47 protein-coding genes and 2 pseudogenes (2 of these 49 cut by a window edge) are annotated in these 57,671 nt (G+C 64.2%); 21 read left to right on the top strand and 28 right to left on the bottom strand.

Features of this window, described 5'->3' with window-relative positions; all coding sequences use genetic code 11:
* From AC1DSJ_RS03920 to AC1DSJ_RS03885, 8 genes are all read right to left on the bottom strand, one after another.
* Positions 1 to 626, bottom strand: partial view of a peptidylprolyl isomerase gene (locus tag AC1DSJ_RS03920; protein ID WP_441371780.1) — the 5' portion only. Its footprint begins 478 nt before the window's first position; only the first 626 of its 1,104 coding nucleotides appear in the window; its start codon is at positions 624 to 626; its stop codon lies off the left edge, out of view.
* 18 nt (positions 627 to 644) lie between these two features.
* A complete protein-coding gene (locus AC1DSJ_RS03915) occupies positions 645 to 1,166 on the bottom strand; it encodes a YbjN domain-containing protein (RefSeq protein WP_441371828.1) in 522 nt (173 codons plus the stop codon).
* 85 nt (positions 1,167 to 1,251) lie between these two features.
* A complete protein-coding gene (locus AC1DSJ_RS03910) occupies positions 1,252 to 1,944 on the bottom strand; it encodes a DNA repair protein (RefSeq protein ID WP_441371779.1) in 693 nt (230 codons plus the stop codon).
* A 4-nt stretch (positions 1,945 to 1,948) separates the two neighbouring features.
* Entirely contained in the window at positions 1,949 to 3,643 is a 1,695-nt protein-coding gene (locus tag AC1DSJ_RS03905; protein ID WP_441371778.1) for a putative porin, read from the bottom strand.
* 36 nt (positions 3,644 to 3,679) lie between these two features.
* A complete protein-coding gene (locus AC1DSJ_RS03900; protein WP_054427855.1) occupies positions 3,680 to 4,393 on the bottom strand; it encodes a TonB C-terminal domain-containing protein in 714 nt (237 codons plus the stop codon).
* A 17-nt stretch (positions 4,394 to 4,410) separates the two neighbouring features.
* Positions 4,411 to 4,830 carry an ExbD/TolR family protein gene (locus tag AC1DSJ_RS03895; protein WP_006222018.1) on the bottom strand — a complete coding sequence of 140 codons (420 nt, stop codon included), beginning with the start codon at positions 4,828 to 4,830 and terminating at the stop codon, positions 4,411 to 4,413.
* Between the two features lie 9 nt (positions 4,831 to 4,839).
* The gene (locus AC1DSJ_RS03890) at positions 4,840 to 6,771 is read right to left on the bottom strand and encodes a DUF2341 domain-containing protein (RefSeq protein ID WP_441371777.1); all 1,932 of its coding nucleotides are present in this window, start codon (positions 6,769 to 6,771) and stop codon (positions 4,840 to 4,842) included.
* 39 nt (positions 6,772 to 6,810) lie between these two features.
* Positions 6,811 to 8,427 (bottom strand): ShlB/FhaC/HecB family hemolysin secretion/activation protein, encoded by a 1,617-nt coding sequence (locus AC1DSJ_RS03885; protein WP_441371776.1) that lies wholly within the window; start codon positions 8,425 to 8,427, stop codon positions 6,811 to 6,813.
* 169 nt (positions 8,428 to 8,596) lie between these two features.
* Between AC1DSJ_RS03885 and AC1DSJ_RS03880 the strand changes: the two genes are divergently transcribed.
* Entirely contained in the window at positions 8,597 to 8,734 is a 138-nt protein-coding gene (locus AC1DSJ_RS03880; RefSeq protein ID WP_441371775.1) for a hypothetical protein, read from the top strand.
* Positions 8,735 to 8,874: 140 nt separating this feature from the next.
* Here AC1DSJ_RS03880 and AC1DSJ_RS03875 read toward each other — a convergent pair whose 3' ends face one another.
* The 4 genes from AC1DSJ_RS03875 to AC1DSJ_RS03860 all read right to left on the bottom strand — a co-directional run bounded on the left by AC1DSJ_RS03875 (position 8,875) and on the right by AC1DSJ_RS03860 (position 23,893).
* Complete coding sequence (locus tag AC1DSJ_RS03875; RefSeq protein WP_441371774.1) at positions 8,875 to 21,609, bottom strand: filamentous haemagglutinin family protein; 12,735 nt, start codon at positions 21,607 to 21,609, stop codon at positions 8,875 to 8,877.
* Positions 21,610 to 21,751: 142 nt separating this feature from the next.
* A complete protein-coding gene (locus tag AC1DSJ_RS03870) occupies positions 21,752 to 22,690 on the bottom strand; it encodes a FecR family protein (protein ID WP_254600700.1) in 939 nt (312 codons plus the stop codon).
* 8 nt (positions 22,691 to 22,698) lie between these two features.
* The gene (locus AC1DSJ_RS03865; RefSeq protein WP_054427859.1) at positions 22,699 to 23,223 is read right to left on the bottom strand and encodes an RNA polymerase sigma factor; all 525 of its coding nucleotides are present in this window, start codon (positions 23,221 to 23,223) and stop codon (positions 22,699 to 22,701) included.
* Positions 23,213 to 23,893: an STN domain-containing protein gene (locus AC1DSJ_RS03860; protein WP_441371773.1), complete on the bottom strand. Its 681-nt coding sequence runs from the start codon at positions 23,891 to 23,893 to the stop codon at positions 23,213 to 23,215. The genes AC1DSJ_RS03865 and AC1DSJ_RS03860 overlap by 11 nt, the downstream gene beginning before the upstream one ends.
* Before the next feature lie 228 nt (positions 23,894 to 24,121).
* Here AC1DSJ_RS03860 and AC1DSJ_RS03855 point away from each other — a divergent pair, with 228 nt between their 5' ends.
* Positions 24,122 to 24,478, top strand: a complete 357-nt coding sequence (locus tag AC1DSJ_RS03855) for a hypothetical protein (RefSeq protein ID WP_441371772.1) — start codon at positions 24,122 to 24,124, stop codon at positions 24,476 to 24,478.
* Positions 24,479 to 24,500: 22 nt separating this feature from the next.
* Here AC1DSJ_RS03855 and AC1DSJ_RS03850 read toward each other — a convergent pair whose 3' ends face one another.
* The 8 genes from AC1DSJ_RS03850 to AC1DSJ_RS03815 all read right to left on the bottom strand — a co-directional run bounded on the left by AC1DSJ_RS03850 (position 24,501) and on the right by AC1DSJ_RS03815 (position 35,057).
* A complete protein-coding gene (locus tag AC1DSJ_RS03850; protein WP_054427862.1) occupies positions 24,501 to 24,866 on the bottom strand; it encodes a cupin domain-containing protein in 366 nt (121 codons plus the stop codon).
* Positions 24,867 to 24,917: 51 nt separating this feature from the next.
* A complete protein-coding gene (locus tag AC1DSJ_RS03845; RefSeq protein ID WP_054427863.1) occupies positions 24,918 to 25,472 on the bottom strand; it encodes a helix-turn-helix domain-containing protein in 555 nt (184 codons plus the stop codon).
* Positions 25,473 to 25,619: 147 nt separating this feature from the next.
* Positions 25,620 to 26,402 (bottom strand): aldolase, encoded by a 783-nt coding sequence (locus AC1DSJ_RS03840; protein WP_054427877.1) that lies wholly within the window; start codon positions 26,400 to 26,402, stop codon positions 25,620 to 25,622.
* 10 nt (positions 26,403 to 26,412) lie between these two features.
* Positions 26,413 to 27,054 (bottom strand): glutathione S-transferase family protein, encoded by a 642-nt coding sequence (locus AC1DSJ_RS03835; RefSeq protein WP_441371771.1) that lies wholly within the window; start codon positions 27,052 to 27,054, stop codon positions 26,413 to 26,415.
* A 4-nt stretch (positions 27,055 to 27,058) separates the two neighbouring features.
* A complete protein-coding gene (locus tag AC1DSJ_RS03830; protein ID WP_441371770.1) occupies positions 27,059 to 28,030 on the bottom strand; it encodes a Bug family tripartite tricarboxylate transporter substrate binding protein in 972 nt (323 codons plus the stop codon).
* Between the two features lie 165 nt (positions 28,031 to 28,195).
* Complete coding sequence (locus AC1DSJ_RS03825; protein WP_441371769.1) at positions 28,196 to 29,203, bottom strand: Bug family tripartite tricarboxylate transporter substrate binding protein; 1,008 nt, start codon at positions 29,201 to 29,203, stop codon at positions 28,196 to 28,198.
* A gap of 55 nt (positions 29,204 to 29,258) precedes the next feature.
* Positions 29,259 to 31,724, bottom strand: a complete 2,466-nt coding sequence (locus tag AC1DSJ_RS03820; protein WP_441371768.1) for a CaiB/BaiF CoA-transferase family protein — start codon at positions 31,722 to 31,724, stop codon at positions 29,259 to 29,261.
* Between the two features lie 15 nt (positions 31,725 to 31,739).
* The gene (locus AC1DSJ_RS03815) at positions 31,740 to 35,057 is read right to left on the bottom strand and encodes an acetyl-CoA carboxylase family protein (protein WP_441371767.1); all 3,318 of its coding nucleotides are present in this window, start codon (positions 35,055 to 35,057) and stop codon (positions 31,740 to 31,742) included.
* Between the two features lie 272 nt (positions 35,058 to 35,329).
* Here AC1DSJ_RS03815 and AC1DSJ_RS03810 point away from each other — a divergent pair, with 272 nt between their 5' ends.
* From AC1DSJ_RS03810 to AC1DSJ_RS03765, 10 genes and pseudogenes are all read left to right on the top strand, one after another.
* Positions 35,330 to 36,259, top strand: coding sequence for a LysR family transcriptional regulator (locus tag AC1DSJ_RS03810; protein WP_441371766.1), 930 nt, complete (start codon positions 35,330 to 35,332; stop codon positions 36,257 to 36,259).
* A 220-nt stretch (positions 36,260 to 36,479) separates the two neighbouring features.
* Positions 36,480 to 36,887, top strand: a complete 408-nt coding sequence (locus AC1DSJ_RS03805; protein WP_441371765.1) for a Zn-ribbon domain-containing OB-fold protein — start codon at positions 36,480 to 36,482, stop codon at positions 36,885 to 36,887.
* Positions 36,888 to 36,918: 31 nt separating this feature from the next.
* Complete coding sequence (locus tag AC1DSJ_RS03800) at positions 36,919 to 38,070, top strand: acetyl-CoA acetyltransferase (protein ID WP_441371764.1); 1,152 nt, start codon at positions 36,919 to 36,921, stop codon at positions 38,068 to 38,070.
* A 23-nt stretch (positions 38,071 to 38,093) separates the two neighbouring features.
* The gene (locus tag AC1DSJ_RS03795) at positions 38,094 to 39,407 is read left to right on the top strand and encodes a 3-hydroxyacyl-CoA dehydrogenase (RefSeq protein ID WP_441371763.1); all 1,314 of its coding nucleotides are present in this window, start codon (positions 38,094 to 38,096) and stop codon (positions 39,405 to 39,407) included.
* 137 nt (positions 39,408 to 39,544) lie between these two features.
* Positions 39,545 to 40,549, top strand: a complete 1,005-nt coding sequence (locus AC1DSJ_RS03790) for a Bug family tripartite tricarboxylate transporter substrate binding protein (protein ID WP_441371762.1) — start codon at positions 39,545 to 39,547, stop codon at positions 40,547 to 40,549.
* 256 nt (positions 40,550 to 40,805) lie between these two features.
* Positions 40,806 to 40,982: a hypothetical protein gene (locus AC1DSJ_RS03785; protein ID WP_181953224.1), complete on the top strand. Its 177-nt coding sequence runs from the start codon at positions 40,806 to 40,808 to the stop codon at positions 40,980 to 40,982.
* Between the two features lie 299 nt (positions 40,983 to 41,281).
* Positions 41,282 to 41,536 (top strand): annotated as a pseudogene (locus AC1DSJ_RS03780) (YSC84-related protein); the annotation flags it as partial.
* A gap of 185 nt (positions 41,537 to 41,721) precedes the next feature.
* On the top strand, positions 41,722 to 42,276 hold the full coding sequence (pagP, locus tag AC1DSJ_RS03775) for a lipid IV(A) palmitoyltransferase PagP (RefSeq protein ID WP_441371827.1): 555 nt from the start codon (positions 41,722 to 41,724) through the stop codon (positions 42,274 to 42,276).
* Between the two features lie 257 nt (positions 42,277 to 42,533).
* Positions 42,534 to 43,568 carry a glycosyltransferase family 2 protein gene (locus AC1DSJ_RS03770; RefSeq protein ID WP_441371761.1) on the top strand — a complete coding sequence of 345 codons (1,035 nt, stop codon included), beginning with the start codon at positions 42,534 to 42,536 and terminating at the stop codon, positions 43,566 to 43,568.
* Positions 43,552 to 44,997, top strand: a complete 1,446-nt coding sequence (locus AC1DSJ_RS03765) for an ArnT family glycosyltransferase (protein ID WP_441371760.1) — start codon at positions 43,552 to 43,554, stop codon at positions 44,995 to 44,997. Before AC1DSJ_RS03770 ends, AC1DSJ_RS03765 begins: the two co-directional genes overlap by 17 nt.
* On the opposite strand, the pseudogene AC1DSJ_RS03760 reads toward AC1DSJ_RS03765, so the two are convergent.
* Positions 44,987 to 45,409, bottom strand: a pseudogene (locus AC1DSJ_RS03760) (FAD-dependent monooxygenase); the annotation flags it as partial. The gene AC1DSJ_RS03765 and the pseudogene AC1DSJ_RS03760 sit on opposite strands and share 11 nt — an antisense overlap.
* Before the next feature lie 56 nt (positions 45,410 to 45,465).
* Here AC1DSJ_RS03760 and AC1DSJ_RS03755 point away from each other — a divergent pair.
* Positions 45,466 to 45,597 carry a hypothetical protein gene (locus AC1DSJ_RS03755; RefSeq protein WP_441371759.1) on the top strand — a complete coding sequence of 44 codons (132 nt, stop codon included), beginning with the start codon at positions 45,466 to 45,468 and terminating at the stop codon, positions 45,595 to 45,597.
* On the opposite strand, the gene AC1DSJ_RS03750 is transcribed toward AC1DSJ_RS03755, so the two are convergent.
* The 5 genes from AC1DSJ_RS03750 to AC1DSJ_RS03730 all read right to left on the bottom strand — a co-directional run bounded on the left by AC1DSJ_RS03750 (position 45,580) and on the right by AC1DSJ_RS03730 (position 49,920).
* Positions 45,580 to 46,086: a CinA family protein gene (locus AC1DSJ_RS03750; protein WP_441371758.1), complete on the bottom strand. Its 507-nt coding sequence runs from the start codon at positions 46,084 to 46,086 to the stop codon at positions 45,580 to 45,582. The genes AC1DSJ_RS03755 and AC1DSJ_RS03750 overlap by 18 nt on opposite strands.
* A 68-nt stretch (positions 46,087 to 46,154) precedes the next feature.
* Positions 46,155 to 46,988, bottom strand: coding sequence for a UTP--glucose-1-phosphate uridylyltransferase GalU (galU, locus tag AC1DSJ_RS03745; protein ID WP_054427194.1), 834 nt, complete (start codon positions 46,986 to 46,988; stop codon positions 46,155 to 46,157).
* A gap of 119 nt (positions 46,989 to 47,107) precedes the next feature.
* Positions 47,108 to 47,548, bottom strand: coding sequence for a GNAT family N-acetyltransferase (locus AC1DSJ_RS03740; protein ID WP_441371757.1), 441 nt, complete (start codon positions 47,546 to 47,548; stop codon positions 47,108 to 47,110).
* A gap of 42 nt (positions 47,549 to 47,590) precedes the next feature.
* Positions 47,591 to 48,811, bottom strand: coding sequence for an MFS transporter (locus AC1DSJ_RS03735; RefSeq protein WP_441371756.1), 1,221 nt, complete (start codon positions 48,809 to 48,811; stop codon positions 47,591 to 47,593).
* The gene (locus AC1DSJ_RS03730; RefSeq protein ID WP_441371755.1) at positions 48,808 to 49,920 is read right to left on the bottom strand and encodes an alpha/beta hydrolase; all 1,113 of its coding nucleotides are present in this window, start codon (positions 49,918 to 49,920) and stop codon (positions 48,808 to 48,810) included. Before AC1DSJ_RS03730 ends, AC1DSJ_RS03735 begins: the two co-directional genes overlap by 4 nt.
* Before the next feature lie 142 nt (positions 49,921 to 50,062).
* On the opposite strand from AC1DSJ_RS03730, the gene AC1DSJ_RS03725 reads away from it, so the two are divergent.
* Positions 50,063 to 50,965, top strand: a complete 903-nt coding sequence (locus tag AC1DSJ_RS03725) for a LysR family transcriptional regulator (protein WP_441371754.1) — start codon at positions 50,063 to 50,065, stop codon at positions 50,963 to 50,965.
* A gap of 24 nt (positions 50,966 to 50,989) precedes the next feature.
* On the opposite strand, the gene AC1DSJ_RS03720 is transcribed toward AC1DSJ_RS03725, so the two are convergent.
* Together AC1DSJ_RS03720 and AC1DSJ_RS03715 are read right to left on the bottom strand one after the other, a co-directional pair.
* Positions 50,990 to 51,145, bottom strand: a complete 156-nt coding sequence (locus tag AC1DSJ_RS03720; RefSeq protein WP_175171129.1) for a hypothetical protein — start codon at positions 51,143 to 51,145, stop codon at positions 50,990 to 50,992.
* A gap of 45 nt (positions 51,146 to 51,190) precedes the next feature.
* Positions 51,191 to 51,640, bottom strand: a complete 450-nt coding sequence (locus tag AC1DSJ_RS03715; RefSeq protein ID WP_175171128.1) for a universal stress protein — start codon at positions 51,638 to 51,640, stop codon at positions 51,191 to 51,193.
* Between the two features lie 244 nt (positions 51,641 to 51,884).
* Here AC1DSJ_RS03715 and AC1DSJ_RS03710 point away from each other — a divergent pair, with 244 nt between their 5' ends.
* The 7 genes from AC1DSJ_RS03710 to AC1DSJ_RS03680 all read left to right on the top strand — a co-directional run.
* Positions 51,885 to 52,310 carry a universal stress protein gene (locus AC1DSJ_RS03710; RefSeq protein WP_441371753.1) on the top strand — a complete coding sequence of 142 codons (426 nt, stop codon included), beginning with the start codon at positions 51,885 to 51,887 and terminating at the stop codon, positions 52,308 to 52,310.
* Between the two features lie 67 nt (positions 52,311 to 52,377).
* Positions 52,378 to 53,157 carry a L,D-transpeptidase gene (locus AC1DSJ_RS03705; protein WP_254600695.1) on the top strand — a complete coding sequence of 260 codons (780 nt, stop codon included), beginning with the start codon at positions 52,378 to 52,380 and terminating at the stop codon, positions 53,155 to 53,157.
* On the top strand, positions 53,154 to 55,538 hold the full coding sequence (locus tag AC1DSJ_RS03700) for a phosphoketolase family protein (RefSeq protein WP_441371752.1): 2,385 nt from the start codon (positions 53,154 to 53,156) through the stop codon (positions 55,536 to 55,538). Before AC1DSJ_RS03705 ends, AC1DSJ_RS03700 begins: the two co-directional genes overlap by 4 nt.
* 67 nt (positions 55,539 to 55,605) lie before the next feature.
* Positions 55,606 to 56,064 (top strand): universal stress protein, encoded by a 459-nt coding sequence (locus AC1DSJ_RS03695; RefSeq protein WP_346553265.1) that lies wholly within the window; start codon positions 55,606 to 55,608, stop codon positions 56,062 to 56,064.
* Positions 56,065 to 56,209: 145 nt separating this feature from the next.
* Positions 56,210 to 56,665 carry a CBS domain-containing protein gene (locus AC1DSJ_RS03690; protein ID WP_346553264.1) on the top strand — a complete coding sequence of 152 codons (456 nt, stop codon included), beginning with the start codon at positions 56,210 to 56,212 and terminating at the stop codon, positions 56,663 to 56,665.
* A 28-nt stretch (positions 56,666 to 56,693) separates the two neighbouring features.
* Positions 56,694 to 57,215 (top strand): flavodoxin family protein, encoded by a 522-nt coding sequence (locus AC1DSJ_RS03685; protein ID WP_342066639.1) that lies wholly within the window; start codon positions 56,694 to 56,696, stop codon positions 57,213 to 57,215.
* A 223-nt stretch (positions 57,216 to 57,438) separates the two neighbouring features.
* Positions 57,439 to 57,671, top strand: partial view of a PAS domain-containing sensor histidine kinase gene (locus AC1DSJ_RS03680; RefSeq protein WP_346553262.1) — the beginning only. It continues 856 nt past the right edge of the window; the window shows 233 of its 1,089 coding nt (coding positions 1–233); its start codon is at positions 57,439 to 57,441; its stop codon lies beyond the right edge, outside the window.

The raw sequence follows: 57,671 nt of genomic DNA, 5'->3' as shown, positions 1-57,671 counted from the left end.
TCCGCATCGCTTAACGCCGCGGGCAAAAATATCTGGCTGACGCGGTACTGCGCCGGCACCGTCAGCTGCGGCTTGGCGCGTTCATAGGCGGCTTGCAGATCGGCGTCCGACGGATAGGCGTCGGGTGCGCGGCTGACGGAATCCAGATAGCTCTGCACCACGATGCGCTCTTGCGCCGCTTGCACGGCGCGCTTGATCTCGGGCTTGTCCTGCCAGCCCTGCGCACGCGCCTGCTCGCTCAGCGCACGCTCGGCCAGACGCGCGCGCAGCCACTGTTCCAGACCCGCCCGGTTGTCCTGCAATTGCTGGCGCGCCTGCGGCGGCATGGTCTGCAACTGGCGCAGCAGTTCGTCGCGCTCGACGCGAACCGCGCCCAAGGTGGCGATGGGTGGCGCTTGAGGCGCGGGCGCGGCGGCGGACGACGCGACCGATGGGGCGGCGGAGGCGACGGCTTTGGCCGGAGCCGAAGCCAGCGTCGGGGCTGGGCCAGAATTTTTGGCCGGGGTCGCCTCGCTGCTTTGCGCATCGTTGCCGCGCATCAACGCCACCGCGCCCGCCAGCACGGCAATCAACAACACGGCCGCCGTCAGGCGCAGGCGGTTCGAGGAAGTCAGGGTCTTGGTCATGAAGAGTGCCTCAAGGCATCAATGCGCGGTGGCGGCTTCGGTCTCGGCGTTGGCCTCAAGCGCGGGCGCGGCTTCGGTCTCGGCGTTAGCATCAGGCGCAGGCGCGGCCTCGCCATCCTGCCCCGTTGCATTCGCGCGCAGGAACAGCAGAAACTCTTGCAGCAAGCGGTCCCAGAGTTCCGTCGTGGCGCGCAAGTACGATTCCGACACGCCGCCCGCCACAATCACGTCCAGCTCCAGCACCAGAAACACACCTTGCACCGACAGGCGGGCAAAGCGCTTTTCCACGTTCCAGCGCTCGGCAAGCCCCGCCGGCACGTCGCCTTGCACGCGCAGCGCGCAGCTCAGCGTGTAGTCCAGATAGTGGCCGTCGTGCTGGGCGGGGTTACCCATGCGGGCGGCAAAGCCCACGCCTTGGCTGGCGCTCAGCAACTGCACCGAGCCGTTCTGTTCGGACAGCGTCACGCGGTAGCCCACCGATTGCAGCAGCGCTTGCAGGCGCTCGGCGTTCACGTCAAGAATCAGGCCGGCCTCGGCCATGGCAACGTCAGCCGTTGCCACTTCGGTCGTTTCAATTTCAGTCATTTCAAATTTCCTGGATACGCAAAAATTAATCTGGAACAGACTACGGGTTGGACGTTGCAGCCGCTTGACTGCGCGGCGCCTGCGCGTCGTACAGCTTGTCGCCATAGGCTTGCGCCTGTTCCTCGAACTGCACGCGCGCCTTGCCGGCAAACGGTTGCTTCAGCGCCAGGATGTCCCCCGTGCTGATGCGTTCATAGGCGTTAAGAATTTCCTTGCCGGCCGCGTACATCTCGCGGTTCTTCGCCACGCATACCTTGACCTCTTCATCGCGCTGGGCGAGCGTGCGCGCCAACGCCACGCGCTCGGTTTCCTTCGCGCGCGACAGCGTCAGCAACTCGTCATACGCGCCCTTGAACTTGCCCAGCTGTGCATGGCTGGCCGCGGCTTGCGCCTGGGCGCTTTCCAGCATGGCCTCTTGCTGACCGGCCAGCTTTTCGGCTTGCCCACGGCTCTTGGCCAACTGCGCACGCAGCGACTCCAGCTCTTTCTGCGCGGCATCGCGTTGCGTTTCCGCCGCCGTCTTGGCGGCGTTGATCTGCGCCTGCTCGCTTTGCAATTGCTGCAGCTGCTGCGTGGTGCTGCGCAGTTGCGCACGCAGGCGCTCTTCCATGCTTTCAGCCTGCGCGGCACTCCCTATGCTCAAGCCCGCCGCGCACAAGGCCATGGCGGCGGCCAGGCGCCGGCCGCGCCCGGACGAATGGCGGGATGCATCCCCTACGATGTGCATGTTCATGGCCTTAGAACCTGGCGTTGATTTCAAACTGCATCGTGTCGATGGCCAAGGGCGCACCATAGATCTCCTTGGTGCTCATCCAGCGGAACACGCCGTACACGTTCTTCTCGAACGCGTAGCCCGCGCCGATGTAGTAGCCGCGCGCATTCGTGCCGCCCTGGTGGAACGATGAATCGTTGAACGCATCGGGCAGCGCATCCGGCTGGATGTACTTGTAGCCAACAAAGGCCAGCCAATCGCCCTTTTCCTTCAGGTCGTACGAACGGCCCAGCGTGGCTTGCAGCATCCAGGCGTTCGGGCCGCTTTCGATGTCGCCGTTATCGCCGAAGTTATTGACGATGTAGCCTTGCGAGCGGCTCGCCATCTTGCTCTTGCTGTAAGCCAGGTTGCGGATGTAGTTACCGTTCAGGCGCAGGCCCAGGCCGTCAAACACGCGCGTGTCCCAACGCAGGTTCAAGTCCAGCAAGTCGAACTTGGACGCCAGGCCCACGTATTGCGGCTGCGGCGTTTCGGCCGGGTTGAGCGGGTTGGGCGCGATGTTGCGCAACAGGAACAGCGTGTTTCCCTTCTGCATGAAGGCGGGGCGCGACCAATCGGTATCGCAGCTTTCATCACCCGCCCACGGCGAACACGCGCTGGAGCGCTTGCCCGCGATGTTGTCGAAGTGGTAGTAGGCCAGCGCGCCGCGCAGGCTGTTCTGGTTGTTGATCTTCCAGTCGGCGCCCACTTGCCCGCCCAGCAGCCACTTGTTCTCGGTGGCGCCTTCGCTCATCGACGACGAGTTCCAGCCGTTGTTCGCGTACTCCGTCGCAAACGCGCCCAGCGTGCCGAACAGCGTCACGTCACGGCCTTGCAGCGGCTGCTTGAAAATCGCGGCGATGCCGTCAAAGTTCAGGTCGTTGGAGAACAGCGTGTCGGTGGATTCGAAGGGGTTGGCGATGCGCCCGCCCGTCACCGTGGCCCACTTGGCGGGGCGATAGGTCAGGTAAGCCTGATCCAGCCAGATGTCCTTCTTGCCCATGCCGCCGCCCAGCGTTTGCGACGTGGAGACCGGGCTGTCGTCGCTGCCGGTCGCCAGCCGGATGCCGGCCGTCCAGTCGTCGGAAATCTCGGCGCGCACGCCCAGGCGGGCGCGAATGCGCAACTGATTGCGGCGGTCTTCGCGCGTGTTCAGCATGGGCGGATAGCCGCCGTTGGTGTTGGGGTTGACGTCGTACGGGCCATTGGCGTTCAGCTTGGCGAAGTCGGTGATTTCGTTGCTGTTGCCGCCGTTATAGAAACGCGATTCGTCGCGCACGCGCACGTCGCCTTCCACCGTGATGCGCGACACCCAATCGGGGAACGTGTTGGGCTGCGCCCAGTTCTCTTCCTTGGCCTGCACCATGACTTCGGCCTTGACCTCGTCACGGATCTGATCGCGTACGGTCTGCGGAATGTAGGGCACGCGCACATCGCCCGCTTGCGCGACGGCCGCGCCGCGATCTGGCGTGGCCTGGCGCGTCGTCTTGGCTTCAGCTTCGGCCTGCGCGACCAGCGCGTCGGCCTGTTCGGGCTTGAGCACGCCTTGCTGCACCAGCAGGCGGATCAGGTTGATGGTGGCGTTCTCGGACGGCGCGGGCGCGGAATGCGCCGGCAGCGCGGCGGCGCCTGCGGCGGCCAGCGCCAGCGCTGCCGCCAGCCGGTTCAGTTGGAACTTCATGCTTAGGTCACTCCAGGATCGGTTCTATTCAGGACATCAAGAGGGGCGGCGGCCGGTGAGCGAGGCGCGGATCGGCATGTTGGCCGAGGCCGGCGGGCGTTCATCCAGGCCTGGCACGGCGCGCAACGCCGCGACTACGCGGGCGTCGACATCGGCGTCACCACTGCCCCGGGTCAGTTCCACGCGCGTGATCTGGCCGGACGCCGTGAGCCAGATGTTGGCTTGCAGGCGGAAGGTCAGATTGCGGGTGCGTTCGTCTTCGCGCAGGATCTTTTGCAGCGCGTAGGCCAGGTACTGGCTGTAGGTGGCGTTGCCCGCCCGGCCGCCGCCCCCGCCCGACATGCCCTTGCCCTGCCCCGCGCCGATGTTGAACGCGTCGCTGCCGGCTTGCGCGTCGCCATCGATCTGCATGGGGTTGGCCAGGTCATCGGCGGGGCGCGGCGGCGCTTCGTCCTGCGGTTTGGGCGGTTCAGGCGTGGGCGTCGGCTCGGGCTCGGGCGTGGCCACCGGTTCTTCCTTGGGCGGCTCGGGCTCCGGCGGCTTCTCGGGTTCGGGCGGCGGCGGCGGGGGCGGCGGCAGCGGGATGATGGCCGTGACCTTGGGCGCATCGCGCCGGACACCGGACATATCGTTGGCCCAGCGCCAAAGCGCGTAGGCCGCCACGATCGCCGCCACCGCCACGGCCGCCAGCTTCAGCCAGCGGCGCGCCGGATGCGGAACGCGCGAGGAATCGGATGCGTGTTGCGGCATGACGTAGGTCCCGGCCCCTATTGCGGCTTGCCGGTAACGAGACCGACCTGCGCAAGTTCCAGGCGGCGCAACAGGTCCAGCACTTCCACGACCTTCTGGTATTGCACGGCGGCGTCGCCGCGCACAATGACCGGGAAGTCGGGGTTCAGCGCTTTCTCCGTGCGCAGCCGGTCTTCCAGCTCGGGCAAGGTGACCGGGTAGGCGTCCAGGAACACCTGGCCGGCATCGTTGACGGAAATCGCCTTGGTCTTCGGCTGCGACAAGGCCATGGTGGAACTGGCCTTAGGCAGGTTGACCTTGATGCCGGCGATTTGCGCGGTGGCGGTCAGAATGAACATGACCAGCACCACCATCAGCACGTCGACCAGCGGCGTGATGTTGATACCGTCGACGGGTGCGTCGTCATCATCGTCCTGGGAGGCGGATACGGAAGCCATGGTTGCTCCTTACGCTTCGGCGGCTGCGGGTTGGACGTCGCGGCCCACCTCGCGCGCGGCGGGGCGGCCCGCGGCCGGCGCACGCGTGGCGGGGTGATGGGCAGCTTCCTGCGCTTGCGACTCGCCGTGCACTTCGGCCAGACGCGTGACGAACTCGTCGACGAACACGCGCATGTCGGCGCTGACTTCCTTGTTGCGCGACACCAGGCGGTTGTAGCCAAACAGCGCCGGGATGGCCACGAAGAGACCCATCGCGGTGGCCAGCAAGGCCGCGGCCATGCCGGGTGCGATAGCGTTGATGTTCACGTCGCCCGCCATGGCCGTACCCAGAAACACCACCATGATGCCCAGCACCGTGCCCAGCAGGCCGATGTACGGGCCGCCGGCAATGGCGTTGGACAGCGAGCCAAGCTTGGCGCCCAGCACCTGATTTTCCTTGGTGCGCACGGCGTCCATCGATGCGCGGATGGCTTCGATGGTGGCTGCCGAGATCGACGTGGTGTCTGCACCTTGCGCACGGCGCGTGCGGATTTCATTGATGGCCACGCGGTACAGGCGCCACAGGGACGCGTGTTCCAGGCGCGTGGCCAGGCCCTTGTCATCGGCCAGCAATTCCAGGCGCTGGCCCACCGTGGCGAACGACTCGCGGAAGGCGTCATTGGCGCGCGCCAGACGCGCCACGTGGCGGCTCTTCTTGATCATGATGATCCAGGACTGCACCATCATCACCACCAGCACGCCGATGATGATCCACGCGTCCACCGGCACAGCCTTCAGCAGAAAGCCCAGCCCGCCAAAGCCGAAGCCCGACTGCTCTTCGTCAGCGCCATACGCCACCAGTCGCGACTCCGCGCCTTGCGACGTGGCGTCGGCGTAGATCAGCGCGGCGGGGCGCGCCACCTTCGACAAACGCACTTCATCGATGGCGCCCACGAACGGCGCGTACACCGGACGCGGCGCGGGTGCGGCTTCAGCGGGCGTCGTGCCGTCAGCAGCAGGCGTGGCCGCGGCCGGGGCGACAGGTACGACCGGCATCGGCACATCGCCACCCAACGCGGCGGTGGTCGCCAGCGGCGGCAGGCTCGCGGCCAGCGACGCGGTGGCGCGGCCGTTCACATACAGATGGACCTGGCTGCCATCGGCCGTCACGGCCAGATGCTGCCAGGCGGCGGGGGTCAGCGGCTGGCCGGGCTGGCTGCGCTGGCCGTTCACTTCCACAAACGGCACGCCCTGGTTGAGTCCGATCAGCAAGGCGTTACCGGCGTCGCGGCGGGCATAGACGAGCTGTTCGCCGGCCGGCTGGTCAGCGCGCACCCAGGCGCTGAACGTGAACGCGCCCGCGGCGGGAATGGCCAGCGAGGGGCTGGCGGGCAACATCAAGGGGGCTGTGCCCGTGAACTGCGCGGCGCGTCCAATCACGCCATCAACGGCAGCGCCCGTGGGCGTCTGGCCGTGGTTGCTGTAGGCCGTGGTGTCGCGCGGCGGCGCACCGGCCGCGCCATCAAAGTGATAAACCAGCGTGTAGTTGGGGTCAAACGTCAGTTGGCCATTGGCGAACGCCGGCGCCTTCTGGTTGCCGTAGTACATCCAGATGTCCTGGCGCTGGCCGTCGGCCACCTCCGGCACGTCCACCCACACCAGCGCCATGCCCAGCAAGGGGTCGAACGATTCCAGCTGGTGGTTCAGCACGGTCTGGTCGTCTGCCGCCACGAAGCGGATGTCGGCGCCCTTCTCATGGATGCCATCGAACGTGAAGTTGCCGGTATGCAGGCGAACCAGCAGCGGCGTGCGGCCGGCGGCGCCGCCCAGCGGCATGCCTTGCGCGGTGCTGTCGACGGTGATCTGTTTGCGGTACTGCCAGTCTGGCTGCCACCAGGCGTGGGCGGCGGACGGCAATACGCCGGCCAGCACGGTCAGTAGGAGCATCAATAGGCGTTGCATGGATAAGACTCCGGGGGTGAATGAGGAAACGGCGCGCGCTCAGAAGCTGGCGCGAACGCTGAAGTTCAGGCGGGGATCATGTTTGCGGGTGTTGGGGCCGTCTTTCAGCGGATAGCCCCAGTCCAACGAGCCGGACAGCCAATCCAGCACCTGCATGCGGGTGCCCAGGCCAACGCTGGCCAGCGAGTAGCTGGAATCCTGTTCGGGCAAGGGGTCGCGCAGGCGCAGGGTGGCGGCGTCGGCAAAGGCGTAGAAGCGCCATTCGTTGACGTTCGCGCCCAGCCAGCGCGCAAGCGACGGCGTGCGCCATTCGACCGAGCCCAACACACCGTCGTCGCCCGTGCGTTCGGCGGCCAGGTAACCGCGCACGCTGGTCGCGCCGCCGGCCGAGAATTGCTCGTTGGACACGAGCGCGCCAGAGGCCAGCTGGAAAGCACCGCGCAGGCCCAGCTGCCAGTCGCCAAACAGGTTTTGCGTGTGCGTGCCGTCGCCGCGCAGCAAGGCGAAGCTGGGGCTGGCTTGATAGCGTTTGTCGTCGAATTCCTTCCAGTCGCTGCCCTGGTTGAAGAACGAACCGCTGGCGCCCACGATGGACAGGCCCACGCTGCTTTGCGACGACTCGGAATAGCGGTAACCGTTGTACGCAAGCGTGAACGGCAGGTACTTGATGGGAATCTGGTCTTCGTTGGCGCCAAAGCGGGTGGACTCGTCGAACTTCTTGTAGTCCAGGCCAACAGACAGCGAATTGCTCCAGTCGCCCTGCGGGTCCATCGTGTAGATGGCCGACAGCCCGAACGAATAGCCCTTGCCCAGCACGTTGGTGCCGCCGATGGTTGCCACGTTGCTGTCGCTCTTGTAGCCCGAGAATTGCAGGCTCCAGCGCGGCGCAAGCGGCATCGAGTACGAACCCGACCACACCTTGGCGTTGTCGGTTTCCTGGGGCGCGGTGAAGAACGTCAGGCTGACGGAATGCCCCAGCTGCCACAGGTTGTCGTAGCCCAGCGACGCGGTGCTGCGCAAACGCGTGGTGTCGGCGCTGTAGTCGTTGTTCAGGCCCACGCTGGCGTGCCAGGGGCTTTTGTCTTCGACCTTCAGGTCCACGTCCATCGTGCCGGGCATGCGCCCTTCCTTCACCACCGGCACCACCTGGCGGCTGGCGCCCTTGTTCAGGTTGGTCAGCTCGGCTTGCGCGCGGTTGAAGTTGGGCACTTCGCCTTCCTTCAAGGCGGGCACTTCGTCGCGAATCGTCAGCGGCGAATAGTGCTGCGCGCCCACCACCCGCACGCGGCCGACCTTGGTCTCGGAGACTTGCAGGAACACGATGCCATCGGCCACCTGCTGCTCGGGCAGGTCCACATACACCGACTGAAAGCCGCGTTCCTGATAGATCGTCTGCAAGGCTTCGCGCGCCGATTCAATATCGGCCAGCGTGCGGTCAGGGCCCAGGTAGGGGTAGACGGCGCGCTCGATGTCGCGCGCCTCAAGCACGGTGTTGCCCCGCACGATGTACTCGTTGATGTTGACCAAACGTGCGGCGGCCTCGCCCGGCGCGCCCTGCGCCCCGGCTGCGTTGATCGCCAGGGCCAGAACAAGCGCTTGCGGCGCGCGGCGCAATATGGCGCGCAAGGCGCTGCCCCTACTGTCGAAATCATGCATAGCGATGCACTCAGTTCCTTGTGTGAAAACCGGTCAAATACCGGCTGCTACCGTGCAGCGCTTCGCGACAATCCCGTTACGGTTTTCGCCCGCAACCCTGCGTCTACAGCTTCTGCTTGTTACTAGACGTACTGGCACGCCCAAGACCACGCGTTGTAAGAAAAACTTCATGAAAAAAATCACGGCGGGAGTTCAAGGGGGCTGTCATGGCGTGGATGTCGGCTGGGATGTCGGCGTGAATGTCGGCGTGGATTTCCGCGTGGATCTCGGCGTGGATTCCCGCGTGGATTCTGGCCGCGCAAGATGACGGCGCTAGCGCTTCCTTGCGCAAATTTCCCGGCACGAATTCCTTGCCGAAAAAAAGGGCGGCCAGTGATCACTGGCCGCCTCATGACAATGCGATGACGGCCAGCAACGCGCTGGCCGCCCCTGGCATCGCCTGCCCCGTCACATCGTCAGCTTGCGCCGCTCCTCCGCGCTCAAGGCTCCGGTTTCGCTGGCGTCCAACGCCCCCGCGCCCAGCACCTGCACGGCGCTGGCGGCGTCGTACTTCGGCGCGGCGGATGCCGATCCGCCCGACGGCGTGGTGGTGATTGCACCCGCCACCGGTTCGTCGCCATACCCCAGGATCTGCACATTGATCACCGACGGCTGGTTCTGGCGCGCTTCGTTCTGCGCACGCTGCGCGGAATCCTGCGCGGCGTTCACGGCGGACGTGGCGGCGGCGCTGGCAGACGACAACGCACCCGTATTGACGGACGCCGTCACCGGCACGCCCACGCTGTCGCCCTGCGCCTGAATGTTGGCGGCGTTCACCACCTGCAAGGCCGCGATGTTCACGTTGCCCGACACGCGGATACCGGCTTCCCCCGCGTCAATCGTGCCAAGCGGCGCGTACAGGTCCACGTCGCCGGCCGGCACTTCCGGCARCGGCGCCAGCGTGGCGATGCCCGCGCCGGTGCTGGGCGCGTTGGGCGACAAGGTCACGTTGCCAACGTCGTCGTAGACACGCTTGGGCGGCGTGTACAACACCGTCGTCTTCGACCCCCGGCCCGCGTTGATATCGCCTTGGGCCGACCACGCAGTGATGCCGCCGCCAAAGGTCGTCATCACCCGGCTTTGGCCCAGCAGGATGCTGCCCTGCGCATACAGCTGGATGTTGCCCTCGCCCTGCGTGATGATGCCGGCGGTAGCGGGCGGCGCCACGCCTTCCACGCCAAACACCTGCTGCCCGCCCGGCGTCATCAGTTGGATGTCGCCGCCGAAAGTGCTGCGAATTCCGGCCGCGCCATACAGCGTCAGATCACCTTGATAGGCGCCCGGCGTGGTCTCGGGGAACAGCGCGGCAATGGCCTGGCGGCCGCGCAAATAGCTGCCGTTGCGCGGGTTGGCCTTGTCGTTGTATTCACGGCCACCGGCACGCAGCTCGGCAAAGTAAACCTGCCGCGCGAAGATGCGTTGCTGCTCGGCGGGCAGCGCCGCGAAATAGGCGCGCGCGTCGTCCGTGTTGCCGGCAAAACCGTAGCGCTGCGTCAGCCACAGCAGCAGTTCCGCTTCGTAGGTCTTGAACGCCAGGCCCTGGTCCACCAGCGGGCGGCTGGGGTCCGCCGCCATGGCCGGGTCCAGATAGCGCGCGATGAAGCCCGCGTAGTCCGGCCCCTTGGCGCCCACGCCCGCTTGCACGGCGATGGCCGCGCCCGGGCGGCGGTCACCCGGCAATACCGCGCCCAGGCTGGTGATGGACGCGCGGTCCGCCATCAGCACATGACGGCCGGCAGACACTTCCAGCACGCCCGGCCCCGCCACCTGGAACGAGCTGTACAGGATGTCGCGGCCCGCCGACACGCGCGACACATCCAACGCGTCGCGGTGCAGGAACAGGTTACCGGTGGACGTCGCCGACGCGCCGCTTGCGCCAAAGAACAGGCCGTTGGTGGATGGCACGTCGGTCGACACGCCCGGCGCGGTGCCAGATGCCACGATGTCGCGCCCCGCCATCATCCACACCGGCCCCGATGCCTCGTACCACGTCTGACCCACATTAGGCCCCTGCACAATCGCCAGCGCTTCGCCCGTGCGCAGCCCCACGATGTCGCCATCGCGGGCATAGAAGCGCGTGACGGTATTGGAACCCGCCGTGCTGGCCGTCAACGCATCGAAATAGAACAGGGGGAAGTGGGCGTCACGGCTGCCCGCGATGCCGTTCTCGCCCTGGTTGCCCAAGACGACATTCGAGTTGGCCTCCGACGCGTAGCCCGAGAAGGCCGGCCGGAGCACACTGGCCACGCTGGCCGGGTCGGCGCCCGAGCGGTTAATGGCGTAACCGCCCGCGTAGATGGAATTGCCCGCCAGCATTTCCAGCTGGCCGCGCGTGCCGGGCGCCAAGGTCAGCGAGTACGGCAGGCCCGAATCTTCGTTGTTCAGATAGGCCGCCGACAACCCCGCATAGATGCTGCCGTCAAACGCCGTGGCGCGCAGGATGGACGGGTACAGATAGCGCCCGTCCGACGGCGACGTGTTGCGCCCTGTGCGCACCGCCAGGCCTTGCGCGCTATTCGACGTCTGGCGGCTGGGCGTGAGGTTGCCGCCCGCGCTCGACAGTTCGATGGCCGTGTTCTCCGTCCACATCGAGAACCAGCTGTAGCCGCCGCCATCGCGCAAGGTGCCGTCCGTCATGCGGTACGGGGTGCTGTTCGGCAAGGCGACACGGCCGGGGTCGCTCGCGCCGCCCACCACCAGATCGCCACGCGTATCCAGACGCATGACCGAGTCGCCAGGGATCAGCACCAGCCCGCCCGTGGCGCTGGCCAGCGTGGACACATAGGGGTCGTAGCCGCGGCTGTCTTTGGCGTCTTGCTGGTTGGCTTCGTTGCCGTACCGCAAGTCCAGGCCGCCCACCGCGCCGCCGGACAACTGCGCATGGCCGCGCAAGTTGATCAGCGCGCCTTGCAGATCCAGCGCGGGTTCGCCGTAATACGGCGTGGGGCCCGAGGTGGACGACACCACCCCGCGCGCGCTCTGCGTGGGGTTCAAGCCGCCGCCCACACGGATGTCGATGTCGCCGCCACCCGTGAGCGTCATGCCGCCGTCTGCCGCCACGCGGCCGGTGCTGCCCACGGCCACGATCAGGCCCTGGCTGCGCGGGTTGCTGATGGAGCCGCGCGATTCGATGTTGCCCGCATCGCCATCCACACGCACGCTGACGTTACCGCCGCCCAGCGCGCCAAAGCCCGTGAAGCCGACCAGCAGCGGCGTGTTGTCCTTGAATGCGGACGGTGCGCGGGTATAGCTGCCGAAGTTGATCCACCATGCGGTCGGCGTGTCGCCGCCGTTGGCGCTGCCGGTTCCTTGGCGCCACAGCCAGTTGCCGATGCCGACGCTGGGATCGATCACGCGCGCATCGTAGGGGCCGCCCGTGGACTTGCCCCACACGTCGCCGCGCAAGGCGCCACCCGTGTACAGGCTAAGGTTGCCGCCCGCTTCCGGATACCACGCCTGATAGCCGGCGCCCGCCGTCACAAAGGGCTCGTACGTGGTCGAATGATCGTCGCCCAGCACGGTGGCTTCATAGCGGCCGCGCGGCAACTGGTAAGCCGGCGCCACGTTGGCCGATTGCGTACCCGCCGTGTAAACGCCATAGGCCGACATCAGGCTGATATCGCCGCCCGCCGCTAGGTTCAGGTCGCCCGTGCCGGTGCGCAAGACGCTGAAGTTCTGCGTGTGCGCGGTGACCGTGGTCGACGATTTGTTCTCGTAGCACTGGTCGGCGGATAGCTCGCAGTTTTTGAGATCTTCGTCCGCCACGGGCGAGCCTGCGGGATGCCCGAACCAGTTATCCGGCCCCCACGCGATGGCGGGTGGCGGCACGCATAGGCCTTCAATCACGTCACACAGCCACAGCAGGTCCTCCGGCACGGGTGAGTACGGGTCAAAGCCCGACAGCTCCGCCTCGGGTGCCCAGACCAGACGCGCGCCTTGTATCAGGCTGGCGTTGTAGTGCGTGTCGGCCAGCGTGAGCTTGCCGGCGTTCGGGCCGGGCAGCACACGCAACGGATCGGCGGCGTCCAAGTCCGCGCCCGCCACCAGTTGCACCGACCACGACTGGCTGCCTGCCGGCAGCATCTGCGCCACCGCCCAGTTGCGCCGCTGATCCGCCGCCGTGCCGGGGCGCAGCTCCACATAGTCCACGCCGTCGGGAAACACCAGCTTCGTTTGCGACGGAATGAAGGCGCCCTGCTTGAGCGTGATGCTGCCGGCCATCAGCAGCACATTCGGCTCATAGCCTTGCGTGGTGTGCAAATTGGGCAAGGCCACGTTCGCCGGCCACGTGAACGCCTGCATGGCAGTGCCTGCCGTCAGCACGGTGCCTGCGCCCAAACGCGTGCCAGCGGGCAAGTCCACCGCTTGCTTGAGGATGCTGCCCGCCGCGTACAGCAACTGCCCCGAAGCGTCGCGCACATCGCCCGACAACACCGTGCCTGCGGCGATCGACAGCGCTTGATTCAGCGCGGCTTCGACCGGCAGGCGTGTGCCGGCGGCCAGCGTCGTCGCCTGCAACGGCAAGGCGTAGTTCAGGGTTTTACCGCCCGGGAATTCCGTGCCATCCGCCAGCACGACGCCGCCGCGCGGCAACACCACGTCGCCGCCAAAGGCTTGCGCACCCGGCGTCAGAATCCAGCCATGCTCGTCATCGGGCGTGGCCTGCGGCGGCGCGAAGCCGTCGTTGATGCTGCCATACACATCCAGGTTGCCCTTGGCGCGCAGCGTCAGCGCACCCGCTTCGCCCGAGCCATAGGCGGACGTCATCGCCGAACGCGGGTTCAGGCTGGCGTAGCGATAGCGCGACAAATCCAGGTCGCCTTGCACGACCAGATCACCGTCGCTGGTCTTGCTGACAATCTCCACGCCCGGACGCAGATGGAACACATCGCGGTAGGTGGCGTTGTTCAGGCCGGCCAGCTTGCCGTTCAGCAGATTGCCGTTAGCCAACGCGTTGCCGATGAACGTAGCGCTGTCGCCATGCAGGGTGTCCAGGTAGGCCTGATCAATGATCTGATAGCTGCGGCCATTCGCGCGATCCGCCGCGTCGCCGGGGCGGGCATCGTCATAGCGCTGCGTGGCGACCACCGAGATGGACTTGGCGCCGTCGATGGTGACGGGGCCGCGCGCTTCGATGGCGATATCGCCGTAAGTCGCAGCCGCGCCGCCGTTGATACCCGCGGTGCCGGCCGCATCAATACGCGGCGCCAGCAAGTCCAGCGTGCCGCGCGATGCGCCGTCGTGCTGGCCCGCGCCCGTGCCGGGCGCGGCGGACGTGCCATGGCGCAAGTCGATGCGCGCGCCGCTGGCCAAGGTCAACACGCCGCGGCCGGCGTTCAGTTCCACCACCGCCCGGTTGGGCGCGTCGATGATCTTGCCGTAGCTGTCCACGCGCAGCACGGTGCCGTGCGCATCCAACACCGCGTTCGAGGCCAAGGTCAGCCCATCGCGCGCAGCCATGCGGATGCGGCCCACGCGTTCTCCGCTGGCGTCGACCAGACCCGCCACCGTCAGGCTGCCGCTGTCGATCGACAGGTTGATGTCGTTGGCGCGCAGCGTATTGCCCACCGTCAAGCTGCCTTGCTTGAACTGGAAGCTGCGCGCGCCGGTGACACCACCGTCATTCAAGCGCTGGTTCAAGGCGTCGAAATCCGTGCTGAGCGAACCCGCCGCCCCCAGATGCTGCGCGCGGATATCGATGCTGCCCGCGCGGTACGGCACGGCGGTGCCGCCCGCATCGTAGTACCCCGAACTTGCGCCCAGAATGCGGCCTTGCAGGTCCACCACCCCGGCTGACGCCGCGAGCGCGTCGGCCCGCAGGCTGCCGGCGTTGTTCTGCTGCGCCGACACATCGATCAACGCCCCGCCTTCCTGCCGGATGCTGCCCTGACTGCTTTCCAGGATGACGTCACCGCCCCAGCTGTAGCGCATCACATCGTTGAACGCGATGGCGCGCCCGGACAGGTCAATCTGCGATGCGCCCGTCAGCAAGACGCCATCGCGTCCTTGCACCGTCAGCTTGCCGCTGGGCAGCACGATCCGGCCGTCGATCTGCACATTCGCGCCAGACAGGCTGATCTCGCCCCCCAAGTCCTGCACCGCCGCCGCTTGCCCGCCCGGCATCGCCGCCAGACGCACATCGCCGCCCGCGGTGAGCCGGTTGACGGAGCTCGCCCCGCCGGTCAGCAGCGGCGTATTCAGATTCAAGTTGCCGCCGCTATAGGCGTAGCGTCCCGTCGTGCTGTCGAACGCGCCTTGCGATGCATAGACCGACAGGCTGCCGCGATGGTTGGCCGTGATGCGGTCGCTGGCGTTCAAGTTGACGTTGGCAAAGCCCAACGCCAAGCGCGCGTTGTCATCCTGGCCATCCGGCTGGGCGCCTTGCGCGTAGCCGAATTCGATGCGTTCGGCGTCGAGTCGCAGCGTGCCTTTACCCGTGCCGGCGCCGCCCGCCACCACTGCGCCGGGCGCTTGCGTGGCGCCGTTCCAGATCAGGTTTTGCGTGCGGATGCTGGCCTCGTCGCCCGCGTCGCCATAGCCATAGATGGCGGGCGTGCCAAGGGCCAGCGTGGCCAGGCTGTATTTGCCGGTGACAGGGTCGCGCGTGTCCAGCGTCACGGTGCCGTAGAAGTTCATGGCTTCGCGCGCGGTCAGCGTCAGGACTTCCAGCGCGGGCGCACCCGTGCTGGTGTCGCCGCGCAGCAGACGGCCCAGAATGTCCTGGTTCAGCGTCAGCCCGCTGGGCAAGATGCCGCGCGCCGCCGCGTCCGCCAGCGCCTCGGCCGTACCGGCGTTCACCGCGCCCACGGCCAACGCCAGGTTGCGGGTGCCGTAGCGCACCTGCTCGCCCAGATCAAAGGTGCCGTTGGTGGCCGCTGCGATCGTGCCTTCGGAATACAGACGCGTCACGCCGTCGCAAGCCGACGCCGCGCAGGTGCCGACGCGGATGGCGCCCGAGGCCAGCGCGTCGGGCGCCAGCACGTCCAGACGGCCATTCGAAACCGCCAGCAAACTGGCCTTGCCGGGCTGGAAGGCGTAGCCGCTGGACGAATCCACCGACGGCGCACCTCGGCCCAGCGTTGAAATGCCTGCACCCGCCTCAAGTTCGATCGTGCGCGACGAGATCAGCACTTCCGGCCCCGTCAGTTGCGCACCGGCCCGCAGCACGACGTTGTTGGCGGACGCCTGGAAGGTGTAGAAACGCCCGCCCTGCCCGTACTGCACCATCGGCAACGCGCCGATGATCAGCCGGCTGGCGCCCAGCGCGGTCAGCGCATCGGCTTGCACCGACGTGCCATCGAACCCCGCCGTGGGCGACTGCCCCGCCGCCAGAATTTCTACCGTCGTGCTTCCGCCATTCAGCGCCACCGCACCACCAAAACCACCCTGCGCCGCCTTGAAGTTCGACAGACCTTCGAAGCTCAGCGCCTGCCCGTCGGCGGACCCGGGGTGGATCGCCAGCCGCAAGGTGCGCGCATCGGCGGGCAGCATGGCGCGCGGCACGCCACGCGTCACGGCGTCCGCCGCCACAAAGCTGGCGTAGCTCATCTCGTTGTATTGCGACAGCGTGCGCAGCACCTTCGCCGGGGTCAGGATGACCGCGCTGGCCAGCGGGTTCGCCACGTTCGTGCCTGCCGTCGACAAGGTGCCGCTGGCCGCCCACGACTGATTGCGCATCTGCATGGGCGCCACCGCCGCGCCTGCCGACGCACCACCGTTGATTTCGACGCGGAACGCGCCGGGCAGCAGGGCATAGGTGGACGGCATCAGCGTGTAGGTGCCGGCCGGCAAGCCAGGCACGCCTGCACCCAGCGTGATCTGCTGGCCCACGCCCGGTGTGGATGCACCGGCCTCGCCACCCGACGGCGCTACGGGGGCTTGCGCGCCCGGCACAATCGCGTAGACCGGGTTGCTGGCCAGCCCCGGCAAGGTGAACCCACCATTGGGATTCATGCGGACCAGCGGCGCATAGCGCGCATCGGTTGAACCCCCACGGCCCGACACAAAGCCCGCGCCCGTCAGTTCACCGCCACCCGACAGGTCGATCACCGAGCCCGGCATCGCGTCCACGTCGCGGAAGCCCAACGTAATACCGGTGCGCAGGTTCGCCTGCCCATCCACGCCGATTGCGCCGCCCACGCCCACCAAGGACACGTCCGCACCCTTGAACTTGTACGACACGCCATCGGTCGTGCCGCCGTATGGCATGAGCAAGCCCGCGCCGCTGACGGACGTGACGCTGCCCGGCAACAAGGTCAGGCGTTGCGTGCCCATCAGTTCGCCCAGATCGCCCAGCGTGATGGCGCCCAACGGCGCACGCAGCACACCGCCCTGCTCCACCGTGGTGGCCGCCAGACGCAAGGTGCCAAACGCCGAATAGGGCGTTGCGGGCAATGCGTCCGTCGTCCCTTCGTGGCGGCCGATCCGCAAGCTGCGGTCCGGGTCAAAGCCCTGCGTGCCGTCCGGCTTGCGCGTGTAGCCCGCCAGCACTTCGGCTTCGGCGCCCGTGGCGGGATAGATCTGCGCGGCGATCAGCTCCAGATCGCCCCGGGTCCACAGACGCGAGCGCGGTTCGTTGTCGTTGTTCGCCAGAAAGCGCAGGTCGCCCGCGCTGTCCAGCGTCACCCGGTCAAAGCCGCTGCGTGCAATCGCCAACGCGCCGCCCACGCCGCGGTTGATCGAGCCCTGCGTGCCGAAGGACAAGCTGTTGCCCACATCCAGCAGGCGGCCGGCGCGCACGGTGAACGTGCCCTCGCCCACGTCCGGCGCGTCGGCGAACAACACGCGCGGGCGCAATACGCCCGTGGTAGCCGCGTACTTGCCCAAGCCGGACAAGCGCACATACGACGACGCCAGTTCAACGCGTGTCTGGGCATCAGCCTCGGGCGCCAGTGAGAATGCGCCGGCGTACAGACGCAGGCTTTGCGGCGTTGCGACACGGACGTCGCCATCGAAAGACATCAGGCCGTTGGACAACAGCCCCAGATGATCAAAGCCACCGCCGGCCAGCAGACGCGCCGAGTCCAACCGGGTTTGGCCGTAGCGCAGGCCATCGTCCGCCTCGCCCGGTTTCAGGTCCACGTTCAGACCCGCGTTCAGACCCTTGCTGCCGCCGCCCGCCGCCAGCACCAATTCGCGCGGCACCTGCACATCCATGCCTGCGGCGCCCTCCCCCGCGACGCGGTAGAGCGGCGTTTCCAGCGCAATGTCCAAGGTGCCACCCGACGCGTTCGCCCCACCCGCCCGCGCAATGAACGTGCCGTCCAGATGCAGGCCGTTGTACGAGCTAAGCGAAATCCGGCCGCCGTCGCGGTTCAGTTGCACCGGCCCCACGCCGTTGACATCCACCAGCGCACTGGCGCCCGATGCATCCAGCACCGCACCCGGCCGGACAATCACATACGCATCGGCCGACGTTGCGGTTGCGCGGTCGTGATCGATCTCGCCGCCGATCACGATGACGCCGCCCGCATCCGCCACGCCATAGCGGCGGCCCTGCGCGTCAACGCCCGTTTCCGCACGGCCCGCGACATTCAGCACGGCGTTTTCGCCAATCCAGATTGACCGGTTGTGCACCTCGCCGGCGGCCGTGTCGAATGACTCAGCCACATCCAGCGTGCCGGTGCGCAATTGGCGGATATCGATCTTGCCGCCCGCCGCCGTCAACGCGCCCGAAACCGTAATCTGCCCCGCGCCCAGCAACTGAATGGTCTGGCCTGGGTCCACGTTTACCTGCGCGCCCCGGCCGATGGTCAATTCGGCATCGGTGTCAGCGCCCGCCGGCGCCAGCGTGCGTCCGCTTTGCAGCAGCAGGCTTGCGCCGCGCCGCCGCGTGGCCGTGCCTGCCACGATGTCGTGCTGATACAGCGGCGGCAACCAGGTGTCCAGCACCGCCGACGGATCAGAGCCCGTGGGCAAGCCCGCCGCGCCCGACACCAGGCGCGAGACCGGCATCAACACATCGACGCGAGCATCCTCAGCCACCGTCAGGCCCTTGCGTCCGGTCACCTCGTAGCGCGCATAGCCCTGCTGGAAGAATGGGGCGGCAAGCGTCAGCAACTCTGCGTCAGCGGCGGCGGGTTGTGCGCCGGACTCAACTCCGGGTTGTGCGCCGGATTCAACGCCGCGTTGCGCACCGGATTGGGCATCCGTTTTTTCACCAAGGTTGCCAACCACAGCCACCTTGCCCGCCACCACCGTCAGCGTTCCCCCGCCTTCCACGCCGTAACCGCGCAGTTCGGCGCCCAGGGTCACCACGCCGCCCGAGCCGTCATTCCCGGCTACCGCATCAATCGTGGTGTTGCCGCCCTTGCCGCCCGTCACCTTGTTCTTCTTGCCCAGCAACGCGCCCGAGCTGACGTCAATCACGCTACCTGCGTCCAGCTGAATGTCTCCGCTGCTGCGCACCGAGACCGAGCCGCCGTTCAAGTACGGCATGCCGGCGGTCTGCTCGGGCGACATCGCCAGGTTCGTCCACATGCCCCGGGTGTCCAGACGGCTGCGGCTGCTCAACGTCACGTTCGGCTGTTCTGCCACGCCCGAAAAAGTGTCCACTGCCCCAGTCGCCGAGAACTGATTCAGCACATTGCCCAGACGGATGCTGCCCGCGCGCGCGGTCAGCGTGGCGTCCACCGACACCTGGTTCGCGAACAAGGTGATGTCGCCCGACGGCCCCACCGTCAGGTCCGACTTCACCGTAATGTCCTGCGCCGCAATCTTGATGGCGCCCAGCTTCGCGCGATTCAGCTGCGCCGTGTCCAGATGCAGGATGCCCGTGCGGTCCTCGGGCAAAGCCGCGTCCAGCTCCAGCCCGGCCGCAATGGCGGCCACCTGATCAGACAGCTGAACGTGCTGGATCGTCGCCTCCGACATGCCCAACGCGTATTGCAACGCCCCCGTGCTCTTGACGTAGTACGGCGTGTACGTGCCGGCAATCAGTTGCGCGCCGCGCGCCGCCGCGCGTTGTGATTGCTGATAGCCGTCCAGCCCGGCCTGCGCGGCGGCGGTCTGGCGCTCGCCCTGATAGGTCTCGCCCACCAGCTCGCCTTCCAGCACGGCGCTCTTCGTGCCGATGACCAGCCGGCCCGCATCGCGGCCCACCGTGTAGCCGGTCTCGAAGCGTTCCTTCGGCGCAATCAGCGGGTTGTAGAAATAGTGCGTCTGGCCCCAGCGCTCGTGCGTGGCCTCGTAGCCCTTGTACAAGCCCGTATACGCCAGGTCACCCGGCGCGCTCGACACCTCGTACAGCCGGCCATCCACCGCCCGCAACCACGTCTGCTGGATCTTGCCGTCCTGCACATCCAGCGTGCCGCCCGACACGTTGATCTGCGACCCCGCGCGCGTCACGACGTCGCCGCCGGTGAATTCAACGTTGCCGCCCTGCGCCATCCATTCGTTGACGGCATGGCCTTGCGTGCCTAGATACCCGCTTACTTCCAGCAGGCCGCCGGCCGTGTACCAGCGGTCGGTGGCGTAGCCGTTGGTGCCGGCCGGCACCAGGACGAGGTCGCGCGCATCCACCCAGATGTCGTTGCTGTTCAGCTTGCCGCTGTCGCGGTTGATCGGCGCATCGCGCTGCTCGTTGCCCTGCACGTTGATCTTGACGCTGTTGTTTTCCATCGCCACGGGCACGCCGACGGCGCCGGCCACGTCCAGGATGGCGCCCTCGCGCACCAAGCTGCGCTTGGCGGCCTGCACGGCGATCTGGCCGCCCGTGGCCAGCGTGATGGAACCGGATGCGAAGTCCACCGTGCCAGCGCTTGAGATTTCCACGCGCGACAGTTCGCGGCGGTCGGCGCCCGCCGCCACAATCGGGGAATTGGCAGCGGTCGTGGCCGCAGGCGCGCGCAAGCCGTCGCGCTGGCTGTCCAGCGCCAGTGCGCCGCTGCGGTCCAACAGAATGGCCGTGGTGCTGCCTTCGGCCAAGGTGATCTTGCCGTCGTCGCCCAAGGCGTTCAGGTGCACCGTGCCGCGCGTGTCGACAGACGTGCTGGACAGCACCACGCCGCCTTGCACCACATCGCCGCCCGTCAACGTTACGTCGCCCATTGCGGCCTGCATCAGACCCGTGTTCACCACGCGGCCAGGCGTGCCGCCGGGGGTGACTTCGTTGCCCTTGGTCGTGGACGCAAGATTGCCCGACGTGCCTTGGCCGCGCTTGATCACAAAGCTGTCGCCCGCGGCCATCAGCGTCTGGCCGGACGGGGTGTTGATGGCGCCCGCGTTCGCGGCTTCCTTGCCCAGCAGCAGCACATACCCGCCGCCCGCGGTCGACGAGGCCGGGGCCGCCGTCTGGATCAACGCGCCCGCTTGCACATCGATGTTGCCGCGCGCATCCAGGAAGGTGGGCTGCGTGCCGTTGTCGGCGTACAGGCCCTTCTCGCGAAACTGCGCGTCGGTAATCGTGGCGGCTGCGGCCACCAGGTTGCGCGCGTTCACCTGGCTGGTGCCGGTGAAGATCACGCCGTTCTGGTTCACCACCATCACGGTGCCATCAGCCTTGATCGCGCCCTGAATCTGGCTCGGCTTGGCCGCCGCGCCCACCACCCGGTTCAGCACCGCATCGTCAGTGCCCTGCTTGAATTGCAGCGTTGTGTTGCGGCCGACGTTAAAGGTGTCCCAGTTCAGAATCGCGCGCGACTGCGTCTGTTCAATGGTGACGATCTGGCGTCCGTTTTCCACGCTGGGGGTCGCGGCCTTCGCGCCTTCCCATTTGGCCAGCTCGCCCTTGGCCACCGACAAGCCGCCTTCGACAAGACCATCGGGGGCGTCGCCGCCATTGTTGGCGGCGGCGGCTGCACGTGCCGCCGCCTGCGCCGCCTGCTGCGCCGCGACGGCCGCCGCCGTGCGGTTCAGGTTGTCTAGCGAGCGCTGCAATTGCTGACGCGACTGCGCCTGCTGGCGTGCGCTGTTGCCAATGCCGGCCAGGCTGCCATCAGGCATGCGGCCCGTGCGCTGCGCGGTGGATTGCACCGCATTCTTGTCGGAGAACCAGCCCGGGCTGAAGGCGCGCTGCTGCGCCTGCGCGGCCCCGCTGGCGCTGCCCGCAATCAGCAGTGCGGTCACAGCCTGGGATAGCGGCGTCGGACGCCAGTTCGGGCGCGCCCGCGCCGGTGCGGTCCCCGTGTTTCGCTTGCTGCCCATTCCCGACATCCGTGCCTGCATGATCGCCATCCCTTGTTCCAATCGCGCGTGTTCGTCACCTAGAACAAGACAGACGGATGGAAAAATGCCGACCGGCACCCTGTCACAAATAATTCATCAAGGGGCCGTCTTTGTGGCGCGCTTATGACAGCAACACGACGCCTGCGGGCAGATGTGTCACACGCGCGCCATACGCGTCGCGGATCAAGCGTTCGGCGTCGGCCACCTGCGCCAGCGAAAAACGCGCCTGCACCAGACGCTTGCCCAGCTGCTCGTTCATCAGCACCAAACGCCCGCGCCGATAGCGGTTCAGCTCGTCCACCACTTGCGCCAAGGGCTGCTGGTTGAATACCAGCCAGCCTTGCCGCCACGCGGTCACGACATCGGGGTCCACCTGCACGGGCGGCATCACCCGCGCATCGTCGTAGCGCAGTTCGCGGTTAGCCACGACATCGAACACGCCCTGCGCATGCACCAGCCGCAACGCGCCCGACAGGCAGCACAGCCGCGCTTCGCCATCGATGTAGCGCAAGTTGAAGGTCGCGTCGCGCGCGGTGATGCGGCCCTTGCCAGCCACCACCACGGCGGGCGTGGAGCCGCTGCGGATTTCCGCTTCGCCATCAGCCAGCTCGATGACCGCGCCATGCGCATCGCTGCCCACATTGATGCGCGTCAGCGTGTTCATGTCCACGTCCAGCGCATTGCCCAGCGACACGCGCCGCTGTTCGCCCGCGGCCGTGCGATAGTCGGCGCCCAAGGTGTCCACGCCGGGCCACAGGCCCAAGGGCGGCTTGAATGCCAGATAGGTAGCTGATGCCGCCAGCGCGCCCCCCAGAAAGGCGCGCCGGCCCGTCACGACGGGTTTGCGCTTGCGCTCCGCCACCACGTTTTGAATCGCCGGCCCCACGTTTTGCCACAGCTGCTTCTGCTCGGCAAAGGCGGCCTGATGCCGGGCATCCGCGCCCAGCCAACTGCGAAACGCTTGCGCATCGTCCTCAGTGGCGCGGCCCGACGTCAACGCCAGCAGCCACGCCCGCGCCTCGCGCGACGCCGCGTCTTCGTGCTTGTTTCTTCCGGGCATGCTCATCGTCAACGCCATGGTTCTTCGTCCTGGTGCAACTCCCGCGCGCAATGTTCCAGCGCACGCTTTAGTTCTTTTGAGACGATGCGTTCCGACACGCCATAGCGGCGCGCAATCTCCGCGTGCGGCAACTCCTGCACCCGCGCGGCCAGCACCATCTGCTGCGTGCGTTCGGGCAATTTGCGCAGCGCGCGCCCGAAGGCGTCGATCTGATTGCGGCCCTGCGCAATACGCGCAGGGTCTGCGGCCTCGTCCGTGAGGTGGATCAGTTCACTGATCTCTACCCCCGTCAGCAAACGGGAATCCCGCCGCCGCTGGTCTTCCGCGATGTTCAACGCCACCCGGAAAAGATAGGCCGCGGGCTGTTGAATCGACGCGCTGGCGGGCAGATCATTGACCTTCAAGAACGCCTCCTGCATCGCATCGTGCGCCAGGTCTTCCGACCCTAGCCTGCGCTTGAGCTGATTACGAAAGTCGTTGTAGCGCTCAAGAAACAAGGAACGCAACGACGTGTCGGCCGGCTTATCCCGCATGGACGCCTCCCGGCATATCGGCGCATTCCGCCGCACTGCGCGGCGTCAGCAACACCGTCAACGGTTGCGGCAAGGTGGCAGGCAACGGGCCGATCACCACGCCGCGCAAGGCCGCTTCCAGCCGGTCATCCAGGCCAGCCTGTCCGGTAGAGGCCACCCAGCCCACGCGCGTCACGCGCCATGCCTTGTCAAACCACAGCTGCACCAGCGCACGATAATTGCCCGGCTGCGTGGCCGCCGCGGCGCACAGTGCGCGCTTCAATGCGCCCTGCACGACGGCGGCGTAAGGCGTATCGCGCAGGCGCTTGCCCGAACGCGCGGTGGCCGCGGCCGACTCATCTGGTTTCGCCACCAGCGTGAACGAGCGCTCGCTGGCGTAACGGATGGCCAAGGGCGAATCGGCCAGCAGCTTGCGCAGGGCGTCGCCCGGCGTATAGCGGCCAACAACTGCCGGGGCCTGCCGGCCCGCCGTCAAGGTGCTGTCGACCAGCACCGTCAGGCCGCTGGCCAGACTGTATTCGACCAGCGCCTGCGCCAACGGCTGCGCCGCAATCGCGAACTCAATGGGCTTGGCAGGCGGCGCGGCCCCGCCTGACGGCGCCAGCGCCAGCAGGGCCAAGGCCAGACAAGCGCGCAGCGCCACGCCACGCCCCTTGAAGGCGCCGCTCATGAACGTGACCGCAAGGGGGAAGTGCCTGACATGGCCGCCACACAGGACGCCTGGGCGCCCGCCCTAACAAAAGCCGCCATGCTAGAGGCGCTGAATGACGCATTCGTGACACGACGCGCCCCCCGCACGCGCCGCCGCCACGCAACGGTCACCTGCGCGCCCGTGGCCGTCCCTATACTTTGCGGATTGCACCGGCTGCAACAGGCCGGGTTTGTTCAAGGAGCGCGCATGCGCACAGTGTCACGGGTGATTGGCTTTGTTGTGTTGACGCTGGCCGGGCCGCCGTCGTTCGCGGCCGACACGCAACCCGCCGCCGCAGCCGGCGCACGCGGTGCCCCCGCGCCCGCCGCAGCAGGCGGCGCCTGCATCGAGACCGAGGTCAACGGCTATCGCGCGCTGTCCTATGACTGTCTAAACCAGAAGATGGCGCCTGCTGCGCCGGTGAGGCCCGCTCCGAGTTTGGAGTCTGAAGCCGTCACGCAGCGCCCGCCCAATCAGATGGGCCTGCCCACGCCGGCCACCATTGGCAACCGCATGGGCAATACGTTCGGCACGTCGGCGTATCCGCAACGGCCACAGCCGTAACGGGCATGCGCGTGGATGCGCGTCAGGCCAGGCGCGTAATGAAGTAGATCTTCTTCACGAATTGGTCCACTTCCCAGCGGCCCGTGTAGCCCTCGGGCATGACGAAGGCCTCGCCCACGGTCAGTTCATGCACGGTGCCGTCCGGGTCGACCAGCCGGGCCGAACCTTCGATGATGGTGCCAAATTCGATGTAGCCGGTGGTGTTTGCCTGGAAGACGCCCGCCGTGCTTTCCCACACGCCGGCTTCCGCCTTGCCCGCATTGCCTTCAAAGGCCGTCACCGTCAGAAAAGCAGCGTCGCCCGAAATCGGGCGGCGGGGCTTGCCCGGCACCGGGTTCATCAGCGGGCCGGTATCGATGCGGACCAGCCGCGATTGATCATGTTTCATGAGATCCCTGTGTGTCGTTATCGGTTTATGCGGTGCCGGCGTCCCGGCGAATCAATGCGCCGCCACCACCAGCACCTCGGCCAGGGCGCGGCTGACAGTGCGCATGCGATGCGGCAGTTCGGAATCGAAGTAGACGGAATCGCCCGTGTCCAGGCGGAACTGGCGTTCGCCCACTTGCACTTCTATCGACCCTTTGATCACCAGCAGGAACTCTTCGCCGGGATGCGGAAACACCGCGGCGGCGTCTGGAAAGTCGCGCGGCGGATGCACCACAAAGGGCTCCATCGCCTTGACCTTGCGGCGCCCGGCCAGCGATTCGTACCGGTATTCCGCGCCCAAGCCGCCCCGTTGCAGGGCTTCGCGGTCGGCCACGCGCACCACGCTGACCACTTCGTCTTGCGCGGCGTCGTCCGCCCCCACCAGTTGAGACACGCCCACGCCATAGGCTTCTGCCAGCCTCAGCACGGTGGAGATCGACGGCTCGCTCAAGCCCCGCTCAAGTTTGGAGAGGTAGCTTTTGGTCAGGCCCGTACGTTGCGCCAGCTGTTCCAAAGACAGGGATTGCTGGCGGCGCAGGGTGCGAAGGCGGTGCGGCAGGTCGATCATTGGGGCAAGGGTCGAAAAGACGACCGGTAAGCATGCCCGAAACCGGCCCGGCCGTCGAGCGGGCAGCATCTTCCTGCCCCGCTGCGCTCCGCTCGCCCCTGCCTGCCGCCCCCGCCACAAAACGCCCGCAGACGCCAGCAGCCCCGGTTACGCCAATACGTCCGGATGCGCCCGCAGCGCCCGACGCGCGTAGTACGAAAACCCCACCTGCGAGCGCTTGGGCGTCAGAATCCAGTCGTGCGCCTCGCGGCCCAGCGCCGGCGGAATCGGCTGAATCTTGCCCGCCGACATCGCCAACAACTGCATGCGCGCCGCGCGTTCGAATTGCAGCGCCAGCACGCAGGCCTCTTCAACCGAGCCTGCCGCAATCAGCATGCCGTGGTGCGACAACAAGATGGCGCGCTTGCTGCCCAGCGCCGCCGAGATGATCTCGCCTTCTTCGTTGCCCACTGGCACGCCCGGCCAGTCCTTCAAGAAGGCCACGTCGTCATACAGCGTGCAATTATCCATGTGCGAGACTTCAAGCGGCACCTCCAGCATCGACAGCGACGCCACATGCAGCGGGTGCGTGTGAATGATGCAGTTCACGTCCGGACGCGCGCGGTAAATCCACGAATGAAAACGGTTGGCCGGGTTGGGCATGCCCCCGCCTTCCTGCACACGCAGGTCTTCGTCCACCACCAGCAGATTGCTGGCCGTGATCTCGTCAAAACCCAGCCCCAGCCGCTGTGTGTAGTAGCGGCCCGGCTCCGTCGTGCGCGCGGTGATCTGCCCGGCCAGACCAGAGTCGTGACCGCCATCGAACAAGATCCGGCACGTCAGCGCCAGGCGCTCGCGCAGGCTCCATTGCGGCGTCTCGAACTGACGCTGCATTTCGGCTTGCGCCCGCGCGATCAGCTCGTCTTTTCCCAGGTGCATCGTATCGTTCATCATGTCTCCGTCAGGCCGTTTCCATCAACGGCGTAAATCCCGGCAAGGCGCGCATGCGCGCCAGCCAGGCAGTGATATTCGCGAAGGCGGACAGGTCGTAACCGCCCTCCGCCGCCATGCTGGTGTAGGGGTACAAAGCCACGTCAGCAATCGTCGGCGCCCTGCCCACCAAATAATGGCGGCCCGCCAGATGCGCATCCATCCACGCCGCGGCCTTCATCCCAATCGCACGCCACGCCACCATCGCCGGATCGTCCACGCGCGCCGTCTGGCGCAAATGAATCAACAAGCGCGGCTGCGCAAACGCGTGCATGTGCTGCGTCTGCTCGAAGCTCAGCCAACTGCACACCTGCGCGCGCGCCAAGCGATCGTCCGGCAGCCACGGCGTGCCTTCAGCCAGATACCAAAGAATCGCTTGCGACTCGGCCAGCCACTCGCCTTCAGGCGTCAACAATGCCGGCACCTGCCGCCACGGGTTGATCCGCGCAAACGCGTCGGTCTCAAGATCGCCCGTCACGATATCAAAGGTGCGCCGCGTTACCGGCAAGCCCATCAGCCCGCAGGCGAGCCTTATTTTCCATGCATTACCCGACCGCAAGGTGTCGGCCAATTCCAGCGGTTTGCCCGCCAGCGGATGAGGAGTCAGTGCCATCGCGTCAGTCCATCTTGATGTTGGCGCGCTTCACGATCTCGGCCCACTTGGTTTTTTCGCCCGAGATGAAGCGCTGATATTCGTCGGGCGACCCCGTGTAAAGCTGCGTGCCTTGCGCCGCCAGACGTTCTTTCAATTCCGGTGACGCCAACGTCTTTTGCAACGCAGCGTTCAGCGCAGCCAACACGTCGGGCGGAGTGCCCGCCGGCGCAAAGAACGCGTTCCACGAGCTGATCTGCAAGCCTGCATCGCCCACTTCGGTGCTGGCCGGAACCGCAGGCGCGGACGGCAAACGCTTATCCGCCGCCACGGCCAACGCGCGCAGCTTGCCAGACGCCACATGCGGCATGATGACGGGGCTGGCGTCCATCACCACATCCACCTGCTCGCCAATTGCGGCGTTAACCGCTTCGCTGCCGCTCTTGAACGGCACATGCACGATGTCCAGCCCCGCCGTCAGCTTCAGCAATTCCAGCCCTAGATGCGGCGAACTGGCGTTGCCCGCTGACCCAAAGTTCAGCTTGGCCGGATTCTTCTTGGCATAGGCCACGAAATCACTGAACGACGCCGCCGGCAACCCGGCCCGCACGGCCAGCAAGTACGGCGACCCCGACACCATGCCCACCGGCGCAAACTTGTCCGCGTCATAGCTCAGCTTGCTGTAGATCAGCGGGTTCACAACCTGCGTGCCCACGGTGCCCATGAAGATCGTGTAGCCATCAGGCGCAGCCGTCGCCGCCACCTGCGCGGCAATCACGCCGCCCGCCCCGGGCCGGTTTTCAATCACGACGCCCTGCCCCAGCACATCGCCCATGCCCTTGCCCACCTGACGCGCCACGATATCCGTGATCCCACCTGCGCCAAATGGCACAACCAAACGGATAGTCCGCTCAGGGTAAGCCGCGTGCGCGCCGCCTGCGAACCCCACTATTCCCGCCGTCAACGCCAGCGCAGCTACCTTGCCAAAAACCGTCATGCCATTCCCCTTGATTGCGCCGTGTCGGCTCTAATGACACAAAGTGTCCTATAGGGGATTGAGTTTCCGCAAGGAGAATGTGATTGGGGGAATCCCTGAGGGGTGGCCCTGCCTGGCAAGCCGATGGCAAGACGCCTTGCCGGCGTCCGCCGCGCCGGCCTGGCCTTAATCGATGACGATGTTCTCCCGCTTGACGACTTGAGAAAGCTGATCGACCTCATGCCCGATGCGCGTGGACAATTCCTTCGGATTGCGCATGACGACGATACCCTGCGCACTGAGTGAGGTATTGGCGGCGGGCTGCTCCATCGCGCGCTTGGACTGCTCATACAAGGTGTCGACGATCTGTGCAGGCGTGCCTGCCGGGGCGAACAGGCCCAGCCAGAAAGTGACATCGATGTTCGGAAAGCCTGCCTCGGCCATCGTGGGGATATCCGGCATTTGGGAAATCCGTTGCTTCTGCGTGACTGCCAGGGCCTTCAACTTGCCGGCCGCCACTTGCGGTGCGCTGGCCAGCGTATCGAAAGACGTGTTCACCTCGCCCGACATGACCGCCATGCTTGCTTGCGAGGCCGACTTGTAAGGGACATGGGTTGCCTTGAACTGGGCGTCATTGCTCAGTTGCGCAAACGCCAGATGGGCCAGGTTGCCTTGGCCTCCCGACCCATAGGTGAGCTCGCCCGGATTCTTCCTGGCGTACGCAACCAGATCCTTGACCGACTCGATGGCGTGCTTCTTGGCCCATTCGGGGTTGACGTTCAGAATGAACGGCGCGTCCAGTACCAGGGCGATGGGAGCGAAGTCCTTAGCCTTGTACTGGGAGTTTTTGTAGATCAAGGGATTGACGGTGATGCTGCTGCTGTTGGTGGCCAGCAGCGTGTAGCCATCCGGGGCCGAACGGGCCACCTCGGCCGCCCCGATCGATCCATTGGCGCCGCCCTTGTTCTCCACAATGACGGGCTGCTTGAGCGTCTTGGACAAAGAATCCGACAGCAGGCGAGCCATCGTGTCGGTGATCGAACCGGCCGGAAACGGCACGATGATCTTGAGGGCTTTAGTGGGCCATGCCTTGTCCTGCGCGAACGCGGCAGGTGACCCCAACCCCAATGCCGAAGCCACGGCGAGGTGCGCGGAAGTGATGAGGAAGTTACGGCGGGAATCGGATGTAGTCATTGTTTGTCTCCACGAAGGTTAGATCTTGTGCATTGCATCGTGCTTACGCGGCTTGTCAGGCCGCCTTCCTGGTTGCGGTGTTTCCTATGATTCCGTCTCGTTCCAGTGTCTGTTGCTGCTCCGCGCTCATGCCCAGTACGCGCGAAAACACATCGCCATTGTGCTGCCCGAGCGTAGGCGCCGGACGCACCGCCGCGACCATAGCGGCCGGCTCCCTGAACCAGGGCGTGGTCGCCAGAAACTCGCCGATATAAGGGCGGGAAGTCGCCTTGAAAAACTCACGGCCCCTGAGATGCGGGTCATCAAGCACCGTCCAGACCGGCTTGACTTCGCCTGCGCTGATGCCGGCCTGCTGCAGTTCGGCCATTGCGCTTTGCGCGGAGCGCGCGCGGGCCCATGCGTTGATCCTGCGGTCTATCTCTTCCTGCCGGGCCCGTCGGCCTGCCGCCTTCTCCAGAGCAGGGTCCAGGGCAAGGTCAGCCGCCTGCATGACCGCCAGCAATGCCTGCCATTGCGCATCGCTCGTGATGCTCACCACCACCCAGGCGTCATCGCCCGCGCACGGGTAAATCCCCTGCGGGGCATGGAGAGGATGCGCATTGCCGCTGCGGGGCGTAGTAGTGCCGTGCACGGACTGCTCAATGAGGAACGGCGCTGTCATGGGCAGCATGCATTCCACCTGAGACAGGTTGACGTGGCGCCCCTTGCCCGAGCGTTGCTGCACGAACAGCGCCAACAACGCCGCCGCCCCCCCGTTGAAGCCACCCACCGGATCACCATAAGCGTAGGAGGTCAGCGCCGGCGGGTCCTGCGCGAAACCGGTGTGTTGCGGCAGGCCGCTAGCCTGCTCCAATGTGCCGCCATAGGCCCTGATCGTGCTCCAGTCATTGCCCGACCCGAATGCCGGCATGGATACCATGACCAACCGCGGATTGACCTGGGACAGCACGGCATAGTCCAGCCCGAGTTTGGGCAACACCTCGGTCGAGTAGTTCTCGATGACGATATCGGCCTTGGCCACCAGATCGAACAGAACCGCACGTCCTTCAGCACGGGTCAGATCAAGCGTAATGCCCAACTTGTTGCGGTTCATCAGCGCAAAGTTCGAGTTCTTTTCGTACAGCTTTTCCTGATAGAACTCATCGGTGTAATGCGTGCCCCGCCACCAGTCCGGATAGCGCGTGCTTTCAACCTTGATGACTTCCGCGCCAAAGTCCGCCAGCGTCCTTGCCGCCATTGGCCCGGCCCACCCCATCGTCAGATCCACCACCCGGATTTTTCGTAAGGGCAACGCGTCTGGCGCAGCCCTGGCCATGCCGGCGGCCGGCGTCAGACTCTCCCCTTCACGGTAGCGGGGGCCGTCAGCGTCCAGGAGCGCTGCCTTACCGCCCGGCAAGGGCCCCGCATCGCCCATGGGCAGCGGAACGACCGGCCCCTCGAATTCGGCCGCCTCCACCTTGACGGGAACAAAAGCGCCGCGTTCGCGATGCACGCCTTGTTGAAGCAGTTCTGCCATGGTCGGCACGATGACAGCGGGGAATTTCTCCTTTCGCAGCACATCGAACCATTCCTCGGCTGTCATGGCGCGCAGACTGGGAATCAGGAACGCATCGATTTCGTCCGCATGGACCATACGGGTCGGCCCGCTCGCAAAACGCGGCTCCTCAGCCAGGTCCGGGTGGCCGATGGCAGCGCACAGCGCTGCCCACTGCGGGCCGGTATGGGCGAACAGCCCAATCCAGCCCTGCTTTGTCTCGTAGATGCCGGCAGGATGCGTCGTGCAGAACCGGTTGACACCCAGCCGAGCCAAGGGATGCCGGCCATCCTGCACCATGCCGGCTTCCATCTCCACCAGCGAAAACGCAATCTCATGGATGCTCAGCAGATAACGCCGGCTGCCGTCGGATCGTCCCAGCAACGCGGCGGTTGCGCTCGAGAATGCTGCGACACCGGCGGCAATGGCGGTCTGAATGTCGTGCGGCAGATGGGGGGGGCCTTGCGCCGCGCCACTGCAATACACCGCGCCGGACAGGGCGCGGCACACGGCCTCGGTTCCCGAGAAACCACTGTAGGGCCCGGACTCGCCGAACCAGGTCAGACATACTTCGATCGGCGCAATGCCCTGGCCGTCATTCCCATCGCCCGCGTACGCGGGGCGCTTCAGAACCTCCAAGCCTTCGTCCAGGGCCCGGGCGTCGAGAATCACATCGCATGTCCGCGCGAGCCCAGACAGCCACGTGGTATCCGCGCCTGTCTTTCTAGGATGAACTACGCTGCGCTTGTTGGTATTGAGCCAGGCATACAAGGCACTTTCGGGTTCGCCATCGGCCTTATTCAAAAGGGGCGGCAGGCGGCGCAGCGTGTCGCCGCCGGGGTCCTCCAGCTTGATGACCTCAGCGCCAAAATCCGCAAAAAGCTTGCCGGCATAAGCCACTGCCGCTCCGCAGCCGATTTCCAGCACGCGCAACCCGGAGAAGGCGAGCCGGCTTTCAGATGTTTGCATCGTCGCAACCTGTTCCAAGAGACTTCGCCTCGATTACCAGGTATCGACAAAGGCGCGGCGGGCCCGGCCGGCGCGCACAGATGCCGACGCGATGCCTTGGCGTATCCACGTGCGTGTCTGCGCGGGATCGATGACGGCGTCGATCTCCGTCGTGGACGCGACATTGATGGCGTGCCCGCGCTCGTAGGCGCGCGCCACCAACTGGTCGTAAAGCGCCTGGCGCTCCGGCCCCTCGGGGACGTTCTCGAGTTCCTTCTTGAAGCCCAGCCGGATGGACCCTTCCAGGCCCATGGGGCCGAATTCGCCCGTTGGCCACGACACCGCGCAACTGGCCGAGCGAAAGCCCCCGCCGGCCATGGCCATGGCACCCAGACCGTAGCCCTTGCGCAAGGCAATTGCCAAGATGGCGACCCGCAGCTTGGCCGCGACCACGAACATGCGCGACACATGCCGGACTTGCGCCTTGGCCTCTTGCTCCGGCCCGACCATGAATCCCGGCGTATCGATCAACGAAATGATGGGCAGACCGTGGACATCGCAAAGATTCATGAAGCGTGCCGCCTTGTCGGCTGCATCGGCATCGATGGCGCCTCCGAGGTGATGCGGATTGTTGGCGATGATGCCTACAGGCTGCCCTTCCACGCGAGCCAGGGCGGTGTGCATACCCTGGCCGAACCCCGAGCGCAGCATCAATACACTGCCTACGTCGGCAATGCCTTCGATGACCTTGCGGCTGTCGTAGACACGCAAGCGATTTTCCGGCACCACATGACGGAGGTGGCGCGGGTCGGGCGCCACCCAGTCCTTGGTGCGGCCCTGGAACATGGACAGATAGTGCTTCGCCGCCACGACGGCCTGCGCCTCGTTGTCGACCAGGATGTCGATGACGCCATTGGCGAACTGCACCGGCGCCGGGCCCACATCCTCTGGCCGGAAGATGCCCAGTCCTCCGCCTTCGATCATCGCCGGGCCGGCCATGCCGATGTTGGCGCTCTTGTCCGCGATGATGACATCGCAGACCCCCAGAAAAGCGGCGTTGCCCGCGAAACAGCGTCCGGAAACTATGCCGAGCAAAGGCACTTCGCCACTGAGTTCGGCCAGCGCGGCGAACGACGGCTGATACAGCCCGGATACGAATGGAAAATCGACATCGCCCGGCCGGCCGCCTCCGCCTTCGGCGAACAACACCATCGGCATTTCGTCGCGGCGGGCACGTTCCACCAGCCTGTCGGTCTTGATGTGGTTGCGTTTGCCCTGCGTGCCCGCCAGCACCGTCGCGTCATAGGCCATCACGGCGGTCAGCGACCCGTCGTAGCCGAATGTGTCGCCGTTGATGTTGCCAATGCCGGTGACAATGCCGTCCGCTGGCGTGTTGGCGATCAGGTCTTCTTTGCTGCGGCGGCTTGCCTGCGCGGCAATGACCAGTGCGCCAAACTCCACGAACGAGCCTTCATCGCACAGATCGTCCACGTTCTCCCGTGCGGTGCGCTGCCCTCGCGAACGGCGCTTTGCCACGGCCTGCGGGCGCGCGTCATCATAAAGCGACGCATGGCGGTCGAGCACGGCTTGCAGATCAGGGCGCACGGCATCCAGATCGATCGCGTCTGTCACGACCTCGGTGTCGACACCACTCGATTCCTGTTCCAGCAAGACCAGGATCTCGCCTTCGAGCACATTGCCGCCACTGGCGGCCGGCACCTCGACGACCCTGCCATTGAAATCGGCGACGACGGTGTACTCCATTTTCATCGCTTCGATCACGGCGATGGGTTGGCCCTTGAGGACGAGAGCACCAGCGCTCACGGACACCTCGACCAGGCGGCCGCTCAACGGCGCGCGCGATGCCGATAGCCCTTCTGGCACCGCGGCCTGCGCTGCCTGCGGCAGGTTGGCCACCGAAGCGCTGCGCCCCCCCGAATCGCCGATCAGGCTGTCCTTGGCCTGCTGCGCTTGCGCGTACTGCTCGGCCGCTGCAAGCAGTTCCCCGAGGATGGACTCGATGTAGCGCGTATGGTTGCGCTGCGACAGGAAGTCTTCCCGGGCCACGAGCGCCTGCAAAAGATGGATATTCGTCGCGACACCGGCAATCCGGAACTCGGCCAGGCAGCGGCGCAAACGCCGCACCACTCCCGAGAAATCGTCACTGCCGCTGAACACGATCAGCTTGGCCAGCAGCGTGTCGAACGCCGGGGCGGGCGAGTACCCGCTGTAGGCATGGGTGTCGACGCGCACTTCGGGGCCGGCGGGCGGCTCGAAACGCTCCAGCCTGCCGTGTGCCGGGCGCGCCATGCCCGTGGCATCGGTCGATTCCGCATTGATGCGGACCTGAATGGCATAACCGTTCAGCCCCGGCGGGTTGGCCGGGTCCACGCCCAGTTCGGCCAGGCGCTTTCCCTGCGCGACCCCGATCTGCAAGGCCACCAGATCCACGCCCGTGACCTGCTCGGTAATCGTATGTTCAACCTGTAGCCGGGGATTGGCTTCGATGAATACAAAGTCCGTCTGCACCCCCTGCTCGTTTTCTTCGACCAGGAATTCAAAGGTTCCCAGGCTGCGGTACTCCACCCTAGCCGCCATTTTCTTTGCCGCGGCAAGAATGGCGGCGCGCAGCGTGGCGCTCAGCACCGGGCTGGGCGCGATCTCAATCACTTTCTGAAAGCGGCGCTGCAGCGTGCAATCCCGATCGCCAAGCGCGACCACCGATGCACCATCGCCGACGATCTGCACTTCGATATGACGTGCGCGATTGACCAGACGCTCCGCATACAGCGCATCCACGCCAAAGGCCGACATGGCTTCCGACCGGCAGCGGGCATAGAGCTCGGCGATATCGGCTTTGGACTTGACGACGCGCATCCCGCGTCCGCCGCCTCCGCCGACCGCCTTGATGACGATCCCGACCCCGCCCTGCTCGTCGAAGAACTGTTCGACGTCCGCAAGTGTTGCACCGCCCGGCGTGGCGGGCATGACCGGCACGCCGCATTCGCGGGCCAGTTGCAAAGCGCGGCCTTTGTCTCCGAACAGAGCGAGGTGATCGGCGTTCGGGCCGATGAACGTGATTCCGGCCGCATCGCAAGCCAGGGCGAAATCCGCCCTTTCACTCAAGAAGCCATATCCCGGATGGATGGCATCGCAATGCTCGGCCGTGGCTGCAGCAATGATGGCGTCGATATCGATATAAGCCGCCGGACCGGAGCCAGTCAGCGCAACCGAGGTATCCGCGAGAATTCGATGCCTGGAGTTTGAATCGTCCTGGGAATACACCGCGACGCTTTCCAACCCAAGGTCGCGCACGGCGCGAATGGCTCGCACGGCGATTTCGCCACGATTGGCAATCAACACTCTCTTCATGGTGATCCTATGTCTCTGCTCTAACTCTTATGCTCAAGTCCTTAAGCTGCTGCCCGTAGCCATTGCATGTTCCTGCCAGACGAGGCGCGCCTGCGGGCAGGCGCCGAAAAGCACTAACATGGAAACGGATACGCGCAATCGCAGCCCAGCTTGATCCGGCGGTTGTCGTTAACTTGGTGAGGATGGTAGGAGTCGTGCGACAGCCGCACAATTCACATTTTTCTCTGACCCCTATAGCCGTTTGGCATGTGTCTCGATAAAAGCAGGCGGAAATGGAACTCAGGCAGTTAAGAACGGTTTTGGCGATCGCGGAAACCGGCAGCCTCACCAAGGCGGCGGAACTGCTGCACGTTGTGCAGCCCGCCCTGTCCCGACAGCTGAAACAGCTGGAAGACGAACTGGGCACTCCGCTTTTCGAGCGCAACCGGCTCGGGATGGTGCTGACCGTGCCAGGCCGCCGGTTTGTCGATCAGGTGCGGCTTTCCCTTAAGGGGCTCAATGAAGCCCGGGCCGACATCGGCGCCGCAAAATCGGATCTGCTTGGCACGGTGTCCATCGGCATGCTGCCCAGCCTGGCGGCCGCGCTTGCCGGCCCGCTCGTCATCGCGCTGCAGCAGCAGTATCCCAATCTGCGCGTGCGCATCGCCACCGGCTTCTCGGATTTCCTGCAAGAAGGCCTGGAGGGCGGCAAGCTTGATATCTGCCTCATGGGCGACTATCTGCAATCCGAACTTCTGCAGACCTCGCCCGCTTATTCAGAGCCCATATACGTCTTCGGCATGCCGGGGTCCGGATTGTCCGAGGACACCCCGATGACGCTCGAGGCCGTCTCCAGAATGCCCATGGTGGTTCCGGAAGCGCGCAGCTTGCGCAACGTGATAGATCGAGCCTGCACCATCCTCGGCGTCAACCTGAATCTGGTTGCCGAGTCGGACAGCACGACGGTCATTCTCGATCTGGTGTTACGCGGCGTCGGCTACACCATCCTGCCAGTCATCCCCATCATGACGATGCTGGCTGAGAAGCGCATCGAAGGCGCACCCATCATCAGCCCCACGCTGCAACGCACGGTGATCATCGGCACCGCCGTCCTGAACCGCAACCCCCGCCTCGTCAATGCCCTGCATGCCGAGCTGATCCGCGTGCTTGAGCCCTATATCAAACAGTTCGGCCACGTCGGCGTACGCTGGCTGGCTGACTGAATACCCCGTCTGCGCGCGAATCTGGCACGCACCGGGCCTCGGCCGAGCTATGCCCAATCGCTATGACCCTCGTCAAAATTAGTTAATTGTCCCGAGACGGATCGCCCCCCTAACATCATTCGAGCGTCGTGGCATCGCCAGCAGACAAGCCATACACCAACGGGTGTATGTCCCATCCGCCTGCCGGCCTGCCGCGGCCAAAGAATCTTGGGAGGCGAATGTGCAGAATTCCTCAAACAGCACACACACAGCGGGCGACGAGGCAGTCGGCCCGGAGCAGTACTTCCAGCGCATGCTCGAACAAGGGCAGTTCATGATTCAGCGCTGCGAAACAACCGGCCGCGCCGTTTTCTATCCTCGAGCCATCTCCCCTTATGGCGGCGGACGCTTGCGCTGGGAAGCCGCCAATGGCGACGGCACCATCTATTCGACCACCGTCGTGCGCCAACGCCCCGAACGGGGTGGGGACTATTGCGTCGTCCTGGTGGACCTTGAAGAAGGACCGCGCCTGATGAGCACCGTTGTCGATATGGAACCCCAGGCGGTGACGATCGGCATGCGAGTCCGTGCAGAAGTGCGCCGCCAGTCCTCTGGCGTGCCGCGCGTGGTGTTTGTGCGCGCGGACTGACCGCGCGACCCATGATAATTGGAATGAATTGATGGCTACTAGTACAAGAGGGGCCTCGGCGATTGTCGGGATCGGCACCACGCCTGGCTGGAACAGCCCCGGGTTCTCGGCGTTGGATCAACTCGGCATCGCCGTTCAGGCGGCTGCTGCCGATGCGGGCATCGGCGTGGACCAGATCGACGGCTTGTTCACGTCCACCCTGACGCATTTCATGCCCGCCCTGTCCGTGGCGGATTATCTCGGCATCCATCCGGCCTATATGGATGGCACCAACATCGGCGGCTCCTCATTTCTGGCTCACCTGTTGTCGGCCACGCTTGCCCTGCAAGCCGGGCTGTGCAAAGTGGCCTGCATTTGCTATGGGTCGAACCAACTATCGGCGGGCGGCAAGCTGACCACCCTGACCGAACCCGCACCCTGGGAGGCGATGTATTCGCCGCGCAACCCCATCAGTGGCTACGCCTTGGCTACCGCGCGCCACATGCACCAGTACGGAACCACGCGCAAGCAGTTGGCCAGCGTTGCGGTCGCCGCGCGCCAGTGGGCGCAGCTCAATCCTGCCGCGCACGAGCGCGGCCCCTTAAGCATCGCCGATGTCCTGGATTCCCGGCCCATATCCGATCCACTCACGCTGCGGGATTGCTGCCTGGTGACCGACGGCGGCGGAGCGATGATTCTTGTCGCCGCAGAGCGCGTGCCGGAATTTGCCAACACGCCGGCCTATGTTCTGGGTGTCGGTGAGGCAACCACGCATCGCCAGATTTCGAGCATGGAAGACCTCACGGTCACGGGTGCCGTGCACTCCGGCCAACGCGCCTTCGAGATGGCGCGCGTCGCGCCACAAGAGATCGACGTCCTGCAGCTCTATGACGCATTCACCATCAACCCGATTCTGTTTCTTGAGGACCTGGGTTATTGCGCCAAGGGCGAAGGTGGCGCGTTCGTGGCGTCAGGCGTGACCGCGCCCGGCGGCGCACTGCCGGTCAACACCAACGGCGGCGGCCTGTCCTGCAATCACCCGGGCATGTATGGCATTTTCGCGGCCATCGAGGCGGTGCATCAGATCCGCCGCTCCGCAGGCGCCAGACAGGTTGACGGCGTCGATCTGGCCCTGGCCCACGGCAATGGCGGCCAGTTGGCCAGCCAGGTCACCGCGATTCTCGGATCGCGCGCCACCCTGTAAACGCAGAAACCTGGGACACAATCATGAGCAGCACGACCAGCACGCCAGTCGTCACCTACCATCCCTTCGCGGCCGAAGGTCAATTGCACAAGATGCCGTTCGCGGCCAAGGCCAGGTCCGTCAGCCGCGCGGCGGTGATAGGCGCCGGCACGATGGGCGGCGGCATTGCGATGTGCTTCGCCAACGCCGGCATACCCGTGCTGCTGCTGGAGAAAGACGCCGAGCGCCTCAGTCAGGGCTTGGCGCGCATCGAAGAAAACTACGCCAACTCCGCTCGGCGCGGCCGAATCAGCGCAGGCGACGTCGCGCAGCGTCTCGCATGCATACAGGGCAGCACTCGCTTCGAGGATCTGGCCGACGTGGATCTGGTCATTGAAGCGGTGTTCGAGGAAATCGGGCTCAAGCACGAGATATTCAAGACGCTTGATCGGGTCTGCAAGCCCGGCGCCATCCTGGCCTCCAACACCTCTTACCTGGACATCGATACTATCGCGAGCGCCACCCGGCGGCCCCAGGACGTGGTCGGGATGCACTTTTTCAGTCCCGCCAACGTCATGCAGTTGCTGGAGAACGTGCGCGGCTCCGCCACCTCTGACGACGTGTGCGCCACCGTCATGGAAGTGGGCCGCCGCCTGGGCAAGGTCGCCGTGCTGGTGCGGTCCTGCGACGGATTCGTCGGCAACCGCATGTTGGCCAAGCGTACGCGCGAAAGCTATTTCCTGCTCCAGGAAGGCGCCTCGCCCTTTCAGATCGACCGTGTCCTGCGCGACTTCGGCCTCCCGATGGGGCCGTTCGCCATGGCGGATCTGGCCGGTTTGGACGTGGGCTGGCGCAATCGCCAGAGCCGCCTGCAGAACCTGACGCCGCGCGAGCGCGAATGCGACATGCTGGACCGCATGGTCGCCGCAGGCCGGCTGGGCCAGAAGACCCAGGGTGGCTTCTACGACTATGACAGTGACCGCAAGGCCACCCCGTCACCGGCTGCCGAAGCCCTGGTCGCCGCACACCGCGCCGCCTCCGGCCGACAAGCGCGGCAGATCTCCGACCAGGAAATTCTGGAGCGCTGCCTGTACTCCATGATCAACGAAGCCGCCTATATCCTCGAGGAGAATATCGTCGAACGCGCCTCCGACATCGACGTCGTCTGGCTCAAAGGTTACGGCTTTCCCGCCTATCGGGGCGGCCCGCTGTGCTACGCGGACCAGATCGGCCTGCCTGCCATCCTGGCTGGGCTGCGCGAGTACGAAGCCGAGCACGGTTCGCAATACTGGAAGCCGGCCAATCTCATCGTCAAGCTCGCTCAGGAGGGGCGAGGTTTTCACGATGGCTCTGCCTGAAGGCGCGCACACGCATTAAGAGAGAGCACGTCAACGGTGTCCCCAAGGGATGCAGGCACGGTCAATACCTGACCTGCGTGGGCAGCGGACCTGGCATATACAGAGGTTTTGATAACTACAACAAACCGGAGACAAGCGTGTCTGACAAGCAATTGCATCGCATCCCTTTGGGCCGCAATCTTGCCGCCATCATCATCTGCGGCAGCAGCGCCCTGCTCGCGCCTGGCGTCGCGGCTGCCGCCGATTGGCCCGACGGCAAACCCATCACCATCGTCATCCCGTTTTCGCCTGGCGGTTTCACGGATCTGGTTGCGCGCCGCTTCGCTCAGGACCTGGGCAATGAGTTGAAGACGACCATCGTGGTTCAGAACAAGCCCGGCGCCAGCGGCCAGATCGGCACTGCGCTCGTCGCGCGCGAGAAACCGGACGGCTACAACCTGCTCGTTACGGCCACGCAGCACGTGATCTATCCCGGCCTGCAGCCCAACCTGCCCTACGACCCGAAGAAGAGCTTCTCAAACGTGGCCATTCTGGCTTACGCGCCTAACGTCCTGCTGGTTCCCGCCAAATCTCCCATTTCCAACGCCAAGGAATTCACGGCCTACGCCAACAAACAACCTGGCGGTCTGGCTTTCGGCTCCAGCAGCGTGGGCGGCTCGGCACACATGTCCGGCGAACTCTACAAAATGGTCGCCGGCGCAAATCTGCGCCATATCCCCTACAAGGGCGCAGCTCCTGCTGCCACCGACCTGATAGGCGCGCAGATCCCGGCGGCATTCTTGGACGCCACATCGGCAGCCGCCTTCATCCGCTCGGGCGACGTCAAAGCCCTGGCTGTCACCTCAAAAGACCGCCTGCCCAGCTTGCCCGATGTCCCCACCGTGGCCGAATCTGGCTATCCGAGCTATGAATCGCAGGCCTGGATAGGCCTCTTCGGCCCCGCCGGCATGCCGACACGCATCGTGCAGAAACTGAACCAGATCGCCATCGACAGCGCCAACACCGAAGCCAACATCAAATGGCTTAACGACAACAATGCCACGCCGGCCAAGCTCTCGCCGGCACAGGTCACGGGCTTCGTCGACGCCGAGCTCGACAAATGGAAAACCGTTATCGACCAGGCGCACGTCACGGTCCAGTAGCACTGGTAAGGCGCTCGCAAACGGGCGCCGTAACCCCGAAGCGGCCCGGGGCCGGCCTAACTTCGCGTGGGAGAGCCGTCCATATCTTTATGTATGGGTTTTTTCCACTTTCATTTACCACCAAAACCATACAAGCAGAACAATTCAACAACTTGTATGGAGCTTGGCGGTAAAATCTGGCTTCCTATGGGGAGTACGGCGCTCGCTCTCCCCAATCCCCCGCTCTCAGCGTTGCCATTTTTTAAGCAGCCACGAGATGAAGCTGCTGAAGCAGCGTTTCGAGGAAATGATGAATTTTTGGGTCCCTGTAATCTTCGGTACGTTCAAGGTCCTCGTGTTGGGCACCGGCATGTTTCTCGCCATCAAGTCGCATTACGACGGAGAGAAAAAGGAAAAGAAGGAGAAGGAAAAGGAGATGAACGCACCGCAGTAGAGGCGTCGTTGGTAGAGGCGTCGTTGGTAGAGGCTTCGATGCTATCGATGCGGTGGCCGGCGTTCTGCTCAGTGCGGGCGGCACGGCCGTGGCGCAGTTGGGGCGAACGTTGTCAGGGTCTTACCCAATGCACGCATGATTGAGGTCCATTCAGATCAAAGAAAAGGACTTGCAAAACGATCCAGACGAGAATGCCCCTGGACGCGGAATTCGGATGTTTAAAAACGTTAGGAATCGGTTGCTCGTATTCCCTGGTATCACGACTGTCTTGATCGCCGCTATTCTAAAGCTGCTGTTGTGGGCTCTACCGCACCGCGTCCGGCTCGATCGGCATTCATGCGGGCGCGCAGTCGAAGGCCATGGTTCTGCTGTTCATGACGGATGACGCCTCGAATAACTTGCGCAACAGCAATGGCTGGACCGTCGGCGCCGACGCCACCGTGCTCTAGTCAATATCGGCGCAGACGAACGCATCGATACCAATACAGCGAACCAACCGACCGTTGGGTTCGTGATGAACAAATAGCGGCCTGATGGCCGGCATGTCGCTCTAGGGTACCAATATCTCGAATTACGAGCCCTGACTGCGCCGGTGGGATGCAAACCGCGGCAGCGTCAGTTCAAGGTGTGTCCAATACGCGGCATTTTTTCCTGTCGTAATGGGAACGTCGATATGACAGGGAAAATAAGGACAGTTCCATTACCGTATTGGACCCGTCATTTCTCCTCGACGGCCGCAATAACCGCAAGACTCCGGGTAGCGATACTGTTTGTACTGCTCTCTGTTTCCGCGGCCCCCGCACGGTCTTGCGACAGCATGCCCAACTGGGCGCGGTCCGCCTGCAACCGGCTTGACCAGATCTGGACCGAGGGCGGTAACGATCTCTACATAAGCGGATATACGTGGCACAACCGCGCCACGTACAGCAAAGAACAAATCAACGGCTTTAACGAATTGGCCTGGGGCGGCGGATACGGCCGCAGCATCTACGATGAAGACGGTGATTGGCAGGGCCTTTACGCCATGGCCTTTCTGGACTCACACAGCAAGGTCCAACCCGCCGCGGGCTACGGCTTCCTGAAGATCGGCCAGGTCAGCGAGAACTTCCGACTGGGTGCGGGCTATACCGTGTTCCTGACCGCGCGCCAAGACATCATGGGTTATGTGCCTTTCCCCGGCATCCTGCCACTGGTCAGCGCGAGCTACAGGGGCGCTATGCTCTATGCCACCTACATCCCAGGTTCAAGCGGCACGGGTAACGTCCTTTTCATATTCGGCCGCTGGCGCTTCTGAGGCCTCGGCCCCGCGCCGCGGAACGCCGGGCAGTGCGCATACACGACCGAGCGTCGCAACGACGTTGTCACCTCGCAGATTTTGTCCAATGCCGATGGCGAATCCGGCTCTGTTCGCTTTGCTGCTCGTTTTCACGGGTACCCCTTTCCAGTAAGCAGGAGGTACTTTGCAAAGAGAGATAAATGAATTTCAAGGGTTGATGGTTTTCGTGCGGTTCTATCCGAATGGCAGACTTCGATAGCGAGTGGTGTCAAACGATGATCACGTTACCTCCAAATCCAGCGGGCGCCGACGCAAGCGCGGAATGCCAGAGCAGTATCTCGGTCATCATCCCGTTCTTCAATGAGCTGGATGTCTTGCCCATCTGTCATTCCAAGCTGAAAGAAATACTAGGAAAGCTGGCCCTGCCGTACGAACTCGTGTACGTGGATGACGGAAGCACAGACGAAAGCGTCTTGTACCTGGCTGCGTTGATTCAGAAAGAGCCCGGAGTCCGCGTAGTGTGTTTAAGCAGAAACTTCGGCAAAGAGGCGGCGATGAGCGCCGGCCTTGCCTATGCGCGGGGCGAGGCGATGATCCTGCTGGATGCCGATTTGCAAGATCCTCCGGAACTCATCCCGGAGATGGTCAAGGCATGGCTGGAGGGATTCGATGTCGTTTCGATGCGAAGACGAAAACGCGAGGGCGAAGGGTTTGCCAAGCGATTGTCCGCCTACGCGTTCTATCGAGTCCTGAGCCGTTTGAGCCGCTCTCGAATTCCCGCAGACACTGGCGATTTCAGACTGATGAGTCGTCGAACCGTGGCGGCTCTGCTCCAAATGCCAGAGCGGTGCCGCTATATGAAAGGTCTCTATTCGTGGATCGGGTTCCCGACCAAAGTGATCGATTATGACCGAGCCCCCAGAGTCGCGGGCAAGACAAAATGGAAGTACCTGGCCTTGTTCGGTCTCGCCCTTGAGGGCATTACCTCCTTTTCAACCGCGCCGTTGAGATGGGCAACCGCCATCGGCGCGGTCGTGGCATTGGCAGGTGGCAGTTTCGGCCTCTGGATAATTTTCAAGACTATTGTGTTCGGCCATGATGTGCCGGGCTACCCGTCCCTGACGGCCATGATCACCCTTCTAAGCGGCATTCAACTTTTGACAATCGGTCTATTGGGCGAATACGTAGGCAAGGGGTACATGGAGACGAAGCAGCGTCCCATCTTTGTCGTGCGAGATGTTCTTGAGGCCGCCATCGAAATGGCGCCACACCAAGCCGAAATGCGAGCAAGAAATGCAGTTGACGGCTAAACGCTTTTTTTGGATGCTGGCGGGCGTCGTCATTGCGCGTCTACTTTCAATGGCTCTGATGCCACTGATTGATAATTCAGAACCACGATACGCCGAGATTGCCAGATTCATGGTCGAGTCTGGAGACTGGATAACTCCTTGGTACGAACCTGGCGTTCCGTTTTGGGGAAAACCACCTCTATCGTTCTGGGCCCAGGCGCTGGGGATACTTACCCTGGGAAACTCTGAATTCGCCGTTCGATTCCCCTCATTCCTTGCGATGGCGGCGCTTGCGGCCTTGCTCTATCGTGGGACAGCTATCCTGGCTGATCGAGAGACGGCACGATGGGCGACCCTCACACTTGCGACCATGTTCCTGCCGCTGACCGCAGCCGGCGCGGTGCTGACGGATGCGTTCTTTGCGCTGGGGGTCGCCTATGCTGTGTTGGCGTTCCTTGTTGCGCGGGAATCGCCTACACCGTTTTGGCGCTATGGCCTCTTTGTGGGCTTGGCGATTGGTGTGCTGTCCAAAGGACCATTGGCCATCGTCCTCGTCGGGATAGTGGTCGTGCCATGGCTTGCCATATACCGGGAGCGCATGGCGCATCTGACCGATCTGCCTTGGGTTAAAGGCACGTTGGTATTCCTGGCGCTGACCGTTCCCTGGTACATCTGCGCAGAGATAAAGACCCCAGGATTTCTTCGGTACTTTTTAATCGGCGAGCACTTTCTGCGATTCGTGGACGCAGGCTGGCAAGGCGATCTGTACGGTACGGCGCACCGCAGGCCGTTAGGCAGTATTTGGGGCGACTGGCTGCTTGCATCGTTTCCGTGGGGATGCGGCGGTATCCTGTTTGCCATTTGGGTAGGTACGCGATCATCTCGCAGGGCAAAGGCAGTCGAGATCAGCAGGTCGCCTGTCGCCGGATACCTGGCCCTGTGGGCCCTTGCCGCTCCGGTCTTCTTCTCATTTTCCGGAAATATACTTTGGACGTATGTGTTGCCAAGCTTGCCTGGTTTCGCAATGCTTTTCGCGATTCACGCCAAAGCTTTTCTCGCTGCCTGCGACTCAACACGCTTAGGCAGAGTGTTGATCGTCACAGGTGCGCTGGCGCCAATCGCGGCCATTAGTCTTGGGCTGATTTCGTTCGCCGTCCCGACTAAATTCAAGACCGAGAAGCAGTTGGTTGCAGCGGCCCGGTCTCAGATGAGCGAAGGACAACAGCTGTATTTTTTGGATAACCTGCCTTACTCCGCGCGCTTCTATTCCGAAGGTCGGGCAACGCTGATTGCTATCGGGGACCTGGAAGGGCTCGACTTTGCACAGGGAAAAATCGCTTTTATCGCCATTCCCCCGGATGAAGAGCCTTCAATTCAAGCAAGTGTCAGAGCGCGGTTGGCGCCGATCTATAAAAGTCGTCGCTATACGCTGTACAGGATCAATGGCTAGCGCGTCGCCGCAGACGAGCTACGGCCGCGATCTGCGGCATTGGCAGGCCCTGTCCCCACCCGTCGGCCAAGACCTGCACGTCACGCAAAGGATCGGACGCCTTGGCCCGCTCGTTGCGCAGGCGGCAGGTTTCAGGATCGGTGGCGAATAACCCGCGAGCAAAGCCCCGACCTTGCTCCGCCAGCTTTGCCGTTTTGGGGCTGCGGATCTTCGTGAACGCCCGAAAAGCCTCATCCAGGCTGCCGCTTGCGCCATCCAGGCATCGGACCAAATGCCACGCATCCTCCAACGCCTGGCAGGCCCCTTGCCCCGACGTCGGCAACGGCGCGTGTGCGGCATCCCCCACCAGCAGTACATTTGCCCGACTCCACGTATGCAGCGGCTCCAGGTCATGCACCGCAATCAGGCGGATGAGAAAATTCCCCCGTGAAAAATATGACCGGGCATCTCATGAAGCGTGACTCACCTATGAACCGCCTTGACGACCTCGGCTCGCGCATCTGCATTTTGGGCCCCAGCAACAGCGGCAAGTCCACGCTGGCCCAAGCCATTGCGCGCAAACGTGGACTGCCGGCCATCCACCTATCCGCGATGCGCTGACTCGTGCTCCAGGAAATGCTCCATGATCCCCAGCAATGCGAACTCCGCGCTCGCCTCGCGTATTCCGTTGCGATCCCCTGAGAACTGTCGAGTTGCGGTGTACACCATGGGACTGGCATCCGCCCGGCCTCGCTTGAACACCCAGGCGTAGCACTGCGTACCGCTGGGGATTCGGTCATCAACCGCGTCGGTGACGCCGGTGTTAGCCACTGCCACGTTGGCGTGGCTCTTGCGCGCCGCACCCAGCGCCATGTCCAGGGCCACGGCCTCGCTCGTCAGGTTATGGGAGGACAGCGTCGATTGCGACACACCCAGGCAACGGTGCTTGGCCTCAACGGAATAGACGACAAACGCGCAATCCAACAGCTGGCCGGCTCCGGGAACATCCGCTAACTTTGCCGCGATCAGCCCCGCCGTGCACGACTCCGCTGTGACCAACGTGAGCTTGTTTTCCAGCATGAATCTGGCGACTCGTTCAATGGCGTTCATTGGCGTGCTCCCGAGGGTTGCAACGCTTGCAGCAAGGCGTGTACCCAAGACGCTTGACGATCTTGAAGTCACGCCAATCCGTGATACTTCCTGCCGATTTCCATGGTGGCTTGGTAAAAGCCTTCTTTGCTGCCGCAGTCGTAGCGCGTGCCGTCGTACTCGTAGCCAAATACCGGTCGCGCTGCCATCAGGCTGGCGATGGCGTCAGTCAACTGAATCTCGCCGCCCACACCAGGCTGAGTGTTATGCAATGCCTGGAAAATGGACGGGTCCAACACATAGCGCCCTACCACCGCCATATCAGACGGGGCGTCGGCCGGATCAGGTTTTTCCACGATGCCGGACAGCCGCAAAACGTGCGCGGCCGCCTTCTGGCCTGACACGATGCCGTACTGCCGCGTGGCCGCCGCGGGCACGCGCTGGATCGCCAACACACTGCCCTGGAACTCTTTTGCCACTTTCATCATTTCGCCAATGACGGGGGAGTCCGCATCGATCAGGTCATCGGCCAGCAACACCACAAACGGTTCGTCGCCCACGATCGATTCGGCGCACAGCACGGCATGCCCCAGGCCCAACGCGGCGGGCTGTCGCGTGTATACGCATTTGACGTGGTCTGGGATTACGCTGCGCACGCTATCCAGCAACGCCACCTTGTTCTTCGACTCCAACTCCAATTCCAATTCGGGAACCCGATCGAAGTGGTCTTCGATCGCCCGCTTATTCCGGCCGGTCACGAAGACCAGTTCCGTAATCCCCGCCGCCACCGCCTCTTCGACCGCGTACTGAATCAGGGGCTTGTCGACGACGGGTAGCATTTCTTTGGGCATGGCTTTGGTGGCTGGCAGAAACCGCGTGCCCAACCCGGCCACCGGGAATACCGCTTTGCGTATGGGAAACATAAGTGCCTCTGTCTCGTGATCCGTCGCCCCTTGAACGATGGGGCGCACTGGCGGTTAGCAAATTACGTGCCCAACAGACGGAACCCCAGAAGTCAGTCGCCGCCGACACCGTCGCAACGTTATGTTGATCGAAGCTTCACAAACACAAGCTCGGGATCGTTGTCATCCAGATTTTCAATCCGGCCGCTTTCGATATAACCCAGGCGCCCGAGCAATTGGCGCATCGCGATGTTCGACGTATTGGTTGATGTGAACAATTTTCCTTGGCATTGCAATTCCAGCATCCGCATGATGGCAGTCGCTACCCCGCGGCGCCGTGCAGAAGCCTTCACGACGATCAGCGGGATGAAATCGTGCTCGAAAAAAGATTGGTTCAGTACGCCGTAACCCATTACCGCCGATGCATCCGCCGGCTCTACGGCGGCCCAGCATTGGCCAGCGGCCACCGCCTTGGTGATAAACGTTCTTCTGCCCCGTTCCTGCTTGGCAATTGGGTCCAGCTCAATGATCGAATCGATGTCTTCACGAGAGGCGGGTCGGACGTTCGTTGGGGAAAGCATGGTCGCGATCTATCAGGAGGGAAGAACGGTGAGTCTATCCCGTTACTTCATGAGCACCGTGGCCGCCTGGGCCCGCGCGGCCCGAAGGGTCAAACCGGCGCCGGTCACCAACCCCGCTGCACTCGCGATGAAGGTGCTTTGATAGCCGTTCGCGTCGAACAGTATCCCGCCCAGGGTTGAGCCCATCGCAATGGAAAACTGAATCACCGCCACCATCAGGCCGCCGCCGGCCTCGGCGTCGTGGGGTAGCGCGTGCGCGACCCAGCTCCACCAGCCCACGGGTGCAGCGGTCGCCATCAGCCCCCACAGGCCCAGCAGAACGGCCACGGGCGCGACCCAGCCGCCAAGCGGAATCAGCGCTGCGGCAATCACCGACATGAGGAGCGGAATGATGATCAGCGGACCATACAAACTTCGCTTGAGAATCGAGCCGATCACCGCCGTGCCGATGAAGCCCGCAACACCGATCACCAGCAGCAGGAGCGATAGCGTGGAGACGCTGACGTGTGTCACCGTTTCGAGGAAGGGGCGCAGATAGGTGAACAGCGTGAATTGGCCCATGAAGAAGGCGCCGCACGCCGCCATGCCGTAGGCCACATTGCGGCGCTTGAGCACGTTGAACACGTTGCCAGACCCCGCTGCGCGCGCCCCGGTCTTCATGGCGGGCAGTGCGATCCATTGCCAGGCGAAGGCGATCAGCGCCAAGGGGACCAAGGCGAAAAATGCGCCGCGCCATCCGATGATCGAACCCAGGTAGCTTCCCAATGGAGCGGCAATGACCGTCGCCAAGGCATTGCCGCCGTTGAAGATCGCCAGGGCTTTCGGCACTTGACTGGGGGGCACCAGGCGCATCGCCATGGCGGCCGACATGGACCAGAAGCCGCCGATCACCACGCCAAGGAGCGCGCGGCCGGCCATGTAGGTCAGGGTGTTCGGGGCGAACGCCACGGTGGCGCCGGAGACGCCCATCAGAACGGTCAGCGCCAGCAGCAGCGTCTTGCGATCCATCGTGCCGGCCAACGCGGAAATCGACAGGCTGGTCAACACCGCGAAGGCGCCCGAGATGGCGATGCCCTGGCCTACCCTGCCTTCGGTAATCTGCAGATCCGTGGCAATCGGAGACAGCAGGCTGACGGGCATGAACTCAGAGGCCACCAGCGCGAAAACGCACAGCGACATCGCGAAGACGCCGCTCCAGCAGGCGGGCCGGTCTTCCGATACGCGTTGCGCCCCCGCCGGGGCGTCAGCGAGGTGGGTGGTCATGCCGAAGCCAGGTGCTGCTTGAAGAATGCCGTCAGCTTGCCGAATGGAATTACGTCCGTCCGATCGTACAAATCGGTGTGGTTGGCGCCCGGGATGATCATGAGTTCCTTCGGCTGCGCCGCGGCCGCATAGGCGGTTTCGCTGAAGTAGCGCGAGTGGGCATTTTCGCCATGGATGAACAGGATCGGACGCGGGGAAATTTCCGGGATGTACGTCAGGATCGGCATGTTCATGAACGACAGCGGCGTGGTGATCGTCCAGGCGTTGCCCGAATTGACCGCACGCGGATGCCGCCCGCGCGGCGTCATGTAGTAGTCGTGATAGTCCACCAGGAACTGCGCGTCGCCTCCCTTGAGTTCGTTGTAGGGCGCTTGGTAGGCGGGCGCGCCTTTTTCTGCGTCCGCCCAACGTTGCTGGCTCAGCGCCTCCAGTGTTTGCGTGCGCTGTTCGCGTGTGACGCGATCGTCATAGCCCTTGGACATGACGCGCGTCATGTCGTACATGGTGCTGGCGACGACGGCCTTCACGCGCTTGTCCACGGCGGCGGCGTTCAGAGCCATGCCGCCCCACCCGCAAATGCCAATCACGCCTATCCTTTCGCGGTCAACAACGGGTTGCAGGCCAAGGCAATCCACAGCGGCGCTCACGTCTTCGGTATTGATGTCCGGCGAGGCAACATTACGGGGTTCACCGCCGCTCTCACCGGTGTAAGACGGATCGAAGGCCAGCGTGACAAAGCCCTGCTCGGCCATGGTTTGCGCGTAGAGCCCCGAAGACTGTTCCTTCACCGCACCGAACGGGCCGCAGACGACGATAGCGGCCTGCTTGCCGCGGACGTTCCGGGGTTGGTACAGGTCGCCCACCAGCGTGATGCCGTAGCGGTTCTTGAAGGTGACCTTCTTGTGCTCCACCTTGTCGCTCTTGGCGAAGGTCTTGTCCCATGTGTCGCCGGGCGTTACCCGCGGCTGGGCGGCGGCCGGTCCCGCAGCAATGGCCGCCACGCTCAGGGCCGCGATGCCGGTGCCGGTCATCTTCAGGATGTCGCGGCGGCTCACGTCCTTGCCGTCTTGCACCGCAGTTGCAGCGCGCGCTTCGTTTCTCTGGGCCATGGTGTTTCTCCTTGAATGCTGGGACGGGTGCGTCCATCGGTATGACGCAAATTTTCCCGCGCAGGGCACACCATGACTAGCTAATGAATGCTTAAAGGGCTTATAAGTTCCACTAATGAAAAGTCCGTGGGAAACTGACAGCATGGTCCGGCGAAATCTGAACGATCTCCTCTCATTTGTCACCGTGGCGCGGGAAGGCAGCTTCACGCGCGCAGCCGCGCTGCTGGGCGTCACGCAATCAGCGCTGAGCCAGGCAATCAGCGGCTTGGAGGCCAGGCTGGACATCCGCCTGCTGACGCGCACCACGCGCAGTGTGTCGCTGACCGCTGCCGGGGAACGGCTGTTGCAGGCCATCGGGCATCGCTTTGACGAAATCGAAGCAGAGCTGGATGAACTATCGGAACTTCGCGACAAGCCGGCCGGCACGGTACGCATCACCTGCGGCGACCATGTGCTCAAGACCACGCTGTTGCCGAAGGTTGCGCCGCTGCTGCACAAGTACCCGGACGTCAACGTTGAATTCGACGTCAATTACGGCTTCAGGGACATCGTGGCGGATCGATTCGACGCGGGGGTGCGCTTGGGAGACACCATCGACAAGGACATGATCGCGATGCCGATCGGCCCCAAATTGCGCATGGCCGCCGTCGCCGCGCCGGCCTATTTCGCCAAGCATGCGAAGCCGAAGAAACCGGAAGACCTGACGACGCACAGCTGCATCAACATGCGCTTTCCCACGCATGGCGGTCTTTACGTTTGGGAGTTCGCGCGCAAGGCGAAGCAGTTGAACGTCCGCGTTGAAGGACAAGTCACGCTCAACAGTACGCCGCACATCGTTCAGGCAGCGCTGGCGGGCCTGGGCATTGCCTATCTGCCCGAAGAAGAGTTCGCGCCCCACATCGAGAAGGGCCGCCTCATCCGGGTGCTGGAGGAATGGTGCCCCGCCTTTGACGGTTACTACCTCTATTACCCGAGCCGGCGGCAGCCGTCTCCTGCGTTTTCATTGGTGCTGGACGCGCTGCGTATGCCCCCGCAAGGAATCTGATGACGCAGGCTGACACCCGGTATCTCAGCGCGCCCCTTTATGGTCTTTTTGCCCCACATTCTTGTGGCGCCCCACCACCTCGGCCATTTCGGCCTTGCGTTGTTGCTGCGACGCTTCCTCCTTCGGATCGGAGGGCGTCTTTCTCTGTTTGTTCTGCGGCGTTTTTCCAGGTTGTTCCATGTTGATCTCCAGGGGTTGTGGATCAGGGATCGGTTGAGCCGCCCGTCACGGCGTACGGACCAGCAATACGGGAACAGGAGAGGTGCGCAGCACGGCTTCGGCGCTGCTGCCCAGCATTGCGCGCGTCACGCCACGCCGACCGTGTGTGCCCATCACGATCAGGTCGGCTGGCCAGTCCCGGGCGGCCATCACAATTCGCTCTTCCACCGGCAAGCCCAGATCATCGTAAAGCACCGTTTCCACCGGCAGTTCTGCCGCGGTGGCGCGCGTGCGCGCTTGGTCCAGAATCTTCACGCCTTCCTGCTTCAGATTCTCGATCAGCTCGCCCGTGTAGTAGCCCGCGTAGGGGTTGGTGGCAATAAAGAGCGACAGGTCATCCAGCACATGGATGATGCGCAGCGTCGCGTGCGCCCCCTTTGCGATCTTGATGGCTTCGTCCAGAGCCCGATTGGATGCGTGGCTGCTATCAACCGCGACAATGATGCGTGTGTACATGATCTCGTCCTTGCTGGGGGCGCGGCATCGCCCCATGCCTTGAGTCCTATAGTGCGCTATCGCGATCAACGCATGTTGACCATTTTCAATTCGAAAACGGGGACGAAGATCTGCCCCTGCGCCATGCAGCCGGGTTGCAATGAAGTTGACCGGCGTCAATGGAATCCATCACCGCAGTGCCATGATGGAGTTCATACCGCAAACGGCCTTCTAGCGAAGACCACCCCTGCACTCAGGAGGCATCGTGAAAAACGTTCTGATTCCCGTAGACGGCTCGGCCAACTCGTTACGCGCCGTGGGCTACATGATTGACCACGTCCGCGAAAATGGCCCCTGCACCCTGCACCTGCTCAACGTGCAACCGCCCATCGTTTCCGGGACGGTGCTGGGTTTTGTTTCCAAGGACATGATTCAGGAGTACTACCTGGACGAGGCCAAGATGGCGCTGGCCGACGCCAAGGTGGCGCTGGACAAGGCGGGGGTGATGTATCAAGAGGCGCTCCGGGTTGGGAATATTGCGGAATCGATCAAGGCGTACGCCACCGAGCATCAATGTGACCACATCATCATGGGCTCACGTGGACTGGGCGCGGCGGGGAGCCTGCTGCTGGGATCGGTGGCGTTGAAAGTGCTGCACACCATCCATATTCCCGTCGTCCTGATCAATTAGGCCAAAGCGCATGAGTCCGCGGCCCCTCCAGCGTCGCGCCATACCGACGTGGGTGACGGCGGGTGCAATGGTTGCCGCGCCCCTGGCCGGCAACGTGACGGCCTGGGCGCAAGTCTCGGTCGAGGACGTCGAGCGCGCCTTCCGCCAGGAGGTCACCCCTGCGCTGGCCCTGCCCGCCGACGAGCAGACGCGCTATGCCAACCTGGCCTTGCAAACGCTGCAAATGGCGGGCATCGATTTGTTAGGCCCCCAATATGTGCTCGTTGTGGACCGGCATGTGAAAGTGCAGGCCGCGATGCTTTACTGGATGCGCCCTGCTGCCCCGGCAACTTATATAGGCGCGGCCCCGGTGTCCACGGGCCGGGTCGGCCAGTTCGATCATTTCGAAACCCCGACGGGCGTATTTGCGCACAACTTGAATAACCCCGATTTCCGCGCCGAGGGGACGAAGAACGCCAATGGCATTCTTGGCTATGGCGCGAAAGGCATGCGCGTCTACGACTTGGGCTGGCAACAGGCCCGCCAGGGCTGGACCACGGATGGTGTGAGCACGATGCGCTTGCAAATGCATGCGACGGACCCGTCTCTGCTGGAGTCCAAACTAGGCACGCCGCAGTCCAAAGGTTGCATCCGCATTCCTGCAACGCTCAACCAGTTGATCGACCGGCTAGGCCTGTTGGACGCCGACTACGAACTCGCCGCCGACCTCGTTTCCACGCCTTGGGTGTTGCGGCGCGACCGAACGCCTGCCTATGGCGCGGGGCGTTACCTTATCGTTGTTGAAACCGTGCGCGATGGGCGCCCCGCCTGGTCGCTGGCCCCCGGCCACACGAAGGGAAAACCATGACTAGCGCATCGCCGAACACCCAGCTGGACCGCATCCACGCCTACTGGCAGGCCAGCAATTACCTGTGCGCCGGCATGCTTTATCTGCGTGACAACGCGTTGCTGAGAAGGCCGCTGCACGCGGATCACATCAAGCGCCGGATTCTTGGCCACTGGGGTACCTGCCCGGGGCAGTCCTTCACGCTCACGCACTTGAATCGGCTGATTGTCGAGCACGACCTCAACCTGATGTATGTGTGCGGCCCGGGGCATGGGGCAGCGGCGGTGCTCGCGCACGCCTATCTGGAGGGGCACTATTCGGAACGCTATCCCGAGTGCTCGCAAGATGAAGCCGGGATGCTCCGGCTATTCCAGAAGTTCTCGGCGCCAGGCGGTGTCGGATCGCATTGTTCGCCTCATACGCCCGGCTCCATTCACGAAGGCGGCGAGCTGGGCTACAGCTTGTCGCACGCGTTTGGCGCGGCGTTGGACAACCCCGATCTCATCGTGGCCGCGATGATTGGCGATGGCGAAGCCGAGACCGGAGCCCTTGCGGCATCCTGGCATTCCAGCAAGTTTCTGAATCCGGCGCGCGACGGCGCGGTGCTTCCGATTCTGCATCTGAACGGATACAAGATCGCCAACCCGGCCATTCTGGCGCGCATTCCACATGCCGAGCTGCTTGCGCTGTTTGAAGGCTACGGCTATCGGCCGATTTTCGTCGAAGGGTCCGACGCGCCCGCCATGCATCGCAAGATGGCGCGCGCCCTGGACCAGTGCTTGGCGGATATCCAGGCCATCCAAGCGCGTGCGCGAGCAGGCGGCGCGAAGACGCGGCCTTGCTGGCCGATGATCGTCTTACGCACGCCCAAGGGCTGGACGGGGCCGCAACGCGTGCACGGCCACGCCGTTGAAGATTCCTGGCGGGCGCATCAAATCCCGGTGTCCGACCCGGCAGGCCGCCCTGACGAGCTGCATGTGCTGGCCGAGTGGCTCAGCAGCTATCGCCCCGAAAAACTGTTTGACGCAGCGGGCAGGCTGATACCGGAATTGCGCGCCCTGGCGCCCGCCGGCCATCGGCGCATCAGCGCCAACCCCCATGCCAATGGCGGAAACTTGCGCCGGGCGCTTGAACTTCCCGACATCGCCGGGCATCAGATCGCCGTGCCGCAGCCGGGCGTGCAAACCGCCCAGGCCACACAGGTGCTGGGGGAATACCTGCGCGACGTGATGCGCCTGAACCTGGACCGGTTTCGCGTGTTCGGGCCAGACGAAACCGCCAGCAACCGGCTGTCCGCCATCTATGACGCCTCTGGCAAGACGTGGATGGCGCAACTGCTCGACAGCGATGCCGACGGCGGCAACCTGTCGCCCACCGGCCGCGTCATGGAAATTCTGAGTGAACAGACGCTGGAGGGGTGGCTGGAAGGCTATGTGCTGACGGGCCGGCATGGCCTGCTCTCCACGTATGAGGCATTCGCCCACGTCATTGATTCGATGTTCAATCAGCACGCGAAGTGGCTGGACAAGGCTAAACACCTGGTGGACTGGCGCACGCCCGTGCCGTCACTGAATTTGCTGATTACCTCGCTGGTCTGGCGCCAGGACCACAACGGGTTCAGCCATCAGGACCCCGGCTTTCTGGATGTGGTGGCCAACAAGAGCCCTGATGTCGTCCGAATCTATCTGCCGCCGGACACGAACTGCCTGTTAAGCGTGGCGGAGCATTGCCTGCAGTCGGTGGACTACGTCAACGTCATCGTGGCCGACAAGCAGCCGCACCTGACGTATTTGAACGGGCCGGACGCCATGCGCCATTGCCAGGCGGGCATCGGCGTGTGGGAGTGGGCCAGCACGTTCGTACCTCATGAACCCGATGTCGTCATCGCCTGCGCTGGGGATATTCCTACGCAAGAAGCGTTGGCGGCCGTTGCGATGCTCAAGCAGATGTTCAGCGGGCTGAAAATTCGCTTCGTCAACGTGGTGGACCTGTTCACGCTGATACCCGATCAGCAACACCCGCACGGCTTGTCAGACGACGCCTTTGACCGCCTGTTCACGCTGGACAAGCCTGTCATTTTCAACTTTCACGCCTATCCCGCCCTGATCCACAAGCTCTGCTACCGCCGGCGCAATCACGCCAATTTCCACGTACACGGCTACCGGGAGCAAGGCGACGTCAACACGCCGTTCGAGCTCGCCATCCTGAATGGCATTGACCGCTACAGCCTGGCGATGGATGTGCTCAAGCGCGTCCCGCGTCTGCGCACGTGTTCGGCGGCGCACATGCAAACCCTGCTGGCGCTGCAAGCCCAGGCGCTCGCCCAGGCTCGGGCGGAAGGCATCGATTCAGACGACATTGTGAACTGGCAGTGGCCGGCGGCAGGCACGCTGCGTCATTGACTCCGGTCAATGTCGCAGCCCGCAAGGGGCCGATACTGGGTACCCGGCCACCGCCTGGAGACTCGCCATGTATGAACGCATTCTGGTGCCCATTGATGGAAGCCCGACCTCGGAACTTGGCTTGAAAGAGGCGATGCGCCTGGCGATGCTGACCCATGGCAGGCTGCGCCTGATCCATGTGATCGACGAATTGTCCTTTGCCCTGGCCGCCGACTCCTACGGCAATTACGCGGGCGAATTGCTGGACCTGCTTCAGAAAAACGGCGCTGAACTCCTGGCCAAGGCGCAGACCACGGCGCGCGCGCAAGGGCTTCAGACCGACACGGTGCTGTATGAAAACCTGGCAAAGACCGTGGCGCAACGGGTGGTGGACGAGGCCGTCAGTTGGCAGGCAGACCTGATCGTCGTCGGGACGCACGGCCGCCGCGGCGTACGCCGCATGGTATTGGGCAGCAGCGCCGAAGGCATCCTGCGAACCTCACCGGTTCCCGTGCTGCTGGTGCGCGCCCCCGAAGGCGCGTCGTGATGGCACCTCGTAACGGCACCTCGTGATCGCGACCCGCCCACAACCCTTGCTTGACCAAAATCAAGTTCCGCCGCCCTTGAGGGATCACTATAGAGATGACGATTTCACAGGGCAGGATGCGCCTCTGCCCTCCCGGAGAACAGCCATGCTTGCGCACGAACTCATGACCCCTGACCCCTATTGCGTGATGGCCCGAACGCCTGTCTCCCAGATCATGCATGCAATGCTCGACCACGATATCAGCGCCGTGATGGTGACCGGCGACGACGGCGGACTGATTGGTGTGGTCACTGAAGGCGATCTCATCCGGCGTCAGGACAGCGTGCATCAGAAGAAACTGGACCACTGGCTGACTTTGCTTGCCGAGGGCGAGGCGCTGAATCTGGAGTTTCTGCACAGCTTGCAGCTCAGCGAGCAAACCGCCTCCGCGGTGATGAGCCGCCCCGCCATCACGGTAGAGGAAACCGCCGATCTGGCAACGATTGCGGACGTGTTGCTCAAGCGCGGCATCAAGCGCGTTCCCGTCACTCGGGCGGGAAAACTGGTCGGCGTGGTCAGCCGGCGCGACATTCTGCGAGCGCTGCTGGCTCAAGAGACGTGATGCCGCCATTGCGGCAAGGGGACACACCATGGCACGCATCGGCATTTTCTTCTATTCCCGTACGGGAACCGGGCGAACCGTCGCCGAACGCCTGGCTAGCGTCAGCGGATGGCCCAGCTACGAAATTCGCGACGCGTCTCCGCGTTTCGGATTGCGGGGAGATCTGCGCTGCGTCGTCGATACCTTGTTTAAACGCAGCCCCGCCTTTCGCTATGACGGCCCCGGGCTGGACCAGTTCGATCATGTGGTGCTGATCGCCCCCGTGTGGCTGCGCGCGCTGGCCGCGCCGATGCGCTCGTTCTTGAAAGCGCAGGGCCGAATGATCAAGGCCTATTCGGTGATCGTCGTCATGTCGGGTTATGGCGGGTTTCGCGCCGTGGACGATATGGCGGCCATTGCAGGCGCCAAGCCGCGCTCGATTCTGCTCTTGAAACAATACGATGTGCTTGCCGAAGAGTGCGATGCATCTCTGTGCCGTTTCAGAGAGCAAACGCTGGCCGCCGATGGCCCCGGCGGATGGAACGACCCCTTGCTGCCGTCCATCGACTGACGCTGCGTTTCCCGCCGGATTTCTCCAGCGGATTGCTCCCTCGGGCTGCTCCCACGGGCTGCTCCAACAGGCTGCTCCCACGGCTGCTCCCACAGATGCGCCCCCTGTAAACGCACTAGTGCTTTTGGCGCCTCCGCGCCGCGCCTATGGCTTCACCCGGCAATGTGTGCTGCAATGATTTTTCCCCGAACCAGGCTGGCTCGCATCCATCGCACACATTGCAATGACGCCCTCGCCTAGCGCGCCTCCGCTGCTCGATATCATCCAGTCCGCAACCGAACCGATCATCACAATCGACGAGCATCAACGCATTGTGATGTTCAACCCGGCGGCAGAGCGCGTGTTTCTGTGCCACGCCGACCAGGCCATTGGCGCCAGCCTCGATATCTTGATACCGGCGCGCTTTCGCACGGTGCATGCCAAGCACGTCAGCCGTTTCAAAGATACGGGCATGTC

This window comes from Achromobacter sp. 01N37 (assembly GCF_056399725.1).
The sequence above is the reverse complement of the archived record's forward strand: the minus strand, read 5'-3'. Positions and strand labels throughout refer to the sequence as shown.

Coding starts and splice junctions, on each gene's coding strand:
- AC1DSJ_RS03825 (WP_441371769.1), bottom strand. CDS start 29,203: ATGACTACATCCGATTCCCGCCGTAACTTCCTCATCACTTCCGCGCAC.
- AC1DSJ_RS03770 (WP_441371761.1), top strand. CDS start 42,534: ATGATCACGTTACCTCCAAATCCAGCGGGCGCCGACGCAAGCGCGGAA.
- AC1DSJ_RS03700 (WP_441371752.1), top strand. CDS start 53,154: ATGACTAGCGCATCGCCGAACACCCAGCTGGACCGCATCCACGCCTAC.
- AC1DSJ_RS03860 (WP_441371773.1), bottom strand. CDS start 23,893: ATGAGCGGCGCCTTCAAGGGGCGTGGCGTGGCGCTGCGCGCTTGTCTG.
- AC1DSJ_RS03855 (WP_441371772.1), top strand. CDS start 24,122: ATGCGCACAGTGTCACGGGTGATTGGCTTTGTTGTGTTGACGCTGGCC.
- AC1DSJ_RS03735 (WP_441371756.1), bottom strand. CDS start 48,811: ATGACCACCCACCTCGCTGACGCCCCGGCGGGGGCGCAACGCGTATCG.
- AC1DSJ_RS03890 (WP_441371777.1), bottom strand. CDS start 6,771: ATGCAACGCCTATTGATGCTCCTACTGACCGTGCTGGCCGGCGTATTG.
- AC1DSJ_RS03795 (WP_441371763.1), top strand. CDS start 38,094: ATGAGCAGCACGACCAGCACGCCAGTCGTCACCTACCATCCCTTCGCG.
- AC1DSJ_RS03885 (WP_441371776.1), bottom strand. CDS start 8,427: ATGCATGATTTCGACAGTAGGGGCAGCGCCTTGCGCGCCATATTGCGC.
- AC1DSJ_RS03910 (WP_441371779.1), bottom strand. CDS start 1,944: ATGAACATGCACATCGTAGGGGATGCATCCCGCCATTCGTCCGGGCGC.
- AC1DSJ_RS03835 (WP_441371771.1), bottom strand. CDS start 27,054: ATGGCACTGACTCCTCATCCGCTGGCGGGCAAACCGCTGGAATTGGCC.
- AC1DSJ_RS03690 (WP_346553264.1), top strand. CDS start 56,210: ATGCTTGCGCACGAACTCATGACCCCTGACCCCTATTGCGTGATGGCC.
- AC1DSJ_RS03880 (WP_441371775.1), top strand. CDS start 8,597: ATGAAAAAAATCACGGCGGGAGTTCAAGGGGGCTGTCATGGCGTGGAT.
- AC1DSJ_RS03740 (WP_441371757.1), bottom strand. CDS start 47,548: ATGCTTTCCCCAACGAACGTCCGACCCGCCTCTCGTGAAGACATCGAT.
- AC1DSJ_RS03750 (WP_441371758.1), bottom strand. CDS start 46,086: ATGAACGCCATTGAACGAGTCGCCAGATTCATGCTGGAAAACAAGCTC.
- AC1DSJ_RS03730 (WP_441371755.1), bottom strand. CDS start 49,920: ATGGCCCAGAGAAACGAAGCGCGCGCTGCAACTGCGGTGCAAGACGGC.
- AC1DSJ_RS03755 (WP_441371759.1), top strand. CDS start 45,466: ATGAACCGCCTTGACGACCTCGGCTCGCGCATCTGCATTTTGGGCCCC.
- AC1DSJ_RS03715 (WP_175171128.1), bottom strand. CDS start 51,640: ATGTACACACGCATCATTGTCGCGGTTGATAGCAGCCACGCATCCAAT.
- AC1DSJ_RS03900 (WP_054427855.1), bottom strand. CDS start 4,393: ATGCCGCAACACGCATCCGATTCCTCGCGCGTTCCGCATCCGGCGCGC.
- AC1DSJ_RS03695 (WP_346553265.1), top strand. CDS start 55,606: ATGTATGAACGCATTCTGGTGCCCATTGATGGAAGCCCGACCTCGGAA.
- AC1DSJ_RS03905 (WP_441371778.1), bottom strand. CDS start 3,643: ATGAAGTTCCAACTGAACCGGCTGGCGGCAGCGCTGGCGCTGGCCGCC.
- AC1DSJ_RS03720 (WP_175171129.1), bottom strand. CDS start 51,145: ATGGAACAACCTGGAAAAACGCCGCAGAACAAACAGAGAAAGACGCCC.
- AC1DSJ_RS03895 (WP_006222018.1), bottom strand. CDS start 4,830: ATGGCTTCCGTATCCGCCTCCCAGGACGATGATGACGACGCACCCGTC.
- AC1DSJ_RS03800 (WP_441371764.1), top strand. CDS start 36,919: ATGGCTACTAGTACAAGAGGGGCCTCGGCGATTGTCGGGATCGGCACC.
- AC1DSJ_RS03725 (WP_441371754.1), top strand. CDS start 50,063: ATGGTCCGGCGAAATCTGAACGATCTCCTCTCATTTGTCACCGTGGCG.
- AC1DSJ_RS03815 (WP_441371767.1), bottom strand. CDS start 35,057: ATGAAGAGAGTGTTGATTGCCAATCGTGGCGAAATCGCCGTGCGAGCC.
- AC1DSJ_RS03865 (WP_054427859.1), bottom strand. CDS start 23,223: ATGCGGGATAAGCCGGCCGACACGTCGTTGCGTTCCTTGTTTCTTGAG.
- AC1DSJ_RS03810 (WP_441371766.1), top strand. CDS start 35,330: ATGGAACTCAGGCAGTTAAGAACGGTTTTGGCGATCGCGGAAACCGGC.
- AC1DSJ_RS03870 (WP_254600700.1), bottom strand. CDS start 22,690: ATGCCCGGAAGAAACAAGCACGAAGACGCGGCGTCGCGCGAGGCGCGG.
- AC1DSJ_RS03840 (WP_054427877.1), bottom strand. CDS start 26,402: ATGAACGATACGATGCACCTGGGAAAAGACGAGCTGATCGCGCGGGCG.
- AC1DSJ_RS03845 (WP_054427863.1), bottom strand. CDS start 25,472: ATGATCGACCTGCCGCACCGCCTTCGCACCCTGCGCCGCCAGCAATCC.
- AC1DSJ_RS03705 (WP_254600695.1), top strand. CDS start 52,378: ATGGTTGCCGCGCCCCTGGCCGGCAACGTGACGGCCTGGGCGCAAGTC.
- AC1DSJ_RS03830 (WP_441371770.1), bottom strand. CDS start 28,030: ATGACGGTTTTTGGCAAGGTAGCTGCGCTGGCGTTGACGGCGGGAATA.
- AC1DSJ_RS03785 (WP_181953224.1), top strand. CDS start 40,806: ATGAAGCTGCTGAAGCAGCGTTTCGAGGAAATGATGAATTTTTGGGTC.
- AC1DSJ_RS03850 (WP_054427862.1), bottom strand. CDS start 24,866: ATGAAACATGATCAATCGCGGCTGGTCCGCATCGATACCGGCCCGCTG.
- galU (WP_054427194.1), bottom strand. CDS start 46,988: ATGTTTCCCATACGCAAAGCGGTATTCCCGGTGGCCGGGTTGGGCACG.
- AC1DSJ_RS03765 (WP_441371760.1), top strand. CDS start 43,552: ATGCAGTTGACGGCTAAACGCTTTTTTTGGATGCTGGCGGGCGTCGTC.
- AC1DSJ_RS03915 (WP_441371828.1), bottom strand. CDS start 1,166: ATGGCCGAGGCCGGCCTGATTCTTGACGTGAACGCCGAGCGCCTGCAA.
- AC1DSJ_RS03685 (WP_342066639.1), top strand. CDS start 56,694: ATGGCACGCATCGGCATTTTCTTCTATTCCCGTACGGGAACCGGGCGA.